The sequence below is a fragment of the Vescimonas sanitatis genome, assembly GCF_049060325.1.
In the GTDB taxonomy this organism is placed as follows: Bacteria; Bacillota; Clostridia; order Oscillospirales; family Oscillospiraceae; genus Vescimonas; species Vescimonas sanitatis.
Window position 1 is genome coordinate 55,637 of sequence record NZ_JBMGPW010000003.1, and the last position, 56,571, is coordinate 112,207.

Below are 56,571 nucleotides of genomic sequence, written 5' to 3' on the forward strand. Positions count from 1 at the left end.
TGGGCAGGATGCCGTCGCAGATCATAAACGTGGCAGACCGGATGTGATCGGTGATGACCCGCAGGCTCACATCCCGTTTGTAGCTCTCGCCGTAGTGGGCGCCGGTCAGCTCGCTGACCTTGTGGGTGATGTTCATCACCGTGTCCACATCGAACAGGCTGGCCACGTTCTGGCACACACAGGCCAGGCGCTCCAGACCCATGCCGGTGTCGATGTTCTTCTGCTTCAGCTCGGTGTAGTTGTTGTGGCCGTCGTTGTCGAACTGGGAGAACACGTTGTTCCATATCTCGATATAGCGGTCGCAGTCGCAGCCCACGGTGCAGCCGGGCTTGCCGCAGCCGTACTCCGGTCCGCGGTCATAATAGATCTCGGAGCAGGGGCCGCAGGGGCCGGAGCCGTGCTCCCAGAAGTTGTCCTCCTTGCCGAAGCGGAAGATCCTGTCCTCGGGAATGCCGATCTCATCCCGCCAGATGGCGAAGGCCTCGTCGTCGCTCTCATACACGGAGGGATACAGCCGGTCGGCCTCCAGCCCCACCCACTCAGGGGAGGTCAGGAACTCCCAGCTCCACGCGATGGCCTCGTGCTTGAAGTAATCGCCAAAGGAGAAGTTGCCCAGCATCTCGAAATAGGTGCCGTGGCGGGCGGTCTTGCCCACATTGTCGATGTCACCGGTACGGATGCACTTCTGACAGGTGCAGACGCGGCGGCAGGGCGGCTCCTCCTCGCCCTTGAACCAGGGCTTCATGGGGGTCATGCCGGCGTTGATCAGCAGGATAGATTTGTCGTTCTGGGGCACCAGCGAAAAGCTGGGCAGACGCAGGTGGCCTTTCGTTTCAAAGAACTTCAGGAACAGCTCCCGCAGCTCGTTCAGGCCGTGATAGGGATGGCTCATAGTCGTTGTCTCCTTTACAATGTATACTAAAATTCTTTTTCGCTCTCGTTCCATTGGCGGGTCATATCCGCCAGTTCTTTCTCCAGGTTCAGGAAGAACCGGGAGATATGCAGCCCGTCCGCCAGGGCGTGGTTCACGAACAGCGACACCGGCAGTGTCGTCCGCCCGTTGACGGTCACATATTTGCCCCAGCTGATGCGGGGATTGCTGTCGTCCGGGCTCTCCGCCGGGTGCTGCAGCTGCGAGTAGTGTACCCACGGCACGCTGGAGACAAAGAAGAAGCTCCTCACGTCGCCGTCCTCGGTGAGCGTGCCCCGCTCCAGCACCTCTTTCTGGCGGCGCTGCCCCTCGGCCACGAACTCCTCATAGGCAAGATTGCCCTCCACCGTGGCGTAGACGTACACGCCGTCCGGCTTCATGGCGGTGTAGGACGGCGGGCACCAGTCGTACTCCACCACCGTGCCGTCCTCCGCCAGCCTGCGCCGCAGCTGGGGCACGGCATTGGCCGCCCGCACCACCGCATACAGCATGCTCAGGAAAAACGGTCGCTCGCCCCGGGCGGCCATCATGTCGGTGATGTCCATCTCTACCGTCAGCCCGGCAAAGGGGAACGTCATCCCCCGGAAGTAGGCAAACTGCCCGCAGCGGGGATCCTCCTCCATATTGATAATGGTATAGTGCATCTCCCACCTCCTGCAACGAAAAACGCCCCTGTTTGCCATAGCAAACAGGGGCGAAAATCACTTCCGCGGTACCACCCTGATTTGGCGGCGAGCCGCCCTCTCAGTGCCCTGTAACGGGAGCATCCCGTGCCATTCATCACGGCAGGCTCAAAAGCGGCTGTCACCGTGCCGATCCCAACGGGCTTGCACTGTCCCCGTCTCGCTCCGGGCGGCCTCCGGTAACTCTTCTCTCTCATCGCCATTATGGAATATAGCGTTATTTTACCACAATGTTCCCCATTGTCAACACGAAATTTCTCTTTTTGTGAGATATTCCCCCTTGTCTTTCCGCACTGCTGTGGTATACTGGAAACCGTCATTTTTACAGAAAGAGGGACCTCCCGTGCAAAAGCTCTCCCGCAACGACCATATCGACCTGTACCGCCACCTATCCTTCTGTGCCGTGGGCGGCTTCTTCGGCTGCTACGCTGTCCTTATCCACAGCGGCGTCATGGGCAACGCCCAGACGGTGAACCTGATCGAGCTGCTGCTGGACGCCCTGCGCGGCGATCTGCACGCCGTGCTCCTGCACCTGGGCGCGCTGGTACTGTACGTGCTGGGCACTATGCTGACGGTGCTGCTGCCCCACTGGTGGGGCTGGGATATGCACTATGTATCGCCCGTTATCACCGCCGCAGCCGCCGTGACCGTGGCCTTCTTGCCGGAAACGCTGAACGTTGTGGTGGCTCTGTATCCCATCTTCTTTGCCATGAGCATCCAGTGGAGCAGCTTCGGCGGCGCCCGCGGCTTTTACAGCTCCACCATCTTCTCCACCAACAACACCAAGCAGACTTCTCTGGCCCTGGCCAACTACCTGTGTGACCATGACCGCGCCCACCTGCGGAAGCTGAAGGTCTTTGCCCTCACCCTGCTGTGCTTCCACATCGGCGCGGCAGCGGCCTACTTCGCCGTGACGTGGTGGTATATCCGCGGCGCGCTGGCCGTGCTGCCCCTTATCGCCTGGGCCTTCTTCCTGTCCGTATGCGAACGCAGGCATGAAGCCCTGGCCGAGGAACCGGAGACCATCCCCGACAGCAGCGCCCACCCCACCAGCAACGCATAAAAATTGTCCCCCGTCTTCGCCGGGGGACAATTTTTATGTACTTATTTCCCACTCAGCGCCACCGCGTGGCGGATGAAGCTCATGGGCGGCACTGGACGGGGCAGCTGCATGGTGAACACCATCTGGGGCGTCTTCGGCTCCGCCAGGCCATTGCCCTCGCTGTCGCGCATTACCGGCACGGTGATCGTAAAGGGCTTCGTATCCGGCCCCACCACCTCCACGATGTCGCCGGCGGCAAATTTGTTCCGCAGGCTCAGGGTGGCCAGCCCATTTTCATCACAGTTTGTCACCACGGCGCAAATCTGCCAGTCCCGCAGATACCGGGCGCTCTCATAATACTGCCCCGGCTGGCCGTAGAAAAAACCTGTGGCGTAGTGCCGGTGGCTGATGTGCTCCACCTCATCCCGCCACACCGGGTCAAGCGGGCGCCCTGCGGCCACGTCGTCCAGACAGTGCCGGTACGCGCCGGTAACGATGGCCGCGTAGTAAGCGGACTTAGCCCGACCCTCGATCTTCAGGCAGTCCACCCCGGCGGCCATCAGGTCGTCCAGGTGGTCGATCATGCACATATCCCGGCTGTTCATAATGTATGTGCCCTTTTCGTCTTCGAACACCGGGAAATACTCCCCGGGCCGTTTCTCTTCCATCAGCGCATACTGGTAGCGGCAGGGCTGGGCACATTCGCCCCGGTTGCTGTCCCGTCCGGTCATATAGTTGCTCAGCAGGCAGCGCCCGGAGTAGCTGACACACATAGCCCCGTGGCAGAAGGCCTCCAGTTCCAGCTCCGGGGATACCCTGGCCCGAATGGCGGCGATCTCCTCCAGGCTCAGCTCCCGGGCCAGCACCACGCGGCTGGCACCCAAATCGTACCAGGCCTGGGCGCAGACGTGATTGGCGATGGACTGCTGGGTGCTGATATGACGCTGGCAGTGGGGCGCGTACTTCCCCGCCAGGGTGAACGCGCCCAGGTCCGCCAGAATCAGGGCGTCCACCCCCGCCGCGTCCAGCTTTTCCAGATGGGCGGGCAGGGCCTCAGCCTCATTCCAGCGGGGCATGGTGTTCACCGTGGCGTGTACCTTCACGCCGTGGTCGTGGGCAAACCGCACTGCCTTCGGCAGTGCCTCGTCGTCAAAGTTCCCGGCAAAGGAACGCATCCCAAAGGACGTACCGGCCAGATACACCGCGTCCGCGCCGTACAGAACCGCCATCTGCAGCTTTTCCCAGTCCCCGGCCGGGGACAGCAATTCAGGCTTCTTTCCCATGGCGTCAGGAGTAGATGGGCTGGTATTCACCGCTGTTAATGAACTTCAGGTGCTCGTTATAGTCGGTAAAGAAGTGGCTTTTGCCGTCCTTGCCCAGGGCGAAGAAGTAATAATCGGTGTCCGCCGGGTAGATGGCCGCCTCAATGGCGGACAGGCCGGGATTGCAGATGGGTCCCGGAGTCAGGCCGGGGTTGATATAGGTGTTGTAGGGACTGTCGATCTCTGTATCGAAGGTCTTGACCCCGTCGTGCTTCATGATATAGTTGATGGTAGAGCACAGCTGCAGCGCTCTTCCGCCCTTCTCACTGCTCGGGTTCTCCAGACGGTTGTGGATGACGGAGCTGATGTTCTTGCGCTCGGTGTCGTCGCCGATGGACTCCTTCTCGATCAGGGATGCCATGGTGATGATCTCCTGCAGGGAGTACGGAGACGCCTTGATGTCCGCCAGCATCTGCTGGCTGATGCTGTTTTTGAAGTACACCAGCATCGTCTCCACCGTATACACCGCGGACCGGTTCTTGTCGAATTCATAGGTGCTGGGGAACAGGAAGCCCTCCATGCGATCGATGCTGCCCAGCTTGTCGCTGTCGAGGAAGTCGTAGTCCTCATACTCGAAGTTGGCGCAGGCATCCTCCAGATCCTCCTTGGTGGCCACGCCCTTCTCCGCCAGCAGATCGATGATCTCCCGGACGGTGTAGCCCTCGGGGATGGTGACCTTGATCAGGCCCTGGGCCTCCTTGGCGTCCGTCTCCCAGTCGTGCATATTGGTAATCAGGGCGCGGAAGTCCATATCACTGTTCAGCTTGTAGGTCCCCGGCTCCACGTAGCGGTTGTAGTGCAGGAACGTGCCGGCAATATTGAACACCAGTCGGGAATTCACCAGCCCCGCGTCGTGCAGCTTCTTGGCCACATCTCCCCGGCTGTCACCCTCCTCTACGGTGATCTCCACCTCGGTATAGGGCTTGTTCAGCGAACACACGTCGTTGACCAGCAGCCAACCGATGCCCGCCAGCAGGCAGGATACCAGCACTACACAGGCCAGATAGATGATGGTCCGGTTGCGCTTGGCCTGACGGCGGCGGTCACTGTGGCGGCGCTGCTCGGAGGACGCCTGCCGGCGAACCTCCTCGGCGTCCCACTTCGCCGTGGCGTATTCGTTTCGTTCTTCACGGTTTCCCATAAGTCTTTGCTCCTTTCCCAGCGTCAGCCGATAAGATCGGCCACGCAGGTCATCACTTCGTTGTGTATGTCGTCTATCAGGCGAGGCGCGCCCGCCCGGGCACAGTCAATGCGCGTCCAGCCGCAGCGTGCCACCACATGGGCGGCGTTTTCCCGGCAGCGGCGCAGGTATTCCTCGTCCTTCTCGTGGATGTCAGCAGTGGTGTGGGTGGCGGCCTCCCGCAGGCGCATCATCTGTTCCGTGGCCTCTGTGGGCATATCCAGATACAGCACCCGTGTGGGCTCCGGCAGCCCCAACAGCCGGTACTCGAAGTCAAACAGCCAGTCGAGAAAACCGTCCCGCTGCTCCGGCGGCAGCTTACCGGTCTGGTGAACGGCGTTGCTGGTGGTGTATCGATCCGCAATGACCAGTCCGCCCTGCTCATAGTACGCGCCCCAGTCCTGTTTGTAGGAGGCATAGCGATCCACAGAGTAGAACACTGACGCGGCATAGGCATTCACGTCGCCGGGCTTGTCTCCGAAGGCACCGCCCAGATACAGGCGGATCAACGCAGAGGACTCCTCCTGATACCGGGGGAACTCCAGCTTGCGGAAAGGGATACCGCGGCGCGTCAGTTCCTCGCACAGCAGCCGGGACTGGGTAGCCTTGCCGGACCCGTCCGTCCCCTCGAACACGATGAGTTTTCCCTGCACAGCGCTCGCCTCCTTTGGACACACTGACCCATAATACAGGGTATTGTACCACAGTTTTCCCCATTTGTAAACCATTCAAACGGGCCCGTCCCCTGCAAAAGGGCCGCCCCCTCCGGGACAGCCCCTGATACGCTATTGCACGGCGGCCTTTTTCTTCTGCTTCTCCTCATAGACGGTGTTCAGCACATACAGGAGGACACCCGTCCAGATAAACAGGAAGCTCACAAGCTTCTCGTGGGTCAGGGCCTCGCCCATGATGGCACCGCAGATAATAGACAGAGACGGGCTGATATACTGGCAGATGCCCGTGGTCATCAGCGGCAGATGCCTAACGCCGATGGAGTAAAACACCATGGGCAGCCCGGTGATCACACCGCCGCCGATCATCAGCAGCTGCTTGACGACCGTCATGCTGCCCATACCATTGTCCCCCATACGGAAAAACAGGATGAACAGCAGCGCCACCGGCACCATCATCAGGATCTCTGACGTGGTAGACACGATGGAATCGATGGTCAAGCTCTTCTTGATGGCTGCATAGATGGAAAACATCAACGCCAGGGCGATGGTCACATAGGGCACGCCGCCGAAGCCGGAGGTGCTGAACACGATGCCGACCACCACGATGGCAATGATCACAAAGTGCCGCCAATTCATCTTCTCGCGGAAGATAACGGCCCCAAGGGCAAATACCACCAGCGGCTGGATGTAATACCCCAGGCTGCACTCCAGCACGCGGCCGTTCTGCACCGCCCACAGGTACACCAGCCAGTCGCCGAACAGCAGCACCGATGCAGGCATCTCCCGCTTGAGCACCTGCTTGTCCTTGAATACGGCCCACAGCTGCGGCAGCTTTCCCTGCACCTTCAGAATACACAGGCAGGCCACCGCTGCCCAGATAATGCGGCAGGCCATGATGAAAAACGTGTCGATCTCGCCGCACACATTGGTGCACATATACCAGTACAGCGGCTGGAAACCCCAGATGAAAAAGCACACCGACATAGCCCCCAGGCCCTTGCGGTAGTTGACCGTTTGCATACGTTTCCCCTCACTTTCCTACAGAAATCGGGTAGTTTCCCCATTTACAGCGTCCAATAACCATGATATGATAACACCTGCAACGCGGAATAGCAAGCCATATTTCCCCGGAAAAGGAGGTTTCCCATGCTGCTGTTTGACATGGACGGAACGCTGATCGACTCCAACGGCATCTGGAAGGACGTGGACACGCGTTTCTTGGAGAAGCGAGGTCTGCCCTATACGCAGGAATACTATGAGGGCGTGGCCCACACCATCTTCCCGCTGGCGGCCAAATTCACAAAGGAATTCTGCCATCTGCCGGAGAGCGAAGCCGCCATCATGGCCGAGTGGATGGAGATGGCCGGCGACATTTACGCCACGGACGTAACGGAAAAGCCCGGTGTCCGCGCCTATCTGGAGCAGATGAAGAACCGCGGCGAGCGTATGGCTGTGGTCACCAGCGCGGTCCCTGTTCATTGCCGTACGGCGCTGACCCACCTGGGCCTGCTGCCCTATTTCGAGCGTATTTTCTTCGCCCAGGAGCTGGGCACCGAGAAAAAGTACCCCGCCCTCTGGGAGAAGGTCGCCGCTGCACTGGGCGTCTCCCCCGCAGACTGCACCCTGTTCGACGACTCCGTGGAGGCCATCCGCGGCGCCAAGGCCGCCGGGATGCACACCGTGGGCGTGGCAGACCCCTACTTTGCCTCCACCGCTGACGAAATGGCCCGCACCTGTGACCGTTACATCTCCAGCTTCGGCGAACTGCTTTATCCTTGACTTTTGTCGAACGATTTACTATAATTAGGGTTACGGCGCCCCATGCGCCGCTTATTATGCGCGGCTGCCCGCAGGCAGGACCGCTTGAAGGAGTTTTGTATCATGCCTGTTTATCCCATGGACATCGCTGGGCTCCACCGGGAGCTGCCTATCTGTAAGGTCACGGACGACCTGTACATCGGCGCCTTCATCTGCTTTGGCGACGCGGAGCTGACCGTAGCCTGCGCCCGTGATATGCTGGCCATGCTGGAGGCAGACAGCTACGACTATCTGTTCACCGCCGAGGCCAAGTCCATCCCCCTGATCCACGAGATGGCCCGTCAAAGCGGTGCGAAAAAGTATTTCATCGCCCGCAAGGGCCCCAAGGCGTATATGCCCGATCCCCTGCACGTGGAGGATAAATCCATCACCACCGCCGGGGTGCAGAAGCTGTATCTGGGCCGTGACGACGCCGACCTGATCCGCGGCAAGCGCATCGTTCTCATGGATGACGTGATCTCCACCGGCGGCTCCCTCCACGCCATGGAGGAGCTGGTGAAGATGGCCGGCGGTACCGTAGTGGACCGCATCGCCGTGCTGGCCGAGGGCGGTGCGGCGGACCGCGAGGACATCAAGTACCTGGGTGTCCTTCCGGTATTCAACGCCGACGGAAGCATCAAGTAAAGAGAAGCGCCTATAGGCGCTTCTCTTTTTTGTTCTCATTAGCAAAACCGCATGACCGCCGCCATCTGCCGCACATTTTTTATAGCGTGTGGGGATAGACTTTTATGATAAGTTATGGTAATATGTAGAATTAATAATACTAATGCTTTGAGTGGGAGAAAGGAGCAGTTCCATTATGGCAGTAAAAGAGAGCTATGCCGGCAAGATCAACCGGAAGCTGACAAAAAAGCTGCGGGTCATCGCCGTGGCCGCCGGCCGTGAAAAGGCCGACCTGGTGCTGAAAAACGCCACCTATGTCAACGTATTCTCCAACGAGCTGTGTCACGGCGACATCGCCGTGGCCGAGGGCCTGATCGTGGGCATGGGTGAATACAGCGGCAATACAGAGGTAGATATGGGCGGTAAGATCGTCCTCCCCGGCTTTGTGGACGCCCACATTCATCTGGAGAGTTCCCTGGTCAGTCCCACGGAGTTTGCCAAGGCGGTGCTGCCCCATGGCACCACCACCGTCATCACCGACCCCCACGAGATCGCCAACGTTATGGGCACCGATGGCATCGAGTATATGCTCCAGGCCACCGAGGACCTGCCCGTGGACGTGCGCTTTATGCTGCCCTCCTGCGTGCCGGCCACGCCGCTGGACGAGTCCGGCGCCAACCTGGACTACCGGGCTATCGACAGCTTCTATGACCATCCCCGTGTACAGGGTCTGGCCGAGATGATGAACTTCGTGGGCACCATCAACGGCGATCCCCAGGTGGTGGAGAAGATCGTGGCCAGCCAGGCCCATCACAAGAAGATCGACGGCCACGCCCCCGACCTGGTGGGCAACGACCTGAACGCCTACATCGCCGCCGGCGTGTACTCCGACCACGAGTGCCACGACCTGAACGACGCCATCGCAAAGCTCCAGCGCGGCCAGTTCATTATGATCCGCGAGGGCACCGCAGCCCGCAATCTGGAAGCGCTGGTCCCCCTACTGTGCGACAAGTATGTGGAACGCTGTATGTTCTGCACCGATGACAAGCACCCCAACGACCTGCTGGAAAAGGGTCACATCGACTACATCGTCAAAAAGGCCATCTCTCTGGGCGCCGACCCCATTACCGCCATCAAGGCCGCCTGCCACAACGCTGCCCGCTACTTCCTGCTGAACAACCGCGGCGCCATTGCACCCGGCTATCTGGCGGACTTCGTCATCATCGACGACTTTGACCACTTTAACATCGAAAAGGTCTACAAGCGCGGCGTACTGATGGTAGACCATGGCGTGGTGGCGGACTTCCCCGTCCCGGAGATCGACCCCTATCTGGTCAACCGTGCCCACGACACCTTCCACGTGGCCCCGCTGACCGCCGCCGACTTTACCGACAGCCGTCCCCACGCGGTCATCGGTATGGTCAACGGCGAGATCACCACCACCGACGGCGGCTACACCGACCGTATCGATGTGGACTATGACATTCTGAAGATCGCCGTCATCGAGCGTCATAAGAACACCCACCACATCGGTCTGGGCTACATCAAGGGCTATGGCCTGCAAAAGGGCGCCGTGGCCACCAGCATCAGCCACGACAGCCACAACATCATCGTAGTGGGTACCAATGAGGAGGACATGGCCTTCGCCGCCAACCGCATCGTACAGCAGCACGGCGGCATCACCGTAGTGGAGAATGGTCAGGTAAAGGGCGAGCTGCTGCTGGCCATCGCCGGCATCATGTCTGACGACACGCTCATAAACGTGAACCGCGACTTGGAGAACGCCAAAAAAGCTGCCTACGACCTGGGCGTGTCCACCGGTATCGACCCGTTTATGACCCTGAGCTTCATGGCCCTGCCGGTGATCCCCAGCCTGCGCATCACCACCCGCGGCGTGTTCGACGTCACCACTCAGCGCTACGTCTGATACCTGCTCCCCGCTTCGCCGGGACCTATATCCGCAAAAAAAGAAAGCCCTCGCGGGCTTTCTTTTTTTGCTCACAGCTTCAGTTCACAATCCAGGCTCATGACCGCGCTGCCACCGATACGGACGGTCACGGCGCCGTCCTTTTCATACAGAAGGCTGCGTATCTCGCTGGGCCGACTCATGTGCTCGCCCTGCAAAAACACATTCTCCCGCTCCGGCTCCACATCGCCTCGCAGGTAGAGATAATACGTCAGTGCACCGTTGCTGGTCCCGGTGGCACACTCCTCCGGGATGTCGTACAGGGGCGCGTAGTTGCTGCACCAGGCCGTCACGCCGTCCCGCCCCGGGCAGAACATATGCACGCCGGTCACATCGTACTTCCGTGACAGTTCCGTGACCACCGGTGCGTTCTGCGCTGCCCGCATGAGCGTCTCATGGTCCCGGACGGGCATCATAATATCCGCCAGACCGGTGGACACCATTCGTGGGATATATCCCTCCGGGCAGTCCGCCTCCGTCAGGCCATAGGCGGCGTACAGCGCGGCGCGCTCCGCTGCCGGGATGTCGCCGATCAGCTGCGGCGGCGCCATATCCATCCAGACAGTACCGCCCCTGACGGTGATGTTCAGCTCCCCGGCCTTTGTGTGGGCAATATGGTCGCCGTCGCCGATCTTCTCCAGCTGCCGCAGCAGGGCGAAGGACGCCACCGTGGCGTGGCCGCACAGGTCCACCTCCCCGGCGGGGGTGAAATAGCGCAGGGATACGGAGCCGTCCGGCTCCATATGTATAAAGGCCGTCTCCGAGTGCTTCATCTCCGCAGCGATCTGCCGCATGGTCTCATCAGACAGCTCCCGGTCCGGCAGTGCCACTCCCGCCTGGTTGCCGCCGAAGATCCGATTGGCAAAGGCGTCCATCACATAGAGCTTCATAGGGTATACCTCCCAGTTTTTCTTGTGGTTTTCATTATATACTCTCTTGCTCTTAACGGCAAGTATATTTGACTTCCGATGTATTTTTCGTTAGAATAGAATTGCAGCAGGTGTCTGTGTGAACGCCCGCCGCTAAAAGCGAAGAAAGGAACTTCATCGAAAATGCTCAATGAGCGAAGTCTGTTATCACAATTTCTGCATTTCGTAGCCGCTACGGTGGCATCCCTCATGGTTTTCAGCCTGTACTCCATCGTGGACGGGCTGATGGTCGCCAAGGGCGTAGGCGAATACGCCATGGCAGCGGTGAATCTGGCGGTACCGTTCACCAATGTGCTGTTCTCCATCGGCGTCATCTTCGCCGTCGGTACCAGCACCATCATCGCCATCTATCTGGGACAAAACCAAGGCGAGAAGGCCAATAGCCTGTTCTCTCAGAACATCGTGCTGCTGACGTGCGTCGGCCTGACCATCACCGTCCTCGTTTTCGTATTTCTGGAGCCGTTCGCCGTGCTGCTGGGCGCAAAGGGCGTAACGTATCAATATACCATCGATTATCTCCGGGGCCTGGCCCCTTTCGCGCTGTGCTTCATCATCTCCTATAACATGGAGGTGCTGATCAAGACCGACGGCTATCCCCGTCTGGCAATTCTGACGGTCATCACCGGCTGTCTGGCCAACTGCGTGCTGGACTATATCGCCATCTTTGTGCTGAATCTGGGCGTATGGGGCGCGGCCTTCGCCACAGGTCTTTCCCAGCTTCTGACGTGCATCATCTATCTGCGCCACTTCCTGGGCGGACACAACACCTTCCACTTTGTGAAGTTCAGGATGGACTGGGGCATCTACAAGCGGCTAATCCCGCTGGGCTTTGCCGACGGCGTAACGGAGCTGTGCAACGGCGTGATGATCTTCCTGTTCAACCGGGTCATCCTCCGGTGCCTCGGCGACGACGGACTGGTGTGCTACACCATCATCGCCTATGTGAACACCCTCATCATCAACACCATGCTGGGCATCTCGCAGGGCAGCCAGCCGCTGGTCAGCTACCACTACGGCAAGGGGGACGCGGCGGGCTACAAGAAGCTGCTGCGGTATGGCTTTACAGCGGTGGGCATCATGACGGCGGTGATCTTCGCCGGTGTGATGATCTTTGCCCCCCAGATCGCCGGGATCTTCCTCGGCGCGGAGAAGCCGGAGCTGCTGGGCAGCGCGGCCGGCGCGCTGCGGCGGTACGGTCTGTGCTATCTGCTGCTGGGCGGCAACATCCTCATGGGCGGCTTCCTGACGGCGGTGGAGCGGCCGAAGGCGGCTATTTCCATCTCCGTGGGCCGCGGCCTGCTCTTCCAGGCCGGTGCGCTGCTGCTGTTGGCGGCAGCCGTGGGCGGCACGGGCATTTGGTTTGCGCCGGTGATCTCCGAGGCGCTGTGCGCGGTAATGGCCGTGTGGTTCCTCCGGCGGTTCCTGCGGAAAACCGCGGCATAACCAACATAAAAAGTATCCCGCGGCACAGCCGCGGGATATTTTTTTGCTCTCTTTAAGGCGCCTTACGCCTGCGCGGCCTTTTCCGCCGTCATCCGCCGGATCACCTCGTCAATACGGTGGGCAACGCGGCAGAAATCCTCCGCCGTATAGCCCTTGGTGGTCATGGCGGCGGTGCCGATGCGGACGCCGCTGGTCTGGAACGGCGAGCGTTTGTCCCCGGGGACGCAGTTCTTATTCAGCGTAATACCGCAGCGGTCCAATTCCTCCTGTACCTCACGTCCGGTAAGTCCGGTATCCGTCAGATCCAGCAAAAACAGATGGTTGTCCGTGCCGCCGGTAACGACCTTGTAGCCCATGGCCATGAACTCCGCCGCCATCGCCCTGCAGTTGACCACCACACGGTGGATATACGTTCGGTACTCCGGGGTCAGCGCCTCCTCCGCAGCCACTGCCTTGCCGGCGATCACGTGCTGCAAAGGGCCGCCCTGCATACCGGGAAATACGGCGCTGTCCACCTTTTTCGCCAGCTCCGGCCGGCAGAAGATCAGTCCGCCCCGCGGGCCGCGCAGCGTCTTGTGCGTCGTGGTCGTGACCACATCTGCCAGTCCAAAGGGGCTGGGGTGCTCCCCCACCGCCACCAGCCCGGCAATGTGGGCGATGTCCGCCATGAAATACGCCCCCGCCGCCTGCGCCGCCCGGGCAAAGCGTGCAAAGTCGATGGTCCGGCTGTAGGCCGACGCTCCTGCGATGATCAGCCGCGGCTTCAGCTCCCGTGCAAGCCTCTCCATACCGTCATAGTCGATCAGGCCGTTTTCGTCCACATCGTAGGCCGCTATGTCATACAGCCTGCCGGAGGCATTTACCGGCAGTCCGTGGGACAGATGCCCACCGTTGGCCAGACTCATGGACAGGATCCGGTCTCCCGGCTGCAGCAGCGCCATATACGCCGCCAGATTGGCGGAGGTACCGCTGTGAGGCTGCACGTTCACGTGGTAGTCTGTGTGAAATACCTCCCTCCACTTGGCGATGCAGTACGTCTCCAGCTCGTCCACCACCAGGCAGCCGCCGTAGTAGCGCCCCTGATTTCCCATCTCCCGGTGGGCGGGATACCCCTCGGAATACTTATTGGTCAGGCAGCTGCCCACGGCGCGGCATACCGCCTCGCTGGTGAAATTCTCGCTGGCGATCAGTTCCACCGTTGTTTCCTGCCGCCGCTGCTCCATGGCAATATAGTCGAAAACCTTGGATGTCACACCCATCTCTCCCCACGTATTGTATTATTGCGTCAACCATTATACCACATATCGGGCCCCATGCAAGGCCTTATGTCTAAATAACCAAAATACACGAAATCACATACCTGCCCTGTAGGTTTTTTGTAAAAAACACAGAAAGGTGAAAAAAGGGTTGACAACAGCGCGTTAAGGGCGTATTATGCCACCATCCCGACAGGGAAAATCACAGAAGGAGGAAAGCCGACATGAAGCGTAACGTCACCATGATGATGTGCGAGATGTGCATGGGTATGATGTCCATGTGCATGTTTCGTCGCGCCGAAAAGGTCATCAGCTTTCCGAAAACTGTTTGACGGCTTGAAAAAAAGCCGATGTGTAAGCAGACAGCGGAGGGTCAGTGATGACCAGCCGCTGTTTTTGTTTTGCTTATGTACCGCCGTTCCGGCCGGGCGGCGGTGCTGAGATAAAATCGTAACCAACCAAGTTTAATCATTTCAAAGGAGACTGCGAACATGAAACACAACACTTTGACTAAGATCATCACCCTGGCCCTGGCCGTTGTCTTGGCCCTGAGCCTTGCTGCCTGCGGCAGCAAGACCGACGACAACAGCGGCGACGCTGCTGCCACCACCATCAAGATCGGCGTACCCAACGACACCACCAACGAAGCCCGCGCCCTGCTGCTGCTGCAGGAGAACGGCATTATCAAGCTGAAGGACGGCGTGGGCATCACCGCCACCAAGAACGACATCGTGGAGAACCCGTACAATGTGGAGATCGTGGAGGCTGAGGCCGCCCAGCTGCCCAACCTGCTGCCCGACGTGGACTACGCCGTGATCAACAGCAACTACGCCATCAACGCCGGCCTGAACCCCGTGAATGACTCCCTGCTGATCGAGGGCAGCGCCTCCGCCTACGCCAACATTCTGGCCGTCAAGGAGGGCAACGAGACCGCCCCCAAGATCCTGGCTCTGAAAGCCGCCCTGGAGAGCAAGCAGGTCGCCGACTTCATCGCTGAGAAGTACGCCGGCTCCGTGGTTTCCGTGGTGGAGAACCCCACTGACGGCTATGACGCTTCCGTGGACTATGACGCGCTGAAGGGCGAGACCATCACCGTGGCTGCTTCCCCCACGCCCCACGCCGAGATCCTGGAGGTCGCTAAGGAGATCCTGGCCGCCAAGGACATCACCCTGGACATTCAGGTGTACAACGACTATGTGGTGCCCAACACCGTGGTGGATGACGGCACCGTGACCGCCAACTACTTCCAGCACCTGCCCTATCTGGAGGACTTCAACGCCCAGAACGGCACCCACATCGCCTCCGTCGCCGCCATCCACGTGGAGCCCATGGGTCTGTACGGCGGTAAGCAGACCACGCTGGACGCGCTGAGCACCTCCGCCCAGTAACATAAAACAACAGGATTTTACCCTCCTCTCCCCCTCGCGTGTTCCCCGCCCTGCACAGGGCGGGGAACACCGCGGAGACAGGACAATGCGAAACGCCCGGTTTCTTTTCCGGAGCTCCCGCCAGGGCGCGGGGGATGCAGAAAGGAAACAGCGCGAATTAAACAGAAACGAGGAACGCCGTCGTGATAGAACTGAAACACGTAAGCAAGACATACGACTCCGGTGCCAACGGAGGCGTGGACGCATTGAAGGATGTGTCCCTGACCATTGAGGATGGAGACATCTACGGCATTATCGGTATGTCCGGCGCGGGCAAGAGCACGCTGGTGCGCTGCATCAACCTGCTGGAGCGCCCCACAAAAGGCGAGATCATCGTGGACGGCCAGCGGCTGGACACCATGACCCCCGCCCAGCTGCGCGCCGCCCGTCGGAATATCACTATGATCTTCCAGCACTTCAACCTGCTCATGCAGCGCACCTGCCTGCGTAACGTCTGCTTCCCCATGGAGATCTCCGGTGTAAAGCGGGCCGACGCGGAAAAGCGCGGGCGCGAGCTGCTGGAGCTGGTTGGCCTGCCTGACAAGGCGGATGCCTATCCCGCCCAGCTGTCCGGCGGCCAGCAGCAGCGCGTGGCCATTGCCCGTGCCCTGGCCACCGACCCCAAGGTGCTGCTGTGCGACGAGGCCACCAGCGCCCTGGACCCCAAGACCACCCGGCAGATACTGGAGCTGATCCGGGACATCAACCAAAAGCTGAACATCACCGTGGTCATCATCACCCATCAGATGAGCGTGGTGAAGGAGGTCTGCTCCCATGTGGCTATCCTGGACGACGGCTGTGTGGCCGAATCCGGCATGGTGGGCACTGTCTTCGCCGCACCCAAGTCTGAAGCCGGCCGCCGTCTGGTATTCCCCGGCGGCGCGGACGCACAGGTATACAACCCCCAGGACGAAAAGCTGGTCCGCCTGGTGTTCAAGGACAGCAAGACCACCAGTATTCCCCTCATTGCCCGGCTGGCGGCAGAGGAGGGCGTCTTCTGCAACGTGATCTCCGCCAGTACCCAAAAGCTGTCCGAAACGGTATACGGCAGCATGATGCTGGGCATCCCCAGCGCACAGTACGATAAGGCCGTGGCCTTTATCCACAATGTTGCCAATGTTCAGGTCGAGGAGGTGGACCACCATGTACAGTAATCTGTTCTCCGCCCAGTCCGTACAGGATCTGATGAGCGTGCTGCCCTCTCTGCCCTTTGCCATCTGGGAGACGTTCTACGTCACCGTGGTCAGCACGGCGCTGTCGCTGGTGCTTGGCCTGCCCCTGGGCGTGCTGCTGGTGGCCGGCGAGAAAAACGGCGTCCTGCCCCTGCCCCGCTGGCTCATGCAGGTCATCAACGTCATCATCAATCTGCTGCGCTCCATCCCCTTCCTGATCCTGATGATCATGGTATTCCCTCTCTCCCGTCTGCTCATCGGCACCGCCGTGGGCACCACGGCCACCATCGTTCCGCTGGTGGCGGCGGCGTTCCCCTTTGTGGCACGTCTGGTGGAGAGCAGTCTCCGCGAGGTGGATGGTAATATCATTGAGGCCGCCCAGAGCATGGGCGCCACCCCCATGCAGATCATCTGCAAGGTGATGATCCCCGAGAGCGTTCCCTCCCTGATCCAGAATGTCACCATCGCGCTGACCACCATTCTGGGCTACTCCGCCATGAGCGGCATTATCGGCGGCGGCGGCCTGGGCAAGATCGCCATCGACTACGGCTACTATCGCTATAAGTACCTGGTAATGCTGGTGGCGGTGGTCATTCTGATCCTGTTGGTGCAGCTGTTCCAAAGCGTGGGCACCTGGCTCAGCAAGCGGTGCGACAAGCGTTTGAAGCACTAATCCCGTCTTCTGTTCCCTTCGGCTTTCGCCGAAGGGAATATTTTTTCCGCCGCCCCATTTTTCACCTTGACATTTCTCCCGAAATCGTGTATGATATTCAAGGTTGTAAAGGCATATAACTTTACAGAAGGAGGCCACACCGTGAAAAACCAGACATACCGCATGACCATGCTGTTCGATTTTTACGGCGATATCCTGACCCCACGGCAGCGTGAGCTGTTCGACCTGTATTATAATGAGGACCTGTCCCTGGCAGAGATCGCGGAGAACTGCGGCATTTCCCGGCAGGGCGTACGGGACGTGATCGTCCGCGCGGAGAACGCTATGACCGAACTGGAGGACAAGACCGGCCTGGTCCGCCGCTTTTTGCAGATGCAGCAGCACGTGGACCGTATCATCACCGCTGCCGGAGACATTAAAACCATCAACTACCGGCAGTACGAAAATCCCCGGTTAGAGGAATTGGCGGAGACGATCTTGGACGCTGCCGCCGCCCTGAAGGAGTAACGACCCATGGCATTTGAGGGACTTAGCGAAAAACTGAACGGCGTATTCAAGCGCCTGCGCGGTAAGGGCCGCCTTACCGAAGCCGATGTCCGCGAGGGTATGCGCGAGGTGCGTCTGGCCCTGTTGGAGGCCGACGTCAGCTATAAGGTCGTCAAGGACTTCGTGGCGGACGTCACCGAAAAGTGCGTCGGCACCGATGTGCTGGACAGCCTGACCCCCGCCCAGCAGATCATCAAGATCGTAAACCAGGAGCTGACGGCGCTGATGGGCGGCACCAACGCCCGCCTGACCACCGCCTCCAAGGGTCCCACCGTTGTGATGATGGTAGGTCTGCAGGGCGCCGGCAAGACCACAAACGGCGCCAAGCTGGCAGGGCTCATGCGCCGCAGCTTCGGCAAGCGCCCTCTGCTGGTGGCCTGCGACGTGTACCGTCCCGCCGCCATCAACCAGCTGCAGGTGGTGGGCAAGCAGCTGGACATCCCCGTCTTCGAGATGGGGCAGATCGACCCGGTGACCATCGCCAAGGAGGCGGTGAAGTACGCCGCTGACCACGGCCACGACATCGTCTTTCTGGACACCGCCGGCCGTCTGCATATCGACGAGGCGCTGATGGACGAACTGAAGGCCGTCAAGGCCGCCGTCCATCCCAACGAGATACTCCTTGTGGTGGACGCCATGACCGGCCAGGACGCGGTCAACGCCGCCAAGGCCTTTGACGACGCGCTGGGCATCGACGGCGTACTGCTGACCAAGCTGGACGGCGACGCCCGCGGCGGTGCTGCCCTGTCCATCCGGGCCGTCACCGGTAAGCCCATCAAGTTCGTGGGTACCGGCGAAAAGCTGGACATGATCGAGCCCTTCCACCCCGACCGCATGGCCGGGCGGATACTGGGCATGGGCGATATGCTCACCTTCATTGAGAAGGCCGAGCAGCAGTATGACGAAAAACAGGCGAAAAAGCTGGAGGAAAAGCTCCGCAAGAACCGCCTGACCCTCACCGACTATCTGGATCAGATGGAGCAGCTGCAAAGCATGGGTGACCTGAACCAGATCGCCGATATGCTCCCCGGCGGCATGGCTAAGGGCTTCGACCCCAGCCAGATCGACGAGAAGCAGATGGCCCACAACAAGGCCATCATCCAGTCCATGACCCCGCTGGAACGCGAAAATCCGCAGATCCTCAACGCCAGCCGCAAAAAGCGCATTGCCGCCGGCTGCGGCCTGGAGGTGGTGGATGTCAACCGCCTGCTGAAATCCTTTGAGATGCTGCAGCAGATGACCAAAGCCATGACCAAGGGCGGCGGTATGCGCGGCCTGGGCGGCATGATGGGCGGCTTCGGCGGCAAGGTGGCCAAAGGCGCCATGCACGGTTTTGGCCGAAAAAAACGGTTGAAATAAAGTTAAAAAAAGTAGAAAAAGTGTGTAAGTGCAGTCGCATTTAACAGATATAAAACATTTAATTTACATGGAGGAACACAACAATGGTTAAAATTCGTCTGAGAAGAATGGGCGCTAAGAAGGCCCCCTATTACCGCGTCGTCGTCGCCGATTCCCGCTATCCCCGCGACGGCCGCTTCATCGAGGAGATCGGCACCTATGATCCCACTGTCTCCCCCGCCAAGATCAGTATCGACGCTGACCGCGCCCGCGAGTGGATCAAGACCGGTGCTCAGCCCACCGATACCGTTCGCGCCCTGCTGAAGAAGGTCGACGTACTGTAAGTCGGGAGTGCGCCATGAAGGATCTGCTGCTGTATATCGCGCAGAACCTTGTGGAGCACCCGGAGCAGGTCAGCGTGACCGAGGTGGAAAACGGTGACGAGCTGACGCTTCAGCTTCGCGTCGCGCCGGAGGACATGGGCAAGGTCATCGGACGTCAGGGCCGTATCGCCAAGGAGATACGCACCGTGATCCGTTCCTACGCCCAGCGCACCGGTGCCAAGGTGTCTGTGGATATCGTTGATTAAAAAAGGAGCACCCGGCAGGGTGCTCTCTTTTTGCCCGCTGGCCGGGGCAAAAAAGAAAGCCCTTTCGGGCTTTCTTTTTTTGCTCTCAGTGACGCTTTTTAGCGGTCCACGCCATGCCGGTCACGGACAGGACAGCCGTCACGGCGTAGATGCCCATGCCCGCGTCAAAGGTCTTGGGCGAGTCGGTCTTGCTGTCAGTAGTGGTAGTAGAGTTGTAGTAGTAGCGCGGCGGGGTCTGCAGCACGGTAATACCCTCTCTGACAGCGTTGGACACGACCTGGGAATCATTAGCGACCACATTGTCTGCCTTTACACCCTTGGTAGTATCCACCGTAGAGGGAATCGTGTTGTTCTCCATTTTAATGACGATTTTGGGGGTATCCGTTCCCGAATCCAGAGAGCCACCGTTTGCCTTTACATCATCATACAGCAGATAGCCGGTACCTGTGATGGTGTTGTTACTGATGCTAATATCCGGTGTGCCGCCAGTCTCCAAAGCAACTTTGTGGATCGTAAATGCATTACTTCCATTAAGAGTCAGATCATTGTTCTTGATTTCGATTTTGCCTACACGGCTTATCTGCACGCAGGAATAACCAGGTGCCACAGAAATCGTATTGTTGCTGACCGTGGCCTGTGCGGTGTTCTGGTCAACATTTACACCACGCTCATAGCCGGAGATTGTATTCCCACTGATGTTGATATTCAGAGATTCGGTAGCGCTTCCCTGTACATGAATAGCAGTAGCGCCACTGGTACCAGTACCATCCAGTGTGCTGTTGGTCACAGCATACTTGCCGCCCACATTGTTGTAGTTATAAATTCTAAGCCCCTTGACCGTACAATTGTTCACACTAAAATCAAGCGCCTCAAAATAAGACTGTGTCGCCCACAATCCGTTGGGCGCACTTCCCGTGATGGTCAGATTCTCAAAGCTGATAGAGGTGGTCACCGTCTCACCCCACCACTCGTAAGGCAGAGTGATATTGGAATTGACCGTCAACGTTGCGCCCCTGTTCTCATCTGCACCCGCAAACTTAAAATTGATAAAATGGAGGTCATTGCCGTAATGCGATGCCTTTCTGCCCATGGTCAGCAAATTCGGGCAGCTTGTCTCATCATAGGTCACATTCCCGGAAATCTTATACGTGATGGTCGCGTTGCCGTCGCTATCCACATCTGTGAATACCGCTTTGAACGCCTCGACAGATTTTGCCGTCCCCTGCCCCAGTACATCAGTATCGCAAACAGACTCAATCACAGGTTTAAGCGCAGCGTATGCAGCTTCAAACGTTGCGAACTCATTGTCATCCTTGTCGTTGTACTTGATTCCATGCACAACAACCTTCCCCGTATCCTCCGCCCAGCTGACGCTGCACAGGCCCAGCGCCATGACCAGCGCCAGAATGGTTGCTAACAATTTCTTCATGTCTCATACCCCGTTTGTTTTAGATTTCCGTAGGTGCACTCGTTTTAATAACCATTAAAACGTAAATGCAGAGGTACCTCTGCGGATAGTCAGATTATAGCACAGTCTCACCGTTTGTCCAGCCTTTTTATGGAAATTTTACATATTTTTTCTGTTACCGGGAATGGAAAACGGGAGAATTTGACAGAAAATGGGAATTGGGGGGCTGCGCGAAAGAGGAGCCCCCAAACGGGTGCTCCTCTTTATGTCTCTCACGCAAAATAGCCCTTGATCTCCATCACGGCCGTTACGATGCAGAACAGGCCGAAGGCCAGGATCAGCGTGCCGCCCAGCTTCTTTTTCTGCTTCACCTGGAACATCATGATACCCACCATGATCATGGACAAGCCCAGCAGCACCATGGACAGGCCGGGGATGTACAGCACGTTCATCTTCCGCAGCAGCCACAGCAGCAGGGCCAGGACCAGCAGCACGATGGATATGTTTTTCTTCGTATTCATGGACATTGGCGTTTCTCTCCTCCCTTGGGACGCGGCGCGCCCACTGGTTTGATTGTAGCGGAAAAGCGGACAGAATACAAGGGCAATTTACCGCCCCAGCAGCACTTTCGCCTTGAGGATCGCCGCCACGGTCTTGGCATCGGTCAGCTCGCCGGACATACACAGCTCCACCGCCTCGTCGAAGGGCACGCGCACCGTCTCCAAAAACTCGTCCGCGTCCGGGTGCGTCTCGCCGAAGGTCAGCTCACAGGCCAGGAACAGGTACAGCGTCTCGCCATAGCAGCCGGGAGAAGCGATCAGCGCCCCCAGGTCCGTCCATGCCTCCGCCGTGGCCCCGATCTCCTCCTTCAGCTCCCGCTGGGCCGTGACGAAGGGGTCCTCGCCCGGCTCCCGTTTGCCGGCGGGTATCTCCGTCAGCACCCGGGAAAAGGCGTAGCGGTACTGCTTCACCAGCAGCACGTCGTCGCCGTCCAGGGCCAGAATGCCCACGCCGCCGGGGTGCTCCACCACCTCGCGGACCCCCTCCTTCCCGTTGGGCAGGCGTACCCTGTCCTCCCGCACGCGCAGGATGCGGCCGCGGTAGACCTCACGGCTCTCCAGCGTTTTCTCAGTCATATCCATAGAAGCGTCTCCCTTCGTTTTTTGCCCCAGTATAGCACAGAAAGTTCAAAATTACCACCCCTCTATCCCCCTTGCGCGATGCGAGAAAATATGGTATACTATCGTTCACGTTACCGGAAGGAGGTGTCTCCATGGACAAGTCCGGCACCAAGACCATCGCCCAGAACCGCAAGGCGTACCACGACTACTTCGTGGAGGACCGCTACGAGGCCGGCATCGAGCTGTTCGGCACGGAGGTCAAGTCCGTCCGCGCCGGCACCCTGAACCTGAAGGACGCCTTCTGCGTGGCCAAGGACGGCGAGGTGTACGCCTACAGCTTTCACATCTCCCCCTACGACCACGGCAACATCTTCAACCGCGACCCGGACCGGCCCAAGCGGCTGCTGCTGCACAAGCGGGAAATACGGAAGCTCCACGACCTACAGAAGCAGGAGGGCTATGCGCTGATACCGCTGTCGGTATATTTCAAGAATTCCCGGGTGAAGGTGGAGCTGGGCCTGTGCAAGGGCAAGAAGACCTACGACAAGCGGGAGGCCGTGGCCAAGCGGGACGCCAAGCGGGAGATGGACCGCGCCATGCGGGAGAAAAACCGCGGGTATTGAATGGTATGACATTGCGCGGGAAGTGCGCATATTCTTATGACAAAGTGAGGGAAACGGAATGGCAAATCCTATCGTGACTTTTGAAATGCAGGACGGCGGCAAGATCGTTGCCGAGTTGTATCCCGACATCGCGCCCCAGAGCGTGTACAATTTCATCGCCCTGGCCAACGCCGGGTACTACGACGGGCTGATCTTCCACCGGGTCATCCCCGGCTTTATGATCCAGGGCGGCTGCCCCGACGGAACCGGCATGGGCGGCCCGGGGTACTGCATCAAGGGCGAGTTCGCCGCCAACGGTGTGCAGAACGACCTGCGCCACACCCGCGGTGTGCTGAGCATGGCCCGGGCGCAGCCCATGGACAGCGCCGGCAGCCAGTTCTTTATCATGCACAAGGACGCGCCCCATCTGGACGGGCAGTACGCCGCCTTCGGCTGCGTGATGGACGGCATGGACGTGGTGGACCGCATCGCCAACCAGCCCCGGAACATGATGACCAACAAGCCCAAGAAGGACCAGGTCATGGCGAAGGTCACCGTGGACACCCAGGGCGTGACGTATCCGGAGCCGGAGAAGCTGGCCGATCCCTTCGGAAGATAAGTTTTCTGCGCGGGGGAGGCTCCCCCTCCCCCACACATATGTAAATATTCCCATGGGTTGTGTGCACAGCGCGCAAAAACCTTATGGGCTGTACTGTTTCCCAGTATCGCACAATGCGCAAGTCCCTCACGGACTACGCTGTTCCCCAGTGTCGCACAATGCGCAAGTCCCTCGCGGACTACGCTGTTCCCCAGTATCGCACAATGCGCAAGTCCCTCACGGACTACGCTGTTCCCCAGTATCGCACAACGCGAAAACCCCTCATGGGGCTGCACCGATTTTCCCCGGGTATTGGAACAATACCCAAAAAATCTCCAATATGGGGCTGCACCGGTTTCGACGGGGGTGTGGAGGCTGGATAAGCGGGCGGCGGCGCCTGACCGCCATAAAACGGGCAACTTAAAAATTAACTGACAACAATCGTATTGCTGTCGCTGCCTAACTAAAGGCAGCCGTCTGAACCGGAGAGGCCGCAGGCCGGGGAAGGCGTCGTTTATGCGGCGGACGTGCGGCGGGTAAGAGTTGCCCCGCCCATGCATTATGACTCTACTGAACCGCGCAGTCTGTCAGGTGTCTGCGCGGAGAGGGAATGCTGAAACCTGACTGCGCCCGGAGAAAGTCTTGTCAAAGCGCTTTCGGACAGGGGTTCGACTCCCCTCAGCTCCACCACAAGTCAAAAAATCCGAACATTATCATCAATGGTGATACGTTCGGATTTTTGATTTTTATGAGTTGTTTTATAATTTAGAAATTACTGTGGTTTGTAGCATATTCTCGGCCTCCTCCAAGCCTTGCATCACTTCCGCCATGATGCGAGTGGCCAAGATAAATCCTGAACTGAACGCTTCACCCTCAGTAATGCAGGACAGTTCACTTGTGCAGTCCTTGAATTTTTCAAAGGTTTCTTTTTGTTTCATTGTCAGACTTGAGTTCAGGTCTCCCTCGTTTTTGCATATCAACTTAACTTAACGAGTTTGCCACCCTCGTTTCTCAAAGAAACAGTTGATATTATCAATCAAACGATTTATAATGTCAACTGTGATAATAGTTGTATGGAGGCTTATTATGACTACTTCTGAACAGATACGAGTTCTTTGTGTGCGTTCTGGCGTAAGTTTGTCAGAATTGGCAAGAAGAATAAATCAAACACCACAAAATTTCAGTGTTAAACTTAAGAGAAATACGGTTACACAAGATGAGCTAAATCAAATTGCTAATGTGCTCAATGTGAAATATGAACAGTATTTTGTTTTAGCTAATGGAGATCAGGTTCGATAAATAAAGAGAAGGTGAAAAAATGGATACAAACATTATTTATAATATAGATTGCGTCGCCGGAATGAATCAAATGATAGATGAGGCGTCTATAGACCTTATCATCGCGGATCCACCATATTTTAAGGTTATCGGCGAAAAATGGGATTATCTTTGGAGAACAGAAGAAGACTATCTTGAATGGTCAGAAAAATGGATTGCAGAAGCTGCCCGTGTTTTAAGAATGGGCGGCAGTTTCTATTTGTTTGGTTATTTTAGAATGTTAAGTAGATTGTTGCCTATTTTAGAAAAGTATGGTTTTGAACTTAGACAACAAATAGTATTAAATAAAGGCATGCAAGCTGTATCTGGGCGAGCAACTAAAAATTATCGAATGTTCCCTAATGTGACCGAAAGTATTTTATTTTTATGTAAAGATCCCAAACCTTTTGCAAAATCCTTTTTAAAGCAAAGGCAAAAAGAATTAGGTTATTCCGCAAAACAAATCAATGAGATGTTGGGTGTCAAATCAAACGGTGGCGGTATGTGGAGTATTTATACAGGCAAAAATGTTTGCGAGCAATTACCCACTGAAGAATTGTGGGACAAATTGCAAACAATTCTTGAATTTAACATTCCATACGATAAGATTAGTCAAACATATCATGCACAAATGGGGTTAACAGATGTATGGGATGATGTGAATTTTTATGAAGAAAAAGACCGCATCCATCCTACCCAAAAACCACAAAAACTGCTTGCAAGACTAATTCTTGCAAGCAGTGATGAGGACGATATTGTTTTAGATCCATTTATGGGTGGAGGTTCAACAGCCTTGGCTTGTATTAAGAACAAGCGTAATTATATTGGATTTGAAATAGAACAAGAGTATTACGAAAAGTCGTTAGAACGATTAGCATGTAGACAGATGACGCTATTATAATTATCTTAAATCGATAAACTGTGAGCGTAACGATAGTGGTATATCTGCTTTTTTCAAAACGATTTTAGGCAAATATATTTCATCCGCGAATTTGTTGCATAGATCGGCATTGGTTATATTATTAGTTTTTCTTATGTCTTCTAATAATTGCAATAGCTTTTCTTTATTTAATCCATTAACACGAGCAGATGGGCTGTATTTTTTAATAACATTTTTAATGTTAGCTACACTTATGGTAGTTGATCCAGAATATGAACTTAAAGGAAGTAGTACATCTGAATAAGTATTGTTTTTGGATGGGAATACATCGGTGATTATATTGCCATCATTTGTGATTTTTGATCTGTAAATCAAAGTTGGTTCTGTTAATGCGAATTTTAGCATATGAGGCCACATGTTAAACGGTGCTTTAGATGTTGACTGTGAACGAATATTGAGATAATAGTCAATCATACAGTACGCAAACCCTTTACTCTTTGGGTCAACTTCCCATATTGATGCAATAATGTCGTTGTTGTTGCTATCATATATGGATTCGAATTCAAAAAGAACAAAGTAATATCTGTAAGGATCCAATAACTTTGCAAACTCGTCATTGTTTCGGATTGCTATTAACCACTTCGAATCATCTTTCCTATTAATGCTTGTAGAGCCGCATACAGCACATTCCGTTTCTAAGCTTGAAACAACTGCACCACAAGCATTACAAGACCCTAATTGATCGACTCTATAACAAGTTTTAATTTCACCATGTCTTTCATCATCTATAACTAAATCATAACCACGAGCACCAGATTTTCCGCCAGGATATCCTGTTACGACACTCACCAAATGCTGACCAACATATCCCATACGTGCCTGAGGCGTTTGTTGAGTTATTTTTGACCATGCATTAACTTTTGCTCTTAAATCAATATATAAATCTTTGATCAAGGCTTCAGAAGCTTCTATCGTTCCTAAAGTATAATTTAGCATAAAACCACTCCTTCAAATATATTTCCATTTTGTTCTAACACATTTCGACGTTTTTTACAATAGTTTATTGGAGGTGATGCAATGTACTTTAAATACCTGTCGGCTGCGTTTGGCAGCGCCATGATCACATCGGTCTATTCGGCCAGTACCACGGGCCGCAGGGAACGGCGGCATTGGCGGTCGTCGCTCCGGTCTGGAACATCATCTACAGTCTTGGCCTTTTGATGGGCATCGGCGGCAGCGTGATTTTCAGTACAAAGCGCGGCAGCGAGAAATGCGACGGGAGTGAGAACCAGTATTTCACATCGGCCGTGATCGGCGCAGTGATCTTATCCATTCTGGCATGGATCGGGGCCATATGCTTCGAGCGCCCCATCCTGACCTTCTTCGGAGCGGATGGCTCCTACCATTGTCCGCACCTATGCGTTATCCTTCCTGCTGCTGCCGTTCAACATCTTCTCGACCTATTATTTCCAGGCGATCATGAAGCCGAAGGCAGCGTTCGTTGTTTCTGTGGCACGGGGACTTGTCATCAGCGGCATTTTGATCATGGTTCTTCCTGCGCTGGTCAACGCCGATGCGATCTGGTTTGCAATGCCAGTCACGGAGCTGCTGGTCATGCTTTACGGCGCTTCGATGATCCGCAAATACACAAGGGCTTTGCCGGGAGGTACCACTTATGCAGATACCCGCCATTGAAAGCAATGCACCCTCGCTGATCTGAAGCTGCTCACTTAATAGGCCGCCCTGCACGCAGCGCCTCCCTTGCGGTATGGGTACGTGTTCGAATCTATTTGTGCCATGATAAGATAACAGCAAAAACAAAACCACCCTAACGGGTGGTTTTGCTTTTGCTGGGGCTACTTCATTCGGCCGTCGCCGGCCATGAGGGCGGTCATCTCCTCGATGCGCTCCAGTGGGAACGGCGGCTCACACAGGGGCCTCATGGCGATGGACATGAGCTTCATGGGATCGTCGTCCGCCGCCACACGGTTGGAGCTGAGCGTTCCGCAGCGCTTGCAGCGGTGTATGATCGCCCACTCGCCGCCCCTGCGTACCCAGACCGCCACCGGCTCCATAATACCGCTGCAGTCAGAGGCCCGGTCGCCAGGCTCGATGTCTACATGCAGGCTGGAAAGGCAGTTGGGGCAGTGGTTACGGTGGTCGCTGCCGGCATTCTGCGGTGTGCAGAGTCGGCCGCAGACTTTGCAGGTGAAGGTGTCATTGCAGGGATGGGTCTTGTAGTAGCCTTTTTCAAAGGTCTTCCGCTTGTTTTCGCGGTTCATGGTGTTTCCTCCTGAAGATGTGTTTTCATGCTCCGGGAGGAATGGCGTGCATATCGCCATCGATTGACAAGGGCAGGCGTGTTTGCTCTTGTCAATCGATGGCTGCCAGACCTCCCGGTCAGGCCACACGCTCCAGTGTCAGGGTATTGAGTTTCAAACGTGTCTCCTTAATAAAATGTGTATTGCGCCCTGCGGGCACTGACGACAGGGTACTCTCCGCGCCGCCGTTTGTCAAGATCCTACGCGTGCCTGAACACCTTTTTCTCCAACGCAAAGATGCGCGGACTGAAGGTGTCCGGCTCCATCGTATCATACGTCTCGCGGTAGATCTCCATACGGCTGTCCACCGCGTCGATCAGGCTCAGCAGCTCCGCCTCGGCGCACAGAGGGCGCACCGCCGCGCCGAACTCCGGTTCACCGTGGTGAGAGAGGATCAGGTGCTGCAGCAGCACGGATTTCTCCTCCGGCACGCCCAGGCGGGAGGCAGTCTCCGCCGCGTCCTGCGCTCCCATGACCAGGTGCCCCAGCAGCTGCCCCTTAATGGAGTAATCCGTGGCCAGACCCAGCTGCGAAAACACGAACTCCTGCGCCTTCGCCATATCGTGGAGCAGCGTGCCCGTCAGCAGCAGGCTGCGGTCGATCGTCTCCGGGTACATTCCCGCCAGGAAGTCCGCGATCTTCACCATGTTGGCGGTGTGCATCAGCAGGCCACCCAGAAAAGCATGGTGTACGCTCTTGGCGGCGGGGATGGACGCAAGCGTCTCCCCGTGAGCCTCCAGCATGGCCTCGGCCACGGCACGGTAGTCCGGGTCCGTAATGGAGGCCGCCGCACGGCGCAGATCCTCCATCGCCGCACCGCAGTCGATGGGGGCTGTGGGCACCAGGTCGGACACATCCACCGGATCCTCCTGGGCCGCCTGACGGATACGCGCGGCGGTGAACTGCGCGGTGCCCCGATACTCACCCACGGTACCCCGCACCTTGACCACGGTGCCCTCGTTGGCGGCGGTCAGCGGCCCGGGATAGTCCCAGACCTTCAGCTCCATCGTGCCGGTACGGTCGCTGAGCGCTCCGGTCAGGAATGGCTTGCCGTTGGCCGCCACCTTGGGGGTGGCGGTTTTCAAGATGTAAAAGCCCTCGACCTCGTCGCCGGGGGTCATGGCTTGGATGGTTTTGTTGTACTCCATGGCGATTCTCCTCCCCTGTTTTTGCGTTGTGGATATGATACCACATTTGCCAAAGGGGGGCAAGGGGACGGGCGGTTTTCGGCGGAAATCCGAAAACGCTTCCGGCAAACAAAAAATTTGTTTGCCCCAAGGTATTTGGCTTTTGGTTCCCGGCGGGAAACGCCGGAAAAAGCACCCATCGTTAAAGGTTTTTACAAGTTTCATTTTTTGACACGTCTTAACACGGTTCGACAATTTATTTATGACAAATTTATGTATTGCGCGGAAAGATTAACGTGCATTTTATTAAACCGATGTTATAATCTGTACATGGTTTCAAGAGGCGATCCGGACACCTCGAAAAACAATTTCACTGCACAAAGGAGAGTGTGTTTCTGTGCTGACATTCATTATCGGTCTGGTCATCCTGATCGGCGGCGCAGCCCTCTACGGTCGTTTCTGCGAAAAGGTCTTTGGACCCGACGACCGCAAGACGCCCGCCTACACCAAGGAGGACGGCGTTGACTTCGTTCCCATGCGCGGCTGGAAAAATAGCCTCATCAACCTGCTGAACATCGCAGGCACCGGTCCTATCCTCGGGCCGATCCAGGGCATCCTGTTTGGGCCCATCGCGTTTTTGACCATCCCCATCGGCAACGTCATCGGCGGCGCCATGCACGACTATTTCTCCGGCATGATCTGCCTGCGCGACGGCGGCACCCAGATGCCTGAGATGATCCGCCGGTACTCCACCAAGGGTATCTATAAGTTCTACAACGTGTTCGTGTGCGTGCTGCTGCTGCTGGTGGGCGCTGTGTTCATCTACACCCCCGGCGACATCGCCGCCACGCAGCTCTTTGGCTTTGACGGCAAGGCTACCTCCGTCTCCACGTGGGTCATCTACGGTGTCATCTTCCTGTATTATCTGATCGCCACCGTGTTCCCCATCGACGCCATCATCGGCAAGATCTACCCCATCTTCGGCGGTATCCTGCTGTTCTCCGCCATCGGCATCTTCATCGGCATCTTCGTCACCGGTATGCCCCTGATGAACATCTGGGACAGCTGGGCTGCTCCCGTGCTGAGCCTCACCGGTGCTGACGGCACCGTGGGTACGTTCACCTACGCGGACTACTTCTCCACCAAGCACTTCCTGCCCATCTTCTTCGTGACCGTGGCCTGCGGTATTCTGTCCGGCTTCCACTCCACCCAGACCGCTATCATCTCCCGTACCATGAAGAGCGAGCGTCAGGGCCGCAACACCTTCTACAACATGATGGTGCTGGAGGGCTTCATCGCCATGGTCTGGGCTGCCGGTGCTATGGGCGTGTACAACCTGGCGCTGCAGGAGCCCAATGCTGGACTGGCTACCGGCACCGTGGGCGTGGTGTGCAAGTACCTGCTGGGTCATGTGGGCGGCATCATCGCCCTGCTGGGCGTCATCGTGCTGCCCATCACCTCCGGTGATACGGCACTGCGCGCCCTGCGCCTGAGCCTGTCTGAGACGCTGCACATCGACCAGTCCACCAACGGCAAGCGCATCAAGCTGGCTGTGCCCATCTTCGCGCTGGTCATCGCCATCCTCGTGTTCGCCAAGACCAATGCCGACGGCTTCAACATTCTGTGGCGTTACTTCGCATGGGCCAACCAGACGCTGTCCCTGTTTGCCTTCCTGTGCATCACCGCGTGGATGTTCGAGAACGGCAAGGGCAAGTGGGCTTGGATCCCCATGATCCCCGGCTGCTTCTACACCTTCATCTGCGTGACCTACATCGCCAACGCCCACATCGGCTTCAACATCCCCTGGACGCCCGCCTACATCATCGGTGTGGTGTGCGCCATCGCCTATGTGGTGGGCTGCTGCGTGTACGGCAAGAAGCGCGCTGCCAGACTGCTGGCTAAGTAAGTTCTCTCCTCTCCTCAAATCGGTATAGCAAATAACGTACAAAACATGAGGGACGGCCTACGCCGTCCCTTGTGTTTTTTTCTCCCGGCTGGTATAATCCCCTTATCAAAACGAAGGGAGTGCGCTCCATGAAACGCTGTCTTGTCCTCTCCGACTCATTCAAAGGCACGCTGTCCTCCCCGGGCATCTGCCGCATCGCCCGCAGTCTCCATATCCCCGGCTGGCACATCGACGCCCTGCCGGTGGCCGATGGCGGCGAGGGCACCACAGACTGCTTTCTGGATGCCTGCGGCGGACAGCGTATCGCCCTTCCCGTGTCCGGTCCCTTTGGCGGCACTATCGATGGCTTCTACGGCCTGCTGCCAGAGGGGACAGCGGTGGTGGAGTGCGCCGCAGCAGCGGGCCTGCACCAGGCCGAGGGCTGTCCCGACCCGGAGACGGCCACCACCTACGGTGTGGGACAGCTTCTGGCCCACGCGCTGGATCACGGCGCAAAGCGCCTGATCCTGGGTCTGGGCGGCAGCTGCACCAACGACGGCGGCTGCGGTGCGGCTGCAGCGCTTGGCGTGCGGTTTCTCGACGGTGCGGGGCGCGCCTTCGTTCCCACCGGCGGCACGCTGGCGGACATCGAGGCTATCGACCTGTCCGGGCGGCATCCCGGCCTGCGGCCCGGTGTGCTGACGGTCATGTGCGACATCGACAACCCCCTGTACGGCGAAACCGGCGCGGCGTACATCTTCGCTCCGCAGAAGGGGGCGAACGATGCCTGCGTGCAGCGACTGGACGCGGGACTTCGGCATCTCGCCGCGGTGCTGCATGCACAGCTGGGTGCGGAGGTGGATACCCTCCCCGGCGGCGGTGCCGCCGGCGGCTTCGGCGCGGGCTGCGCTGCGCTGTTGTGCGGCGCCCTGCGCTCCGGTATCACGACGGTGCTGGACACCGTGGACTTCGACCGCCGTGCAGTGGGCTGCGACCTGGTGGTCACCGGCGAGGGTTCCTTTGATGCCCAAAGCCTGGGCGGCAAGGCCATCAGCGGCGTGGCAGGCCGGTGTCAGAAGCTGCGTGTCCCCGCCGCCGTGCTGGCCGGGCGTGTGGCACTGACACCGGAACAATGGGCACCGCTGGATCTGCGGGCCGTCCGCAGTATCAACCCCGCCGGGGCGACCCTTGAGGACGCCCGGGCCAACGCCGCCGCCTATTACCGGACGGCACTGGAAACGCTGCTGAAGGAGTGGAAGTGATATGGCACAGGTCATTGAGATACACGACTTTTCCGACCCGGCGCTGGACGTCTACGCCCGGGCCACGGAAAACCAGCTGGTCAACCGGGCCGACCCGGCCAACGCCCTGTTCATCGCCGAGAGCCCGCTGGTCATCGGCCGTGCACTGGACGCCGGGTGCGTACCGGTGTCGTTCCTGATGGAGCCGCAGCACATCACCGGCAAAGGCGCCGAGATACTGGGTCGCTGTGACCCGGACCTCCCCGTCTATACCGCCTCCCTGGAGGTGCTGACGCAGCTCACCGGCTTCCACCTGACCCGCGGGATGCTGTGCGCCATGCGTCGTCCGCCCCTGCCCTCTGTGGCGGAGGTCTGCGCCAGGGCGCGGCGCATCGCCGTACTGGAAAACGTGATGAACCCCACCAACGTGGGTGCCATTTTCCGCTGCGCGGCCGCCCTGGGCATGGACGCCGTCCTGCTGACCACAGAGGGCAGCGACCCCCTGTACCGCCGGGCTTCCCGGGTAAGCATGGGTAATGTATTCCTGGTGCCATGGACCTATCTGCCGGAGGGCGACTGGACGGCGGCACTGCACGATCTGGGCTTCACCACCGCGGCCATGGCCCTGCGGGAGGACTCCCTGCGGTTGGATGACCCACGCCTGTTGTCAGCGGAGAGGCTGGCGGTGGTGCTGGGCACCGAGGGCGACGGGCTGGCCGACGGCACCATCGCCCACTGCGACCACACGGTGATGATCCCCATGACCCACGGGGTGGACAGCCTGAATGTAGCTGCCGCGGCTGCCGTAGCCTTCTACCAGTTGGGCCTGCAATGCCAATAAGCGAATAAATATCCCCCCGGCTCCGCCGGGGGGATACACTGTATTTACAGGAACTTGTCCAGCTCCCGTTCCACATTGTCCATTTTCTTCACTTGGGGATGTTCCACACGATAGCCGGACTTAATGACCATATCCAGCGTCCGCAGGGCGGTCAGATCGGCCAGCGGGTCCGCCGCGCAGACGATCATATCCGCGCACTTGCCCGGCTGGATGGAGCCGGTCTCGCCGGCAATACCCGCCAGCGCCGCATTGCCCAGCGTGGCGCTGTGCAGCGCAAACGCCGGCGTCACGCCGCAGTACTTCACAAAGTAGCATAGCTCCCGCCACATATCGTAGTGGGTGATATAGGGGCAGCCGGTGTCGGTGCCCAGACCCACGGGGACACCATCCGCCAGACAGGCCTTCGCCATGGCGATAACACCCTCAAACACCACCTTGCCGTTCTCCTGCTGCTCATAGGTGGCGTGAGAGATACTGCGGTCGAACAGCGCATAGGGCACGGCAGGCGAGATGGTGGACACCTGGAAAGCGCCGCGTTCCTTACACAGCTGCATGATGTGCCCATCCGGCTTCGCGCCGTGCTCGATGGAGTCCACGCCGTTTTCCAGCGCCACCCGGACGCCCTCCGGGCTCTCCACATGAGCGGCCACCTGCATTCCCAGCGCATGGGCCTTATCGCAGGCCGCCTTGACCAGTGCCGGCTGCATCCGCAGCACGCCCGGCTCGCCCACCACTTCGGCGTCCATAACGCCGCCGGTGATCATCAGCTTGATCAGGTCGGGCTTTTCCGCCGCGATCTTCTCCACGAAGGCCGCGGCCTCCTCCGGCGTGCGGGCCTCATAGGCCAGCGACCCGGCCATGTGCCCGCCGGGTACCGACACCGCCATATTGGACGCCACCACCCGGGGAGACAGGATCTCGCCCCGCCTGGCCGCATCGCGAATGATCGTGTCGAAGTCCGCCACGCCGCCTACGGTACGGATAGTGGTCACGCCGGACAGCAGCTCCGTCCTGGCGTAACCCTCGCACATCTTCACGCCGATGCGGCGCATCAGGCCGTTGGAGGTGATGAGCTTCACCAGCTTCTTAGGGTCGGAGGGCTTTTTCCGGGGCTTGCCGGAGGCGGGCAGATGCACATGCAGATTGATCAGCCCCGGCAGCAGGTATTTGCCGCCCAGGTCCACGCGCGCATAGCCCTCCGGCACATCGGCCGCGTCGCAGACGGCGGCGATGCGGTCCCCGTCCACACAGACAGCCAGCCTCGTCCGAGGCGTCATGTCCCGCGTACCGTCCAGCATCACGCCGTTCACCAGCGCATATTTCTCATGGTTTGTGTACATATGCATCCCTCCTGTTGGGAAATTTTTTCGCATGATACCACAACGCGGTGGAAATTGCAACAGACAATTTCCACCGCCAGCCAAAGCAGATCCATGCACGTTTGACGCTCTCAGAATACGACCACCAGCAGCATTTTGAATTGCTCCTGTCCATACACCGCGTGCGGATGCCGCGCCGGCATGAGGATGGACTCGCCGGTGTGCAGCACATGGGGTACGCCGTCCACGGTCACGCGGCCCACGCCGTCCAGGCACGTCACCAGCGCGTCGCCGCCGGACTCGTGGGTGCTGATCTCCTCGTCCTTGTCGAAGGCAAACAGCGTCACACTGACGGCGTCGTTCTGGGCCAGCGTCTTGCTGACCACCTGCCCCGGCTGATAGGCCACCTGATCCCGCAGGGTCAGCACGGTGGCCATATCGAGGTTCTTCATCATAGCGATACACTCCTTTTTATTGGATAAACGGGGGCGGCAAAGCCGCCCCCGTTATCGAAAACTTACTTGCCCAGGGCGGCCTTCAGAGCCTCCACACGGTCGGTCTTTTCCCAGGAAACACCCAGGTCCTCACGGCCCATGTGGCCATAGGCCGCCAGCTGGCGGTAAATGGGCTTCCGCAGGTCCAGATCGCGGATGATGGCGGTGGGGCGCAGGTCAAAGACCTTCTCCACCGCGGCCTCCAGTTCGCTGTCGGCCACCACGCCGGTGCCGAACGTCTCCACCAGCACGCTGACGGGTCTTGCCACACCGATGGCGTAAGCCAGCTGCACCTGGCACTTGTCCGCCAAGCCGGCGGCCACCACATTCTTGGCCACCCAGCGGGCGGCGTAGGCCGCGCTGCGGTCCACCTTGGTGGGGTCCTTGCCCGAGAAGGCGCCGCCGCCATGGGGCGCGCTGCCGCCGTAGGTGTCCACGATGATCTTGCGCCCGGTCAGGCCGGTATCGGCGGCGGGGCCGCCGCTGACAAAGCGGCCGGTGGGGTTCACATAGATCTTCGTCTCGCCGTCCAGCAGCTCGGCAGGAACAGTGGGCTTGATGACCAGCTCGATCATATCCTTGCGGATCTGCTCCAGCGTCACGTCAGGGCTGTGCTGGGTGGACAGCACCACGGTGTCCACGCGGACGGGCTTGCCGTTCTCGTCGTACTCCACGGTGATCTGGGTCTTGCCATCGGGACGCAGATAGTCCACCAGACCCTGCTTGCGCACGTCGGTCAAGCGCTTGGCCATCTTGTGGGCGATGGAGATCGCCAGGGGCATCAGCTCCGGCGTCTCGTTGCAGGCGTAGCCGAACATCATGCCCTGGTCGCCGGCGCCGTTGTCCAGCTCGCTCTTGCCGGAGGCCTTGGCCTCATAGCTCTTGTCCACGCCCAAAGCGATATCGCCGGACTGCTCGTCGATATTGGTGATGACGGCGCAGGTGTTGCCGTCGAAGCCGCACTCGGAGGAGTTGTAGCCGATGTCCAGCACCACCTGGCGGGCGATCTTGGGGATATCCACATAGCAGCTGGTGGTGATCTCACCCATGATGTGGATCAGGCCGGTGGAGGCGCAGGTCTCGCAGGCCACGCGGCCATTGGGGTCCTTCTCGAAGATCGCGTCCAGCACCGCGTCGCTGATCTGGTCGCAGACCTTGTCGGGATGCCCTTCGGTAACGGACTCAGAGGTAAACAGATGTCTTGCCATGATTTTTTCTCCTTTCATCTCGCGGATGGTCATTGAAAAAAGCGCTCTGCCGAACCGACAGAGCGCTGTGCTTCTTTGCTCATCCTCATCTTTCGATTCGTTCGCCGGATTTGGCACCTTGAAAAAACAGGTTGCCGTGGCTTCATCGGGCCGGTCCCTCCGCCACTCTTGATAAGGTATTTACTTGTACAGCATATTGTAACAGTTTTTTTAGCATTGTCAATAGCATTTCCATGATTTTTGCAAATAATTCAACTGTACGGAAACTTTGCCATTGTTCAAAAAAATGACATGACTTTTCCGCCGTTATGGGTTATACTGAACACAATTTGTACACAGGAGGACACTCCCCTTGAAAAAACTCTATGACGGGGTGCAGCGCTTCTGCGCCGCCCATCCCCGGTTCGGCATTCCCAACCTCATGCGCGTTATCGTCATCGGCAACGTGGCGGTCTATGTGCTCATGCTGCTGACCCAGGCCAACGACGCCAACGCCCTGAGCTTTCTGACCTTCAATCTCAATGCCCTGCTCCACGGTGAGGTGTGGCGGCTGGTGACCTTTGTGTTCGTGCCCGCCTACTCCAGTCCCTTTGCCCTGCTGATCAGTCTCTACTTCTATTACTGGATCGGCTCCACGCTGGAGCGCCAGTGGGGCACGGCCAAGTTCAACCTGTACTACATCAGCGGCACGCTGCTGACGGTGCTGGGCGTGGTGCTGGCCAGTCTCATCACCGGCAACCCCTACCTGACCGCAGCGGGCACCGGCTATGTGAACCTGTCCATGTTCTTCGCCTTCGCCTTCCTGTTCCCGGACACCACGGTGCTGCTGTTCTTCATCCTCCCCGTGAAGATGAAGTGGCTGGCGTATCTGGACGGCGCACTGTTCGCTTTCGACATCATCAAGGCCATCGGCGCCCACAACTGGGCCGGTGTAGTGCTGCCCATCGTGGCCCTGCTGAACTTCGCCGTGTTCATCTGGCCGGAGGTCCACTACCTGAAGGAGCGCGCCAAATACCAGAACTCCCGCAAGACCGTCCAGTTCCGTCAGGCCCAACAGCAGCAGGCCAAGCAGGCCCAGCAGCAGGGCTATCGCCACAAGTGCGCCGTCTGCGGCCGCACGGATACCGACTACCCTGATCTGCAATTCCGTTACTGCAGCAAGTGCGTCGGGTACCACTGCTTCTGTCAGGACCACATCTTCAACCACGTGCATTTCACGGAGGAATAACAAAATACAGACGGGCCGCCCGCCGGGCGGCTCTTTTTTTTGCACATATCTTAATAAAATCTTACCGTCCTGTAAGTTGACAGTGAAAACGTTTTCGCGTACAATAAGCCTGTAGCAAAAGAGGAAAACTGCCCAAAAATCCGAAACGCAACCGCCGGTTGACACATTTCCAGCCCCGGTTTATAGACCGCAACCGGCAAAACCCGTATGATAGCGCCATCAAAACCAAACGGCGGCACCCGCCGTCATACGGAAGGAGCGCATACCTATGATTTTAGCTGACAAGATCGTGTCCCTGCGGAAAAAGGCAGGCTGGAGCCAGGAGGACCTGGCCGAGAAGCTGGGCGTCACCCGCCAGTCCGTATCCAAATGGGAGGGCGCACAGTCCGTGCCCGATATGGATAAGGTCGTGATGATGAGCCGCCTGTTCGGTGTCTCCACCGACTTCCTGCTGAAGGACGAACTGGAGGAGGAAACCCCCTGTGCCGCGGCCCAGGACGACGACACGCCCCTGCGCCGCGTGAGCCTGACCCAGGCCTCCGCCTATCTGGCCCTGCGTAAGGCCGCCGCGCCGAAGATCGCCATAGCCACCGCCCTGTGCATCATCTCCCCGGTCACGCTGATCCTGCTGGCCGGCATGAGCGAGGTGCAGCGTTTCCACATCTCCGAAAATGCCGCCAGCGGCATCGGTCTGTGCGTGCTGCTGGGTCTGGTGGCGCTGGCCGTGAGCATCTTTCTGCGGGCAGGTGCAGAAGCCAGGGAGTTCCGCTTCCTGGAGGAAGAACCCTTTGAAACGGAGTACGGCGTGGAGGGCATGGTGCGCCAGCGGCAGCGGGAATACAAGGACACCCACACCCGGCTCGTCACCGTGGGCGTGGTGCTGTGTGTACTGGCCTCCGTACCGCTGTTCGCCGCCATGTGCATAAACGGCAGCGACCTGCTCTATATCGCCGCTGTCTGCGCGCTGCTGGTGCTGGTGGCCATCGGCTGTCTGGCACTGGTCACCGCCGGCGTATATCAGGGCGCCATGGAGCAGCTGCTGGAGGAGGGCGACTACACCCGTCCCCAGAAAAAGCACCACAAGCTGATGGGCACCGTCACCATGATCTACTGGCTCACCGCCACGGCGGTGTTCCTGCTGTACACCTACGGTCCCCACGGCAACGGCCAACCCCGGTACAGCTGGATCATCTGGGCTGTGGCCGGCGTGCTGTACGCCGCCGTTATGGGCATCGTCCGCATCATCAGCCGCGGCTGCGGCTGATGATGCCCCACAATAGAAGCTTAGGAGAGAAATAGGAGGAACTGACCCCATGCTGGACATTCAACATCTGACCAAGACCTACGGCGAGAAGAAGGCCGTGGATGATCTGACGCTGCACATCGCCCCCGGCGAGATCTACGGCTTCATCGGCCATAACGGCGCCGGCAAGACCACCACGCTGAAATCCGTGGTGGGTATCCTGCAATTTGACCAGGGCGAGATCACCATCGACGGCCGATCCATCAAGGCCGATCCCCTGGGCTGCAAGCGGGAGATGGCCTACATCCCCGATAACCCGGATCTGTACGACTACATGACCGGCATCAAATATCTGAACTTCATCGCCGATGTATTCGGCGTGGACGCCCAGACCCGGCAGGCTCGTATCCGCACCTACGCGGATGCCTTTGAGCTGACGGGCGACCTGGCCCAACCCATTGCCGCCTATTCCCACGGCATGAAGCAGAAGCTGTCCATCATTGCCGCGTGGCTCCACGACCCGAAGGTCATCATCATGGATGAGCCCTTCGTAGGCCTGGACCCCAAGGCTGCCCACCTGCTCAAGGGTATGATGCGTAAGATCTGCGACAACGGCGGCGCCATCTTCTTCTCCACCCATGTGCTGGAGGTAGCGGAAAAGCTCTGCGACAAGGTGGCTATCATCAAGGGCGGCCGGCTCATCCGTTCCGGCACCATGGAGGAGGTCAAGGGCGACGACTCCCTGGAGGAGGTCTTCCTGGAGCTGGAGGCGGAGTGATGGTCAAATTATTGCTGAAAAAACAGCTGTCCGAGATCTTCCGCAGCTACTTCTACGACGCGAAAAAGAACAAACCCCGGTCCAAGGCAAGCACCGTCAGTTTGATCGTGCTGTATGTGCTGCTGATGGTGGGTGTTATCGGCGGTATGTTCACGCTGTTCTCCATAGGTCTGTGCGCTCCCCTGCACGAGGCCGGTCTGGATTGGCTGTACTTCACCCTCTTTGCCCTGGTCGGTGTGCTGATGGGCGTATTTGGCAGCGTGTTCAACACGTTCTCCGGCCTGTACCAGGCCAAGGACAACGACCTGCTGCTGTCGCTGCCTATCCCCGTGCGTGCCATTCTGGCCTCCCGGCTGCTGGGTGTATACCTGATGGGTCTGATGTTCTCCGGCGTGATCCTGCTGCCCTGCGTCATCGTCTACTGGGCCGTCGGTGTGCTGACCGCCGCCACTGTGCTTGGCGGCATCGCGCTGATTCTGGCCGTCTCCCTGCTGGTGCTGGTGCTCTCCTGTCTGCTGGGCTGGGTGGTAGCCAAGATCCACAGCAAGCTCAAGCGCAAGAACCTCCTTACCACCCTGATCGCGCTGGCGTTCTTTGCCCTGTACTACATGGTGTGCTTCCGCGCCAACGAACTGATCGAGCAGCTCATGCTGCACCTGAATGAGGTGGGTGCAGCCATCCGCGGCAGCGCCTATCCCCTATATCTCATGGGCCGTATGGGCGCCGGCGACTATCTGGCTGTCGTGCTGGTGCTGGCCGTAATGGCGGCGCTGTGCGCGCTCACATACCTGCTGCTCAGCCGCACATTCCTGTCCATTGCCACCGCCAACAACGGCGGCGCCAAGGCCGTTTATAAGGAGACGACCGTCAAGGCCGCCGGTGTGCCCGCCGCCTTGCTGCGTAAGGAGCTGGGCCGCTTCACCGCCAGTCCCAACTATATGCTCAACTGCGGTCTGGGCACGGTCATGCTGCCTATTCTGGGCGTGCTGCTGCTGGTAAAGAGCAGCGACCTGCTGCCTGCTATATACGAAATCGCCGGCGACGAGGCCTCCGGTCTTCTGGCGGCGATGCTGTGCGCCGCCCTGTGCCTGGTAGGCTCCATGAACGACATGGCCTCCTCCTCCATCTCCCTGGAGGGGAAGAACCTGTGGCTGGCACAGTCCCTGCCGGTGACACCGTGGCAGGTACTGCGTGCAAAGCTGCTGGTACAGGTGCTGGTGACGGGTATCCCCATGGCAGTCACCTCTGTACTGATACTATTGGCCGTCCGCCCCGCCCTGCCGCTGGCCCTCCTGCTGATAGCGCTGCCTCAGGCCTTTGTGTGGCTGTCGGCAGCCTTCGGCCTGACCATGGACCTGAAGCGCCCCAACCTGGTCTGGACCAATGAGATCACCGTCATCAAGCAGCGTCTGACGGTGCTGCTTGCCATGCTGGGCGGCTGGGTGTACGCCGCCCTTGTCGGCGTGCTGTACTACCTGTTCGGTATCGACATGGGTGCAGCGTGGTATCTGCTGGCCTGGACAGTGCTGACCGTCGTGCTGACGCTGGTGCTGCTGCGCTGGCTCCACCGCACCGGCAGCCGCCTGTTCGCCGCCCTGTAATTGTGTCAGAAACGTAAATTCTGCCCCGTTCCGGCCTCCGGAACGGGGTTTTCCCGCAGTTTTTGTGGATTTGCTTATAGACACTTCGGGCAAAATGTGGTAGGGTAATTCATCAAAGAAAAAAAGCTATGCAGAACAAGGAGGCCTTACCATGAACGAGGTCAAATCCCCCAAGAAACCTCTGATCTACTACTACATGATCGTGGTACTGCTGGTGCTGCTGTTTAACCTGCTGGCCATGCCCTGGCTGGCGGAGCACCAGATCAAGGAGGTGGACTACAACACCTTCGTCTCCATGACCGAGAAGAATGAGATCGGCCAGGTGGAGATCCAGCAGCAGAGCAACCGCATCCTCTTTACCTCCACCGACGGCAAAACCATCTACAAGACCGCCATCGTCCCCGACGACGACCTGGTCCAGCGCCTGCTGGACACCGGAATCTCCACCACCGGCGAGGAGATCGAGCAGACTTCCCTGCTGACGGATATCCTGGGCTGGGTCCTGCCGCTGGTGATCTTTATCGCCATCGGTCAGATCATCTCCCGCAGTCTGATGAAGAAAATGGGCGGCAGCGACTCCCTGATGTTCAATATGGGCAAGTCCGACGCCAAGGTCTACGTCAAGTCCGCCGAGGGCATCAAGTTTGCCGATGTGGCCGGTGAGGACGAGGCCAAGGAGAACTTGCAGGAGGTGGTGAACTACCTCCATGACCCCACCAAGTATCAGGAGATCGGCGCTTCCATGCCCAAGGGCGTGCTGCTGGTGGGCCCTCCGGGCACCGGCAAGACCATGCTGGCCAAGGCTGTGGCCGGCGAGGCCAACGTGCCGTTCTTCTCCATGTCCGGCTCGGAGTTCGTGGAGATGTTCGTGGGCATGGGCGCGTCCAAGGTGCGCGACCTGTTTAAGCAGGCCAAGGAGAAAGCCCCCTGCATCGTGTTCATCGACGAGATCGACGCCATCGGCCAGAAGCGCAGCGGCGGCCAGTACGGCGGCAACGACGAGCGGGAGCAGACGCTGAACCAGCTGCTCACCGAGATGGACGGCTTCGAGGGCAACACCGGCGTCATCATTCTGGCCGCCACCAACCGTCCCGAATCCCTTGATCCGGCCCTGACCCGACCCGGTCGTTTCGACCGCCGTGTACCCGTGGAGCTGCCCGACCTGCTGGGGCGCGAGGCCATTCTGAAGGTACACGCCAAAAAGATCAAGATCGCCGAGGACGTGGACTTCAACAAGATCGCCCGTATGGCCTCCGGTGCCTCCGGCGCCGAGCTGGCCAACATCGTCAACGAGGCCGCCCTCCGCGCCGTCCGTGACGGACGCCGCTTTGCCACCCAGGCCGACCTGGAGGAGAGCATCGAGGTAGTCATTGCCGGCTACCAGAAGAAGAACGCCATTATGACCGATCACGAGAAGCATATCGTGGCCTACCACGAGATCGGGCACGCGCTGGTGGCGGCCAAGCAGACCAATTCCGCCCCGGTGCAGAAGATCACCATCGTGCCCCGCACCTCCGGTGCTCTGGGCTATACCATGCAGGTGGAGGAGGGCAACCACTACCTGATGTCTCAGGAGGAAATGGAGAACAAGATCGCCACCCTCACCGGCGGCCGCGCCGCCGAGGAGACGGTGTTCGGCACCATCACCACCGGTGCCAGCAACGACATCGAGCAGGCCACCAAGCTGGCCCGCGCCATGATCACCCGCTACGGCATGAGCAGGGACTTCGACATGGTGGCCATGGAGACGGTGCAGAACCAATATCTGGGCGGCGACACGTCTCTGGCCTGCTCCGCCGAGACCCAGGCGAAGATCGACCAGCAGGTGGTGGCACTGGTGAAGCATCAGCACGAGAAGGCGCTGAAGCTCCTCACCGACAACCGCGCCAAGCTGGACGAGCTGGCCGCCTTCCTGTACGAGAAGGAGACCATCACCGGCGAGGAGTTCATGGAGATCCTGAACAAAAAATAAGCGAAACGCCCCCGGCGTCGCCGGGGGCGTCCATCGGAGGAATACCGCATGAAGTTCATCACGATACTGGCCGTCACCTTCTTCGCCGGTATGGGCGCAGGACTGGGCACCGGTTTTGCGGGCATGAGCGCCGCGGCGGTCGTCAGTCCCATGCTCATCACATTTCTGGGCATGGACCCCTACATGGCGGTAGGCATCGCCCTGGCCTCCGACGTGCTGGCCAGCGCCGTCTCCGCCTACACCTACCGCAAAAACAAGAACCTGGACATCCGGAACGGCATCATTATGATGGTCACCGTGCTTCTGTTCACCGTGGCAGGCAGCTACATCGCCAGCCTGGTGCCCTCCCGCACCATGGGAAGCTTCTCCGTGATCATGACGTTCCTGCTGGGCGTCAAGTTCATCGTCCGTCCCGTTATGACCACCAAGGAGGCCATGCTGGGTGTTTCCGCCAAAAAGCGTGCCGTCCAGTCTGTGGTCTGCGGCATCGTCATTGGCTTCATCTGTGGCTTCGTGGGCGCGGGCGGCGGCATGATGATGCTGCTGATCCTGACCACGGTGCTGGGCTACGAGCTGAAGACAGCCGTGGGCACCAGCGTGTTCATCATGACCTTTACCGCCCTGACCGGCGCCATTTCCCATTTCACCATCGGCGGCGCGCCGGACTGGACCGTGCTGGCGCTGTGCGTGGTGTTCACCCTGATCTGGGCCCGCATCGCCGCAGTATTTGCCAACAAGGCCGAACCCAAAACGCTGAACCGCGCCACCGGCGTGGTGCTGGTGATCCTCGGCGCCGCCATCATGACCTTCAACCTGCTGAAGTGACCGCTGAAATACGACAAGAACGCCTCCGGCAGTGCCGGAGGCGTTCTTTCCTTCACTTATTCTGCTCATACAGCACGGCCAGACCCCGCAGGATCAGGTCCGCGGCCATATGCATCTCGTGCCGGCACGCCGGCGCGATCACCGGCGCGATGCCGCCGGTAGCCACCACCGTGGCCTTTCGGCCAAGCTCGGCCTCCATCCGGTCGATCAGTCCGTCCAGCAGCAGTGCCGAGCCCAGCACGCACCCGCTTTGCATACACGTCAGCGTGTCGTCACCGATGGCTCTATCCGGCACCGCCAGCGGGATGTCCGGCAGCAGCGCCGTGCCGCCCGCCAGGGACGACAGCGCCAGGTTTGCCCCCGGCAGGATGGCTCCGCCCCGGAACGCTCCCTGCTCATCCAGCACCGTCACCGTGGTGGCAGTGCCCATGTCGACCAGCAGCAGCGGCGGCTGATACAGATCCAGCGCGCCCACGGCGGCGGTCAGCAGGTCCGCGCCCAGCGTCTCCGGCCGCTTGATCCGCACCGGTACGCGGCAGCGGACATTTCCGCCCACCACCAACGGCTCCTTTCCGGTCAGCAGCCGCGCCGCGCCCTGCAGGGCCCGGGTCACCGGCGGCACCACCGAGGAGATGATGACCTGCTCCACCTCCCGCCTGTTCACCTCCGCCAACTCCAACAGCTGGCTCAGTGCCACGGCGTAATCGCCCACGGCGCTGTCGCGCCGGGTGGCGATGCGGAAGCTGCGGCGCACCTCGCGCCCCTCCATCAGTCCCACGACCACGTGGGTGTTGCCCACGTCCAGTGCAAGCAGCATACGAACAGCCTCCCGTCTTATGCGTTGGTCTTGCGTGCGGCCAGCTTGCCGCGGCTGTACACGACCGCCTTGGCGATGGCCGCGCCGGTGATCAGGCACACCACGCCCTCTACCAGGCCGTTCACGCCCACAAAGGCGATGACGAACAGGAATGCGTTGGCACTGCCGAGGGCGGCCACAAAGCCCTGAATGTACTCTGTGTTGTAGAAGCACAGGCACAGGGTGGTCATAAACAGCACCGTGTTGCACAGCGCACCGATCAGGCCCGCCGCGCCGAAGGACCACAGGTTCGTCTTGTCCAGCTTGTTCAGGCCCTTGAAGGCCACGCCGCACAGCCAGCCCGCCAGAATACGGGTGGGCACGCACACCAGGAACGTGTAGATGGGGTTGATACCCAGCAGCACCGCGCCGAACTGGCTCCTGCCGAAGCATTCCCAGAAGCTGATGCAGCCGAACACGCCGCCCAGAATGGCGCCGCTGGCCGGCCCCATGACGATGGCGCCCACGATCACCGGCACCATCAGCAGGGTGATCTCCAGCCCCGGCATCTTGATCATGCCCAGTCCCGTGACCTCCAGCAGCAGCATGATCGCCACCAGCACGGAAATGCGCACCAGATCCTGCACGGTGTATTTTCCGTGCTTCGTTTCGTTATTCATAATTTTTACCTCCTGCTGCCGCCTCCGTCCAGCAGAGTGCGGCGCTCGCACGTATGATACCACATTTTCGCGTTTTTGCAATAGCTGATTTCAAAAAAAGTACCCCCGGCTTCGCCGGGGGTACTGGTCGTATGCCGCACGATCGGTCCGGCGAAGCCGGGGTACTGGCTGTGCGCCGCCGTATAGGCCGGTCAGCGCTTCCTTCTCCGCATCCAGGCCATGCCGCCCACGGACGCCAGCGCCATACCCACGTAGGCCCCGATGCCCGCGTCGAACGTGGTGGGGCTGTCCACCCCGCCGATAGTGAAGTTCATCGTCACCTTGCCCGCGTCGGACAGAATGGTCACCGTGTGCCTGCCGTCCTTCAGCGTCCGCAGATACACCGCCTTCAGATAGACCTCGATGCCGCCGTTGTCCTCGGCGACGTAGTTGGCCGCGGCGATGGTCCTGCCGTCCACCTGCACGCCCTTAAAGCCGCTGAACGCCGCCGTGCTGCGGAACGTCAGCCCGTAGATGCCGGAGGTGTAATCCGTGGCGCTCTTGGCGGCATTAGCCGTCTTCACCGCGGAAATTCCGGGCGTGGACGCGCCGCCGTAGTAGTAGTACCCGCCGCCGGAGCTGCTCTGCGCCGCCGTGCTGATCACAAACGGCGAGAAGCTACTGGTCTTGAAGCAGATGCCCCACTCTGTGTAGGTGCCCTCAAGGGTCTCCGGTGCCATACCGTCGCCGTTCACATAGTGGTCGATCCGCGCCTTGCGCCCGCTGTTAATCAGCCGCTGCGCCTCTGCGTCAGTGATCTCCAGATAGCTGTACGGCAGATAGACCGTATATTCACCGTTCCACTCGCTATGTCCACTCACACGCAGGCGGAAGTACCACTTCTGACCGTTGCCGCCCTCCTGGGGATAGCGTTCACACCAGAATTCACCGCCGCCCTCTGCCACGGCAAAGGGTTCATTGTACGTCTTGTCATGCTCCGGCTCATTTTCGCTGACTTCCGTTTTGGTAGTCATGACAAACGGGCCATTCTTGCCATAGGCTATGGTGTACCCCAGAACGGTATTATTCGCGTCCACCCATTCGATGACCATGCCGCGATAGTTCTGAGTAAAGGCAAAGTAGATCGTCACACCGTCACGTACCAGCCTGTTGGTGGCCACAAAGGGGATAGTCCTCGCCACTGTGTTTTCCGGATAGCTGTTCGTCCGGTTCGGATCGCTGCGCTCCTGGTCGAAGCCCAGCTTCACCATCTTGAACCAATCCGCGTCAAATTCCGCCGGATCGCCTGTGCTTTCAAAGGGGTGCGTGTGGAAACCCGCGACCTTGCCCTTAAATGCATCGTCCGGCACCAGCACAAACCCCTTGTCCAGGTCAGCCAATGAGGGCAAGCCCTTGCTGCCGTCAAACGTAGCCTGGAATCTGCCGGTGCTCTTGTCGTATGTTACGTCTAAGCCGGAACCCGCCGTAATCTTGCCCATCGCTTCGTTGGCAAACTCCTCGCTGGGTGCCACCACGGGAACGCTGGATTGGCTACCGGCGTTCACTATTTGGCTGAATCGATCCTGTGCTGTAGTGGCCATCTCGCCAATGTACAGGGTAAACTGTTCATCATATTGCGCATCACCGGATACCCATGTTAACGTGAACGTTCTTGTTGTCGCCGTTCCCGGCCCGTTTTGGCCATTGGACTGCGGGAAGAACTGCTCGCAAGTCCAGGTGTCGCCGCCATTACTGATCTGCTTGCCGTTCACTGCCGCCAGCTTATAGTCCGACATAGGCGCCGCCACCGTCAGTGTACCGATGTTCTCCCACTTTTTCCCTGCCTCAAAGATGCCTGCCAGCGTGCCCTCCTTGGGCCGTACCACCAGCCGTTCTGCCTCGCGTGCCACGTTCCAGATCTCAGCATTTACACCTGTTACTTTCACACGCTCCTTGTCCTTCACATTTACAGCGGGCACCATGCCGGCCTCTGCCTCATAGGTAAACTGGTCCACAACGCGGATACGCACCAGCACCAGATTTTTGACCGGGCTTCCCTCGTTCATGTTCTTGTTGCTGTTCCACACGGACAGCACCATCATCTCGCCGTAATTTTCGATGGCGTTGACGGTCATAAAGCCGTCCCGCGTATTCACCGCCGCCAGACCGAAGCTGAACTTCTCCATCTCGTCGGTGTACTTGTTCAGCGCTATTGTACCCTTGGCCCAGGCGTCCCAAACGCCGCTGTTGCCGTTGCCGGCCGCCGCGCCGTGGTAGATCTCCTTTGTGGGGTTGCGGAACGTAACCGTATACTTGATACCTTCCGGATTGGCAAGACCGGCTTCGATCCAATGCTGCTTATTACCGGCGTACATCTCCACAGTCAGCACGCCTATACTGTCTATGACTTGGTAATTATAGTTGTAATCTTTGCCGCGTTCCAACTGTCTGGGGAACGTGATCGTAAAGTTCCGCCCCAGATCCGGTGCGGTAAAGCCGCCGGTGCTCCGCAGCATCTCCGCCGCACCGTTTTCTTTGCTCAGTGGATCGGTCTTGACGCTGTCATCCCCCTTGGACTCGGCGATCTGCACCATTGACTCAAAATTTGCCATTCTGCGGGAAAACTTCCACAGCTGAGCTCCCCACGGCGTTTCCTCACGCAAAAACAGCATATCCAATATGTCACGCGCCGCCGGCTGCAAATTGTAGTAAGCATTGATCGCCGCACGCGCCTTCGCGGTATCCGTAAACATGCCATCATTGCCAATATCCGTGCCATTGATAGAAATATCGCCAACAGGAGCCTTGTCGTTGCCGCCCGGCGTATAGGTATACTTCACTACGCCCGTTGTGCTGTCGTTGACCCCGCCCAAGAAGTCGCGCGCTTGCATCCCCGCAACGCTCGCTGCATCCGGGAGCGATTTTACATCAGTGATATTCCCCGTTGTGGGCCCCTGACCGGGATTATTGCCGCCACCCTGGCTGCCATTCAGCTGTTTGTCAAACCGCTGGATCAATCGCCAAAAGCGGAACTGTTCTGTTCCGTTGGGGCCTGTTGCCACACGGATCTCCAACTCGTTCAATGACACTTGCACTGCCGGAGCGAGGTTATTATATTCCGTAATGGCTTCCTTTGCCTTTGCTTCATCCGTGATTTTATCTGTTTCCTTATCGTATATGCTATCGCTGTAGGTAACTGTGTTGTACTCACTTCCATTTCCGAGTTTCCATGTACGATAGGTAAAATACTTATTAAAATACTCGATGGCCGCATTGGCATCAGCCGTAGTAATATACTCCGCGTTATTATACAGATAATCTGTTCCATCGCTGGACTTCAGCAGATGCGTCCCCTCCACCTTACCGGTATCCGGGCCATTGCTGCCTTCATTGATCTGCACCGCCGGCCGCTTTAGTGCCGCCGTGTACATACCCATCAAGTCTCCAAACGTTCTTGTACCGTTTCCATATTTTACCTGATACGCATCAAGTATAGCGGCGATGCTTCTATTTGTATCGCCAATTTGCGCGTTATAGCCGTCCACAGCGTTCTGAACCGTGGCTTTCTGCTCTTGCGTTCGGATAAATTTATCCTGGCGCAATCCAACATTATTTATAACGACAAAAACACCATTTTTATTATCTGCAACTACAAAATAGGTGTTTAAATAATTCTTTATCGCCGTTTTTTCGGCTTCGGTTCCCGTAAGCGCGTCCACTCCCGCCAGCACCGTCTCCATCGTATACGTCTCGTTGCCGGTCTGGACGTCCTCACTCTCCCCATTCGTTTCCGCGATGGCGCTCGTACACAGCCCCAGCGCCATCACCAGCGCCAGCAGCAAACTGACCACTTTTTTCATCATACGTTCCTCTCCTTTCCCGCCAAGAGAGTTCGTTTCAGCCCGCTGAAACGTTGAAAGGGAGTATACTCCCTTGGCGGCACATAATTACTCTTTCTTTATACCACTTTGCCGTCTTTGAAACAATATGCAGGGAGGGAATGGTATATTTTTCGGCATTAAATGCAAAACAGCCGGGCTTTTTGTGCAAAAGTCCGGCTGTTTTCGGTTATTCCGCCATGGGCTGTACGCCGCCCGTGGGCAGTATGGGCCGGCTGATGGGAACGCTCCCCAGCATCAGCTGGTACTCGCCGTCCAGCATCAGCTGCACCTGCGTCACATCCTCCAGTGAGCACAGCGAGTCCACCAGCCCCTGTATCATGCGGTTCTGCGCCTCCGCGTCCTCCGGCAGCAGCGCCGCCACGCTCCCCGGCAGGTTCAGGTAGCATATCCCCTCCTCCGTGCTGGCGTTCAGGGCCGTAAAGCCCTCCGGCAGCAGCGGGTACAGGTCCGCGTAGCTGTCCAGCGGCCGTTCCGTCAGTGCCTTCACCACCGCCTGGGCCACCGTCTCCCCCTCGTACACCGTCAGCCGGCGCTCCTCGCCCACCAGCGTACCGCCGCCGTCCGGGAAGTACAGCTGCACCTTCACCGTCCGCACCACATCGTCCGGGCTGGTCAGCAGCACCTCCTCTGAGGTGTACACCTCGCTGGTCCGGTCCGCAGGCAGCTCGCCCGCCACCGTCAGCCGCACGGCGTAAATGCCGTCCAGCTGCATCAGCGACAGCGTGATGCAGTAGTCCGCGATGGTCCGGTCAATACCGATCAGCTGGTCGTATTCGCTGCTCATGTCCACCGACACCGTTCCGCCGGTGACGGTACAGCTCAGCAGCTGCGTCCCTACGGGTATGGGCGCGATGAATCCCTCCGCCGTGCAGCCGCCCAGCAGCAGCTCCATGATGTACTGCGCCTGCTGCTGGCGTCCCCGGTCCCCGGCGGTGATATCCGCCCAGGGGATGGCGATGCCCTGCACGGCGTCGCCGCCGCCGGCGGACTTGTTCTGCTCGCTCAGGTCCGCCGGGCAGTACAGCCGCAGGCTCCCGCCGTCCGCCGCCTGCTGCTCGCCGCAGGCGCACAGGCTCGCCGCCAGCGCCGCCGCCAGCAGCAGGGAAATGATACGCTTTTTCATGCCTCCTCCCCCCTTTCCGCCAGCGGCAGGTACACGGTGAACACCGTGCCCACGCCGTTTGCGCCGTGGCCGGCGGAGATGGTACCTCCCCGGTTCTCGATGGTGTCCTTCACGATGGACAGCCCCAGTCCCGTGCCGCCCACCTCCCGCGAGCGCATCTTGTCCACCCGGTAGAACCGGTCAAAAATATGCGGCAGGTCCTCGTTCGGTATACCGATGCCGTTGTCGCTGACCGTCAGCACCACCTTGTCCCCATCCACATGGGCCTCCGCCCGGACGAAGCCGCCCTCGGCGGCAGAGTACTTGATGGCGTTCTCCATCAGGTTGTACAGGATCTGATGTACATCGTCGTCGGTGGCCAGCGCCACGGCATCCTCGTCCGCCGCGCCGGATACGGTCACGCCCTTCTCCTGGGCCACCATGGTCAGCATACGCTCCACGCGCTCCAGCACCGGCCTCACCGCCACGGGATAGGGCTGCTGCACCACGCCGCTGTCCAGCCGCGTCAGCCGCAGCAGGTTCTCGGTAATGCGGCTCAGCCGTTCCGCCTCCCGCCCGATGTCGGTGACGAACTCCTTTGTGGTCTCCTCGTCCATGTGATCCGTCTGCAGGATGGAGTCCGTAAGCAGCCGTATGCCCGCCAACGGCGTTTTCAGCTCGTGGCTGGCGTCGGAGACGAACCGCCGCCGGGCGTTCTCCGTGGTCTGCAATCGGTCGGTCAGGCTGTTGAATTCCGCCGCGATCTGGGCGATCTCGTCGGTGCCGCTGGCGTCAGCCCGGTGGCTGTACGCGCCCTCACGCACCTTGCGGATGGCCTGCAAAAGCCCGCTGATCTGCCGGGTCAGCATCTGGCTGAGCACGATGCTCAGCCCCGCCACCAGCAGGGCGATCAGCAGCGAGATAATGAGCAGGTTGTGCCGGAACGCCTCCAGCAGCTCCGACTGCTCCGTGTCGTAGTCATAGGCGTACACCGCGCCCACGATCTGGTTGTGATACACCACAGGCGTGGCCACGCGGCTCAAAAACGCCGTGCCGTCGTAGCTGCAATAGCTGGCGTCCTGTCCCCGCAGGGCCACCGCCACCACGGAGTACAGCGCGTATTCGCCCACGGCGTTGCTGCCCTGCCGGGTGTCGTACAGCACCAGTCCCGCGCTGTTGGTCACCATGATACGGGCCGCGCCGGACTCGTCCAGGCCCTCCAGCGCCGCCTGCACGTTCTCCACCGTCAGCTTCTCCAAGCCCATCATCGCCGACTCGATGACCTTCGCGGTGCTCTTCAGGTTGTTCTGATTGGAGGTCACCATCATGTTCTGGCTCACCAGCAGCGGATAGGAGTTCAGCAGGATCAGCACCGCCGCGATGACCAGGATATAGCTCAGGCTGAACTTCAGCTGCAAGGTCGCCTTGCCCCGCAGCTTGCGTATACCAAGGCCCAGGCGCTGCCGCGTAGTCTGCGCCTGCGGGGTCTGGTCCGTATTTGCTGCCGCCGTGTCACACGGTGGGCTGTTCTTCTCCCTTAAAATAGTAACCAACTCCCCACTTCGTCATAATGTATACCGGGTTGGCGGGGTCCGGCTCCAGCTTTTCCCGCAGCCGTCGGATGTGCACGTCCACCGTCCGATAATCTCCGGCGTAGGAATACCCCCACACCAGGTCCATCAGGCTCTCCCGGCTGTACACCCGCCGGGGGTTTTTCATCAGCAGCTCGATCAGGTCATACTCCTTTGCGGTCAGGTCGATGGTCTTTCCGTCCCGCAGGGCCACCCGCTGCTCCGTATCCAGGCTCAGGTCGCCCACGGTCAGCAGCGGCGTGCGCTGGCGGCTCTGGGCCGCCTGGTTCCCGTTCATGGACCGCCGCAGCAGTGCCCGGATGCGTGCCTTCAGCTCCAGAATGTTAAAGGGCTTCGTCACATAGTCGTCCGCGCCGCAGGCAAAGCCCATCAGCTTGTCGCTGTCCTCGCTGCGGGCGGTCAGCATGATGACGGGCACATCGGAAAACTCCCGTATCTTCATGCAGGCGTCGCTGCCGGACAGGCCGGGCATCATCACGTCCATGACGATCAGGTCGAAGTTCTCCTTCTTCTCCAGCTCCACGGCGGCCGCGCCGTCATAGGCGGTCATCACCTCATACCCCTCGTTCTCCAGATTGAACTTCATGCCCTTCACCAGCAGCTTCTCGTCGTCTACCACCAATATCTTCATTCCTGCGTATCCTCCGTTATGATGTGATCTTGTATGCTCTCCACGATGGCCTGTCCGATTCCCTCCACCCGCGTCAGGTCCTCCGCGCCGGTATAGGGTCCGTTGGCCTCCCGTTCGTCCACGATCCGCTGGGCCAGCACCGGGCCGATCCCCGGCAGGCCGTCCAGCTCCTCCGCGCTGGCGGTGTTGATGTTCACCTTCAGCAGCGCGGGCGCAGCCTCCTCCGACGGCACGGCGCTGATGTCATAGCCGCCCCGCACCTGCCGCGGCGTCAGCAGCCACGTCAGTGCCATCGCCAGGACGAACAGCACCGTCAGTCCCAGCAGGAACACGTCCGTCTTTGTCAATTTTATCCGCTTTCCCACAGTTGACTACCCCGCCTCTTTTGCTTATAATAGGTCATGGACATACCGGCCCCATGCTCCGGACGGGGCCGTCCCCCTATATTATAGCATACATGGAGAAAAAGTCACATGAAAATCCGTCGTTTTATTGCTGTTTTTTTATCCGCCCTGATTTTATGCGGTGTTCTGACCGTTCCCGCCGCCGCGCTGGAGGATCCGGCCATCCGTGCCAAGGCCGCGCTGCTGGTGGAGGCCGAGACCGGCACGATACTCTATGACAAAAATATCCACGATGAGCTGTCCATTGCCAGCACCACCAAGATCATGTCCGCCCTGCTGATCTTCGAGGCCATCGACCGGGGCGAGCTGCGGCTGGACCAGCAGGTCACCGCCACCGCCACCGCCCTGCGCGGCCTGCCGGAGGACGGCAGCACCGCCGACATCGTGGAGGGTGAAACGCTGACGGTGGAGCAGCTGCTGTACTGTATGCTGGTCATCTCCGCCAACGAGACGTGCAACATCCTGGGCGAAACGCTGTGCGGCAGCGTAGATGCCTTTGTGGCGCGCATGAACCAGCGCGCCCAGGAGCTGGGGTGCAAAAACACCCACTTCGCCAACACCACCGGCCTGACCCAGTCCGGCCACTACTCCTCCGCCTACGATCTGTATCTCATCACCCGCGAGGCCATAAAGCACGAGGACTTTATGACCATGGTGAACACCAAGTCCTATGAGATACCTCCCACCAACAAGACCGAGGAGGAGCGCGTGCTCCACAGCACCAACGCCCTGATCTCCAACTGGCGGCTGGCCGGGTACCTGTACTCCGGCGCCCAGGGCATTAAGACCGGCAGCACCGATGCCGCCGGCCAGTGCCTTGTCTCCTCCGCTGTCCGCGGCAGCCGCACGCTCATCAGCGTGGTGCTGGGCGCGGAGAAGGTCGAAAAGGAGAACGGCTCCGGCTACATCGTGGAGAGCTTTACCGAGACGGCCCGTCTGTTCGACTGGGGCTTTGACAACTTTGCCCCCCAGCAGGTGCTGGACGAGAATGAGCTGATCCAGGAGGTCCCCGTGGCCCTGAGCAAGCAGGTCTCCACCGTGGCCGTCCACCCGGCGGAGAGCGCCGACGCCATGCTGCCCAAGGATCTGGACGTCAGCGCCCTGACCCGCACCGTCACGCTGGATAACGAGACGGCGCTGGCCCCCATCGCCGCCGGCGACCGCCTGGGCGAGATCACCGTCAGCTACGGCGACACCACCTACGTCACCGTACCCCTGCTGGCCGTGGCCGACGTGTCCGCCAGCCGCTTCCTGTCCCTGCGCCACGCCATCGGCGAATTCTTCTCCCAGCGCTCCGCCCGCATCGCCGTTCTGGCGCTGGTGGTGCTGGTCGCCGCCCTGGTTCTGTGGTTCCGGTTCTACGGCCGCAACCGCCGCTACGGCAAGCCCGGCAGCAAGCAGTACCGCCACCACTCCTACCGCGGCCGCCGTCACTGATATGGCGCCTATCCGTATACTCTACGAGGACCCGTATCTGGTCCTCTGCGTCAAGCCCGTGGGCGTCCTGTCGGAGGACAGCCCCTCCGGTGCCTGTATGCCCTGCCTGCTGCGCGAGCACTACCGCGCCCTGGGGCAGAACGACTATATCGCCACCGTCCACCGGCTGGACCGGCTGGTGGGCGGCGTTATGCTGTTCTCCCGCCGCCGGGACGTCACCGGAAAGCTCACCGCCGCCGTGGCAGAGCACCGCGTCACCAAGGAATACCTGGCCGTTCTCCGGGGCACGCCGGCACAGGACGAAGCCACCCTCACTGACCTGCTGTTCCGCGACGCCGCCCACAACAAAAGCTACGTGGTCAAACGTATGCGGAAGGGCGTCCGCCAGGCGTCCCTCAGCTACACCGTCCAGGGCGAAGCGGACGGCCTGACGCTGGTGCGCGTGCATCTGCACACCGGCCGCACCCACCAGATCCGGGTGCAGTTCTCCTCCCGCGGTCTCCCCCTGATGGGGGATATCCGCTATGGCAGCAAGGCCGACTGCTCCCCCGCCCTGTGGTCCACGCGGCTGGCGCTGACACACCCCGTCACCGGCAAGCCCATCGACGTTTCCTGTCCCCCGCCGGACGCCTGGCCCTGGAATTTGTTTGCATGAAAAAAGACCGCCTCCGGCGGTCTTTTTCATGCAAACGCACGGGAAAATAAAAGCGGTCCGTTGCTCATACATGAAGCTCTATGCCAGTAAATGCCCGATCCCCACAAACAGACACCCCACTCCAAAGAAAAACGTCAGGATGGCTGTGGCGTACAGCCAGAACCGCCCCGCCCCCAGCCTGGGATAGTCCAAAAACGGATAGGGGTACAGTTGGCCGGTGCGTCCGATAGGCTTGCCGGTCCCGGCCCGCAGCATGGCAAAGGCAAAATACGCCAGCGGCAGCACCAGCCACCAGACGGCGTGCCCCACCGTCAGCCCTGCCTTGTCCTGCCACAGCAGCCACTGCAGCACCGTCAGCCCCGGCGTAATAAAGTGTACGCAGACATTCCCGAAGGAAAAGCGCCCCTTCAGCCAGCTCTCATCGTCCCGCCGGTGGGCGGTCGGCAGCAGCACAAAGGCGTAGATCAGGTGCGTCACATAGATGCACAGCGTCATACTCAGCGCCACGCCCGGGGAACTGAGCCACCGGAACGCGCCGCAGTGGGGGTCATGCCCGCTGGCGCCCAGCGCCAGCTCATAGAGCAGTATCAGCAGATTGCTCAGGTGTGTGTAGTACACGAAAAAACCGGCGCGGATACAGTGCTTCTCCGGCAGCCACGCCTTTTTGTACAGTCCGATGGCGGTGACCAGCACGATCACCAGCGCCGACAGCCGCAGCACGGTCATCCCTCCCGCAGCGCCTTCAGCAGTGCGATCTCCCGTGCGTAGCCCGCCAGTTCATTGGGCGTCTCCAGCACAAAGGGCAGCCCCTGCAATGCGGGATGCCGCACCACCCGGCCCAGCGCCTCCGCGCCCAGACAGCCCTCACCGATGCGGGCGTGGCGATCCTTGTGGGCGCCCCGTGGGTTCAGACTGTCGTTGATGTGCACTGCCTTCAGTCTCTCCAGACCGATGACCCGGTCGAACTCCGTCAACACCCCGTCCAAGTCGTCCGCGATGTCGTACCCCGCGTCGGACACATGGCAGGTGTCCAGACACACCCCCAGCTTATCCGACAGTGCCACCCGGTCGATGATCTCCCGCAGCTCCTCGAACCGGCTGCCCACCTCACTGCCCTTGCCGGACATGGTCTCCAGCAGGACGGTGGTGCGGAGGCCCGGCGTAAGGATGGCGTTCAGCGTCTCCGCGATCTGGGCAATACCCGTCTCCATACCCTGCCCGGTGTGGCTGCCGGGATGGAAGTTGTACACGTTGCCGGGCAGGTGCTCCATCCGCTTCAGGTCGTCCGCAAGCGTCATGCGGGCAAACTCCCGGGTGTGCTCATCCTTGGAGCAGGGATTGATGGTATACGGCGCGTGGGCCACCAGTGTGCCGAATTCGTTTTCCGCCGCCAGCGCCAGAAACGCCGCCACATCCGCCGGGTCGATGGCCTTGGCCTTGCTGCCCCGTGGATTGCGGGTGAAAAACTGAAACGTGTTGGCCCCGATGGACAGGGCCGTCCTGCCCATGGCCAAAAAGCCGTCTGAGGCGGACAGATGACACCCGATATAGAACATGGCCTTCACTCCCTTCACAGCCGCAGGGTGGACACATCAGCCCTGCCGTTTTCGATGGTCAGCACGCCGCAGGTAGGATGCAGTGGATCCCCTGCCGCGCCGGGGTTCAGCGTCAGCAGTGAGCCGTCGTTGTCCACCAGCGGCACATGGGTATGTCCGAACAGCAGCACCTGTGCACCGTACTCCTTCGCCGCGTACATGGCGGCCATAGGCGAACGCTTCACGTTCCGCGTGTG

The 56,571-nt window shown here is 59.3% G+C and carries 56 protein-coding genes, 1 other RNA gene, 1 pseudogene and 1 riboswitch (2 of these 59 only partly in view); of the genes and pseudogenes, 30 read left to right on the forward strand and 28 right to left on the reverse strand.

Going from position 1 to position 56,571, the window contains the following annotated elements; translation table 11 throughout:
• Together alaS and ACOMDU_RS04990 are read right to left on the reverse strand one after the other, a co-directional pair.
• Positions 1-892 carry the 5' end (the start) of an alanine--tRNA ligase gene (gene alaS, locus ACOMDU_RS04985; protein WP_421129355.1) on the reverse strand. It extends 1,757 nt beyond the left edge of the window, so 892 of the gene's 2,649 nt are visible here — the first part of the coding sequence; the start codon lies at positions 890-892; its stop codon lies off the left edge, out of view.
• A 26-nt stretch (positions 893-918) separates the two neighbouring features.
• A complete protein-coding gene (locus tag ACOMDU_RS04990; protein ID WP_421129356.1) occupies positions 919-1,575 on the reverse strand; it encodes a CatA-like O-acetyltransferase in 657 nt (218 codons plus the stop codon).
• A gap of 382 nt (positions 1,576-1,957) precedes the next feature.
• Between ACOMDU_RS04990 and ACOMDU_RS04995 the strand changes: the two genes are divergently transcribed.
• Complete coding sequence (locus ACOMDU_RS04995) at positions 1,958-2,677, forward strand: YoaK family protein (protein ID WP_421129357.1); 720 nt, start codon at positions 1,958-1,960, stop codon at positions 2,675-2,677.
• A 41-nt stretch (positions 2,678-2,718) separates the two neighbouring features.
• On the opposite strand, the gene ACOMDU_RS05000 is transcribed toward ACOMDU_RS04995, so the two are convergent.
• The 4 genes from ACOMDU_RS05000 to rarD form a co-directional block, all read right to left on the reverse strand.
• Positions 2,719-3,939, reverse strand: a complete 1,221-nt coding sequence (locus tag ACOMDU_RS05000) for a peptidase U32 family protein (protein ID WP_022135617.1) — start codon at positions 3,937-3,939, stop codon at positions 2,719-2,721.
• Between the two features lie 4 nt (positions 3,940-3,943).
• Positions 3,944-5,119 (reverse strand): endolytic transglycosylase MltG, encoded by a 1,176-nt coding sequence (gene mltG, locus ACOMDU_RS05005; RefSeq protein ID WP_421129358.1) that lies wholly within the window; start codon positions 5,117-5,119, stop codon positions 3,944-3,946.
• A gap of 23 nt (positions 5,120-5,142) precedes the next feature.
• The gene (locus ACOMDU_RS05010; RefSeq protein ID WP_022135614.1) at positions 5,143-5,811 is read right to left on the reverse strand and encodes a dTMP kinase; all 669 of its coding nucleotides are present in this window, start codon (positions 5,809-5,811) and stop codon (positions 5,143-5,145) included.
• A 132-nt stretch (positions 5,812-5,943) separates the two neighbouring features.
• Positions 5,944-6,852, reverse strand: coding sequence for an EamA family transporter RarD (gene rarD, locus ACOMDU_RS05015; RefSeq protein WP_421129359.1), 909 nt, complete (start codon positions 6,850-6,852; stop codon positions 5,944-5,946).
• 126 nt (positions 6,853-6,978) lie between these two features.
• Here rarD and ACOMDU_RS05020 point away from each other — a divergent pair, with 126 nt between their 5' ends.
• From ACOMDU_RS05020 to ade, 3 genes are all read left to right on the forward strand, one after another.
• Positions 6,979-7,611 (forward strand): HAD family hydrolase, encoded by a 633-nt coding sequence (locus ACOMDU_RS05020; RefSeq protein ID WP_421129360.1) that lies wholly within the window; start codon positions 6,979-6,981, stop codon positions 7,609-7,611.
• Positions 7,612-7,713: 102 nt separating this feature from the next.
• Positions 7,714-8,274: a phosphoribosyltransferase family protein gene (locus ACOMDU_RS05025; protein ID WP_022135611.1), complete on the forward strand. Its 561-nt coding sequence runs from the start codon at positions 7,714-7,716 to the stop codon at positions 8,272-8,274.
• A 175-nt stretch (positions 8,275-8,449) separates the two neighbouring features.
• A complete protein-coding gene (gene ade / locus ACOMDU_RS05030; protein WP_421129362.1) occupies positions 8,450-10,180 on the forward strand; it encodes an adenine deaminase in 1,731 nt (576 codons plus the stop codon).
• 71 nt (positions 10,181-10,251) lie between these two features.
• Here the strand turns inward: ade and ACOMDU_RS05035 are convergent, their stop codons facing one another.
• Positions 10,252-11,109, reverse strand: coding sequence for a PhzF family phenazine biosynthesis protein (locus ACOMDU_RS05035; protein ID WP_421129363.1), 858 nt, complete (start codon positions 11,107-11,109; stop codon positions 10,252-10,254).
• A gap of 228 nt (positions 11,110-11,337) precedes the next feature.
• Here ACOMDU_RS05035 and ACOMDU_RS05040 point away from each other — a divergent pair, with 228 nt between their 5' ends.
• Positions 11,338-12,591 carry an MATE family efflux transporter gene (locus tag ACOMDU_RS05040; RefSeq protein ID WP_421129364.1) on the forward strand — a complete coding sequence of 418 codons (1,254 nt, stop codon included), beginning with the start codon at positions 11,338-11,340 and terminating at the stop codon, positions 12,589-12,591.
• Between the two features lie 62 nt (positions 12,592-12,653).
• Here the strand turns inward: ACOMDU_RS05040 and ACOMDU_RS05045 are convergent, their stop codons facing one another.
• A complete protein-coding gene (locus ACOMDU_RS05045; RefSeq protein ID WP_421129365.1) occupies positions 12,654-13,844 on the reverse strand; it encodes a serine hydroxymethyltransferase in 1,191 nt (396 codons plus the stop codon).
• Between the two features lie 494 nt (positions 13,845-14,338).
• Between ACOMDU_RS05045 and ACOMDU_RS05050 the strand changes: the two genes are divergently transcribed.
• The 7 genes from ACOMDU_RS05050 (at position 14,339) to ACOMDU_RS05080 (ending at position 19,592) form a co-directional block, all read left to right on the forward strand.
• Positions 14,339-15,235: a MetQ/NlpA family ABC transporter substrate-binding protein gene (locus ACOMDU_RS05050; RefSeq protein WP_421129366.1), complete on the forward strand. Its 897-nt coding sequence runs from the start codon at positions 14,339-14,341 to the stop codon at positions 15,233-15,235.
• A gap of 182 nt (positions 15,236-15,417) precedes the next feature.
• The gene (locus ACOMDU_RS05055) at positions 15,418-16,428 is read left to right on the forward strand and encodes a methionine ABC transporter ATP-binding protein (RefSeq protein WP_421129367.1); all 1,011 of its coding nucleotides are present in this window, start codon (positions 15,418-15,420) and stop codon (positions 16,426-16,428) included.
• A gap of 31 nt (positions 16,429-16,459) precedes the next feature.
• Entirely contained in the window at positions 16,460-17,119 is a 660-nt protein-coding gene (locus tag ACOMDU_RS05060) for a methionine ABC transporter permease (protein WP_421129472.1), read from the forward strand.
• Between the two features lie 141 nt (positions 17,120-17,260).
• Positions 17,261-17,626 (forward strand): YlxM family DNA-binding protein, encoded by a 366-nt coding sequence (gene ylxM, locus ACOMDU_RS05065; RefSeq protein ID WP_022135601.1) that lies wholly within the window; start codon positions 17,261-17,263, stop codon positions 17,624-17,626.
• Between the two features lie 6 nt (positions 17,627-17,632).
• The gene (gene ffh / locus ACOMDU_RS05070; RefSeq protein ID WP_421129368.1) at positions 17,633-19,024 is read left to right on the forward strand and encodes a signal recognition particle protein; all 1,392 of its coding nucleotides are present in this window, start codon (positions 17,633-17,635) and stop codon (positions 19,022-19,024) included.
• 83 nt (positions 19,025-19,107) lie between these two features.
• Positions 19,108-19,347: a 30S ribosomal protein S16 gene (rpsP, locus tag ACOMDU_RS05075; RefSeq protein ID WP_321044357.1), complete on the forward strand. Its 240-nt coding sequence runs from the start codon at positions 19,108-19,110 to the stop codon at positions 19,345-19,347.
• A gap of 14 nt (positions 19,348-19,361) precedes the next feature.
• Positions 19,362-19,592 (forward strand): KH domain-containing protein, encoded by a 231-nt coding sequence (locus tag ACOMDU_RS05080; protein WP_022135598.1) that lies wholly within the window; start codon positions 19,362-19,364, stop codon positions 19,590-19,592.
• 85 nt (positions 19,593-19,677) lie between these two features.
• On the opposite strand, the gene ACOMDU_RS05085 is transcribed toward ACOMDU_RS05080, so the two are convergent.
• The 3 genes from ACOMDU_RS05085 to ACOMDU_RS05095 all read right to left on the reverse strand — a co-directional run bounded on the left by ACOMDU_RS05085 (position 19,678) and on the right by ACOMDU_RS05095 (position 22,142).
• On the reverse strand, positions 19,678-21,021 hold the full coding sequence (locus ACOMDU_RS05085; protein ID WP_421129369.1) for a right-handed parallel beta-helix repeat-containing protein: 1,344 nt from the start codon (positions 21,019-21,021) through the stop codon (positions 19,678-19,680).
• A 251-nt stretch (positions 21,022-21,272) separates the two neighbouring features.
• Positions 21,273-21,527 carry a hypothetical protein gene (locus ACOMDU_RS05090; RefSeq protein WP_022135665.1) on the reverse strand — a complete coding sequence of 85 codons (255 nt, stop codon included), beginning with the start codon at positions 21,525-21,527 and terminating at the stop codon, positions 21,273-21,275.
• 81 nt (positions 21,528-21,608) lie between these two features.
• Positions 21,609-22,142 (reverse strand): NUDIX domain-containing protein, encoded by a 534-nt coding sequence (locus ACOMDU_RS05095; protein ID WP_421129370.1) that lies wholly within the window; start codon positions 22,140-22,142, stop codon positions 21,609-21,611.
• 131 nt (positions 22,143-22,273) lie between these two features.
• Here ACOMDU_RS05095 and smpB point away from each other — a divergent pair, with 131 nt between their 5' ends.
• The 3 genes from smpB (at position 22,274) to ssrA (ending at position 24,011) form a co-directional block, all read left to right on the forward strand.
• On the forward strand, positions 22,274-22,744 hold the full coding sequence (smpB, locus tag ACOMDU_RS05100; protein ID WP_421129371.1) for an SsrA-binding protein SmpB: 471 nt from the start codon (positions 22,274-22,276) through the stop codon (positions 22,742-22,744).
• Between the two features lie 58 nt (positions 22,745-22,802).
• Positions 22,803-23,342 (forward strand): peptidylprolyl isomerase, encoded by a 540-nt coding sequence (locus ACOMDU_RS05105; protein ID WP_421129373.1) that lies wholly within the window; start codon positions 22,803-22,805, stop codon positions 23,340-23,342.
• Between the two features lie 321 nt (positions 23,343-23,663).
• Positions 23,664-24,011: a transfer-messenger RNA gene (gene ssrA / locus ACOMDU_RS05110) on the forward strand.
• A gap of 68 nt (positions 24,012-24,079) precedes the next feature.
• Here the strand turns inward: ssrA and ACOMDU_RS05115 are convergent.
• Positions 24,080-24,301 (reverse strand): DUF6809 family protein, encoded by a 222-nt coding sequence (locus ACOMDU_RS05115; RefSeq protein ID WP_421129374.1) that lies wholly within the window; start codon positions 24,299-24,301, stop codon positions 24,080-24,082.
• Between the two features lie 106 nt (positions 24,302-24,407).
• Here ACOMDU_RS05115 and ACOMDU_RS05120 point away from each other — a divergent pair, with 106 nt between their 5' ends.
• Together ACOMDU_RS05120 and ACOMDU_RS05125 are read left to right on the forward strand one after the other, a co-directional pair.
• The gene (locus tag ACOMDU_RS05120) at positions 24,408-24,620 is read left to right on the forward strand and encodes a helix-turn-helix domain-containing protein (RefSeq protein ID WP_421129375.1); all 213 of its coding nucleotides are present in this window, start codon (positions 24,408-24,410) and stop codon (positions 24,618-24,620) included.
• Between the two features lie 19 nt (positions 24,621-24,639).
• Positions 24,640-25,539: a DNA-methyltransferase gene (locus ACOMDU_RS05125; protein WP_421129377.1), complete on the forward strand. Its 900-nt coding sequence runs from the start codon at positions 24,640-24,642 to the stop codon at positions 25,537-25,539.
• On the opposite strand, the gene ACOMDU_RS05130 is transcribed toward ACOMDU_RS05125, so the two are convergent.
• Positions 25,540-26,514 carry a MamI family restriction endonuclease gene (locus ACOMDU_RS05130; protein WP_421129378.1) on the reverse strand — a complete coding sequence of 325 codons (975 nt, stop codon included), beginning with the start codon at positions 26,512-26,514 and terminating at the stop codon, positions 25,540-25,542.
• A 173-nt stretch (positions 26,515-26,687) separates the two neighbouring features.
• Between ACOMDU_RS05130 and ACOMDU_RS05135 the strand changes: the two are divergent.
• Both ACOMDU_RS05135 and ACOMDU_RS05140 read left to right on the forward strand, forming a co-directional pair.
• Positions 26,688-26,858, forward strand: a pseudogene (locus ACOMDU_RS05135) (MATE family efflux transporter); the annotation flags it as partial.
• Positions 26,859-26,910: 52 nt separating this feature from the next.
• A complete protein-coding gene (locus ACOMDU_RS05140; RefSeq protein ID WP_421129482.1) occupies positions 26,911-27,213 on the forward strand; it encodes a hypothetical protein in 303 nt (100 codons plus the stop codon).
• Positions 27,214-27,374: 161 nt separating this feature from the next.
• On the opposite strand, the gene ACOMDU_RS05145 is transcribed toward ACOMDU_RS05140, so the two are convergent.
• A complete protein-coding gene (locus ACOMDU_RS05145) occupies positions 27,375-27,800 on the reverse strand; it encodes an RNHCP domain-containing protein (protein ID WP_421129379.1) in 426 nt (141 codons plus the stop codon).
• A gap of 239 nt (positions 27,801-28,039) precedes the next feature.
• Positions 28,040-28,987: a 3'-5' exoribonuclease YhaM family protein gene (locus ACOMDU_RS05150; RefSeq protein WP_421129380.1), complete on the reverse strand. Its 948-nt coding sequence runs from the start codon at positions 28,985-28,987 to the stop codon at positions 28,040-28,042.
• A 376-nt stretch (positions 28,988-29,363) separates the two neighbouring features.
• On the opposite strand from ACOMDU_RS05150, the gene ACOMDU_RS05155 reads away from it, so the two are divergent.
• From ACOMDU_RS05155 to ACOMDU_RS05165, 3 genes are all read left to right on the forward strand, one after another.
• A complete protein-coding gene (locus ACOMDU_RS05155; protein WP_421129381.1) occupies positions 29,364-30,872 on the forward strand; it encodes a carbon starvation CstA family protein in 1,509 nt (502 codons plus the stop codon).
• 128 nt (positions 30,873-31,000) lie between these two features.
• On the forward strand, positions 31,001-32,113 hold the full coding sequence (locus ACOMDU_RS05160) for a glycerate kinase family protein (protein ID WP_421129382.1): 1,113 nt from the start codon (positions 31,001-31,003) through the stop codon (positions 32,111-32,113).
• A gap of 1 nt (position 32,114) precedes the next feature.
• Positions 32,115-32,933 carry a TrmH family RNA methyltransferase gene (locus ACOMDU_RS05165; protein ID WP_421129383.1) on the forward strand — a complete coding sequence of 273 codons (819 nt, stop codon included), beginning with the start codon at positions 32,115-32,117 and terminating at the stop codon, positions 32,931-32,933.
• A gap of 44 nt (positions 32,934-32,977) precedes the next feature.
• Here ACOMDU_RS05165 and ACOMDU_RS05170 read toward each other — a convergent pair whose 3' ends face one another.
• The 3 genes from ACOMDU_RS05170 to metK form a co-directional block, all read right to left on the reverse strand.
• Positions 32,978-34,273 (reverse strand): metal-dependent hydrolase family protein, encoded by a 1,296-nt coding sequence (locus ACOMDU_RS05170; protein ID WP_421129384.1) that lies wholly within the window; start codon positions 34,271-34,273, stop codon positions 32,978-32,980.
• 110 nt (positions 34,274-34,383) lie between these two features.
• Positions 34,384-34,707 carry a cupin domain-containing protein gene (locus ACOMDU_RS05175; RefSeq protein WP_421129385.1) on the reverse strand — a complete coding sequence of 108 codons (324 nt, stop codon included), beginning with the start codon at positions 34,705-34,707 and terminating at the stop codon, positions 34,384-34,386.
• Between the two features lie 62 nt (positions 34,708-34,769).
• A complete protein-coding gene (metK, locus tag ACOMDU_RS05180; protein ID WP_421129386.1) occupies positions 34,770-35,954 on the reverse strand; it encodes a methionine adenosyltransferase in 1,185 nt (394 codons plus the stop codon).
• An 82-nt stretch (positions 35,955-36,036) separates the two neighbouring features.
• A riboswitch (SAM riboswitch) is annotated at positions 36,037-36,132 on the reverse strand.
• Between the two features lie 174 nt (positions 36,133-36,306).
• On the opposite strand from metK, the gene ACOMDU_RS05185 reads away from it, so the two are divergent.
• From ACOMDU_RS05185 to ACOMDU_RS05210, 6 genes are all read left to right on the forward strand, one after another.
• Positions 36,307-37,182: a rhomboid family intramembrane serine protease gene (locus tag ACOMDU_RS05185; RefSeq protein WP_421129387.1), complete on the forward strand. Its 876-nt coding sequence runs from the start codon at positions 36,307-36,309 to the stop codon at positions 37,180-37,182.
• 268 nt (positions 37,183-37,450) lie between these two features.
• Positions 37,451-38,446, forward strand: a complete 996-nt coding sequence (locus ACOMDU_RS05190) for a helix-turn-helix domain-containing protein (RefSeq protein ID WP_421129388.1) — start codon at positions 37,451-37,453, stop codon at positions 38,444-38,446.
• 49 nt (positions 38,447-38,495) lie between these two features.
• A complete protein-coding gene (locus ACOMDU_RS05195) occupies positions 38,496-39,203 on the forward strand; it encodes an ABC transporter ATP-binding protein (protein ID WP_421129389.1) in 708 nt (235 codons plus the stop codon).
• Positions 39,203-40,804 (forward strand): hypothetical protein, encoded by a 1,602-nt coding sequence (locus ACOMDU_RS05200; protein WP_421129390.1) that lies wholly within the window; start codon positions 39,203-39,205, stop codon positions 40,802-40,804. The genes ACOMDU_RS05195 and ACOMDU_RS05200 overlap by 1 nt, the downstream gene beginning before the upstream one ends.
• 151 nt (positions 40,805-40,955) lie before the next feature.
• Positions 40,956-42,776: an ATP-dependent zinc metalloprotease FtsH gene (ftsH, locus tag ACOMDU_RS05205; RefSeq protein ID WP_421129391.1), complete on the forward strand. Its 1,821-nt coding sequence runs from the start codon at positions 40,956-40,958 to the stop codon at positions 42,774-42,776.
• Positions 42,777-42,824: 48 nt separating this feature from the next.
• The gene (locus ACOMDU_RS05210) at positions 42,825-43,601 is read left to right on the forward strand and encodes a sulfite exporter TauE/SafE family protein (RefSeq protein ID WP_421129392.1); all 777 of its coding nucleotides are present in this window, start codon (positions 42,825-42,827) and stop codon (positions 43,599-43,601) included.
• Positions 43,602-43,653: 52 nt separating this feature from the next.
• On the opposite strand, the gene ACOMDU_RS05215 is transcribed toward ACOMDU_RS05210, so the two are convergent.
• From ACOMDU_RS05215 to ACOMDU_RS05245, 7 genes are all read right to left on the reverse strand, one after another.
• Positions 43,654-44,418 (reverse strand): type III pantothenate kinase, encoded by a 765-nt coding sequence (locus ACOMDU_RS05215; RefSeq protein ID WP_421129393.1) that lies wholly within the window; start codon positions 44,416-44,418, stop codon positions 43,654-43,656.
• 17 nt (positions 44,419-44,435) lie between these two features.
• Positions 44,436-45,077: an ECF transporter S component gene (locus tag ACOMDU_RS05220; RefSeq protein ID WP_421129394.1), complete on the reverse strand. Its 642-nt coding sequence runs from the start codon at positions 45,075-45,077 to the stop codon at positions 44,436-44,438.
• A gap of 191 nt (positions 45,078-45,268) precedes the next feature.
• Positions 45,269-48,919, reverse strand: coding sequence for a hypothetical protein (locus tag ACOMDU_RS05225; protein ID WP_421129395.1), 3,651 nt, complete (start codon positions 48,917-48,919; stop codon positions 45,269-45,271).
• Between the two features lie 205 nt (positions 48,920-49,124).
• Positions 49,125-50,081 carry a GerMN domain-containing protein gene (locus ACOMDU_RS05230; RefSeq protein WP_421129396.1) on the reverse strand — a complete coding sequence of 319 codons (957 nt, stop codon included), beginning with the start codon at positions 50,079-50,081 and terminating at the stop codon, positions 49,125-49,127.
• Positions 50,078-51,613 (reverse strand): sensor histidine kinase, encoded by a 1,536-nt coding sequence (locus tag ACOMDU_RS05235; RefSeq protein WP_421129397.1) that lies wholly within the window; start codon positions 51,611-51,613, stop codon positions 50,078-50,080. The genes ACOMDU_RS05230 and ACOMDU_RS05235 overlap by 4 nt, the downstream gene beginning before the upstream one ends.
• Positions 51,573-52,283, reverse strand: a complete 711-nt coding sequence (locus ACOMDU_RS05240; protein WP_022135124.1) for a response regulator transcription factor — start codon at positions 52,281-52,283, stop codon at positions 51,573-51,575. Before ACOMDU_RS05240 ends, ACOMDU_RS05235 begins: the two co-directional genes overlap by 41 nt.
• The gene (locus ACOMDU_RS05245; protein ID WP_421129399.1) at positions 52,280-52,648 is read right to left on the reverse strand and encodes a ComEA family DNA-binding protein; all 369 of its coding nucleotides are present in this window, start codon (positions 52,646-52,648) and stop codon (positions 52,280-52,282) included. The genes ACOMDU_RS05240 and ACOMDU_RS05245 overlap by 4 nt, the downstream gene beginning before the upstream one ends.
• A 108-nt stretch (positions 52,649-52,756) precedes the next feature.
• Here ACOMDU_RS05245 and ACOMDU_RS05250 point away from each other — a divergent pair, with 108 nt between their 5' ends.
• Entirely contained in the window at positions 52,757-54,124 is a 1,368-nt protein-coding gene (locus ACOMDU_RS05250) for a D-alanyl-D-alanine carboxypeptidase family protein (RefSeq protein WP_421129400.1), read from the forward strand.
• Position 54,125: 1 nt separating this feature from the next.
• A complete protein-coding gene (locus ACOMDU_RS05255; RefSeq protein ID WP_421129401.1) occupies positions 54,126-54,779 on the forward strand; it encodes an RluA family pseudouridine synthase in 654 nt (217 codons plus the stop codon).
• A 78-nt stretch (positions 54,780-54,857) separates the two neighbouring features.
• Here ACOMDU_RS05255 and ACOMDU_RS05260 read toward each other — a convergent pair whose 3' ends face one another.
• The 3 genes in view from ACOMDU_RS05260 to ACOMDU_RS05270 are tightly spaced (at most 14 nt apart) and all read right to left on the reverse strand, a layout consistent with a single transcriptional unit that may run on beyond the window.
• Entirely contained in the window at positions 54,858-55,499 is a 642-nt protein-coding gene (locus ACOMDU_RS05260) for a Pr6Pr family membrane protein (RefSeq protein WP_421129402.1), read from the reverse strand.
• A 2-nt stretch (positions 55,500-55,501) separates the two neighbouring features.
• Positions 55,502-56,335, reverse strand: coding sequence for a deoxyribonuclease IV (locus ACOMDU_RS05265; protein WP_421129403.1), 834 nt, complete (start codon positions 56,333-56,335; stop codon positions 55,502-55,504).
• A 14-nt stretch (positions 56,336-56,349) separates the two neighbouring features.
• Positions 56,350-56,571, reverse strand: the end of a protein-coding gene (locus ACOMDU_RS05270) for a YfcE family phosphodiesterase (RefSeq protein WP_421129404.1). The gene runs 243 nt beyond the window's last position; the window shows 222 of its 465 coding nt (coding positions 244-465); its start codon lies beyond the right edge, outside the window; the stop codon is at positions 56,350-56,352.

Coding starts and splice junctions, on each gene's coding strand:
- ACOMDU_RS05195 (WP_421129389.1), top strand. CDS start 38,496: ATGCTGGACATTCAACATCTGACCAAGACCTACGGCGAGAAGAAGGCC.
- smpB (WP_421129371.1), top strand. CDS start 22,274: ATGGACAAGTCCGGCACCAAGACCATCGCCCAGAACCGCAAGGCGTAC.
- ACOMDU_RS05215 (WP_421129393.1), bottom strand. CDS start 44,418: ATGCTGCTTGCACTGGACGTGGGCAACACCCACGTGGTCGTGGGACTG.
- ACOMDU_RS05220 (WP_421129394.1), bottom strand. CDS start 45,077: ATGAATAACGAAACGAAGCACGGAAAATACACCGTGCAGGATCTGGTG.
- ACOMDU_RS05230 (WP_421129396.1), bottom strand. CDS start 50,081: ATGAAAAAGCGTATCATTTCCCTGCTGCTGGCGGCGGCGCTGGCGGCG.
- ACOMDU_RS05090 (WP_022135665.1), bottom strand. CDS start 21,527: ATGTCCATGAATACGAAGAAAAACATATCCATCGTGCTGCTGGTCCTG.
- ade (WP_421129362.1), top strand. CDS start 8,450: ATGGCAGTAAAAGAGAGCTATGCCGGCAAGATCAACCGGAAGCTGACA.
- ACOMDU_RS05000 (WP_022135617.1), bottom strand. CDS start 3,939: ATGGGAAAGAAGCCTGAATTGCTGTCCCCGGCCGGGGACTGGGAAAAG.
- ACOMDU_RS05255 (WP_421129401.1), top strand. CDS start 54,126: ATGGCGCCTATCCGTATACTCTACGAGGACCCGTATCTGGTCCTCTGC.
- ACOMDU_RS05095 (WP_421129370.1), bottom strand. CDS start 22,142: ATGGATATGACTGAGAAAACGCTGGAGAGCCGTGAGGTCTACCGCGGC.
- ACOMDU_RS05125 (WP_421129377.1), top strand. CDS start 24,640: ATGGATACAAACATTATTTATAATATAGATTGCGTCGCCGGAATGAAT.
- ACOMDU_RS05120 (WP_421129375.1), top strand. CDS start 24,408: ATGACTACTTCTGAACAGATACGAGTTCTTTGTGTGCGTTCTGGCGTA.
- rarD (WP_421129359.1), bottom strand. CDS start 6,852: ATGCAAACGGTCAACTACCGCAAGGGCCTGGGGGCTATGTCGGTGTGC.
- ACOMDU_RS05175 (WP_421129385.1), bottom strand. CDS start 34,707: ATGATGAAGAACCTCGATATGGCCACCGTGCTGACCCTGCGGGATCAG.
- ACOMDU_RS05160 (WP_421129382.1), top strand. CDS start 31,001: ATGAAACGCTGTCTTGTCCTCTCCGACTCATTCAAAGGCACGCTGTCC.
- ACOMDU_RS05020 (WP_421129360.1), top strand. CDS start 6,979: ATGCTGCTGTTTGACATGGACGGAACGCTGATCGACTCCAACGGCATC.
- ACOMDU_RS05240 (WP_022135124.1), bottom strand. CDS start 52,283: ATGAAGATATTGGTGGTAGACGACGAGAAGCTGCTGGTGAAGGGCATG.
- ACOMDU_RS05040 (WP_421129364.1), top strand. CDS start 11,338: ATGGTTTTCAGCCTGTACTCCATCGTGGACGGGCTGATGGTCGCCAAG.
- ACOMDU_RS05210 (WP_421129392.1), top strand. CDS start 42,825: ATGAAGTTCATCACGATACTGGCCGTCACCTTCTTCGCCGGTATGGGC.
- metK (WP_421129386.1), bottom strand. CDS start 35,954: ATGGCAAGACATCTGTTTACCTCTGAGTCCGTTACCGAAGGGCATCCC.
- ACOMDU_RS05145 (WP_421129379.1), bottom strand. CDS start 27,800: ATGAACCGCGAAAACAAGCGGAAGACCTTTGAAAAAGGCTACTACAAG.
- ftsH (WP_421129391.1), top strand. CDS start 40,956: ATGAACGAGGTCAAATCCCCCAAGAAACCTCTGATCTACTACTACATG.
- ACOMDU_RS05225 (WP_421129395.1), bottom strand. CDS start 48,919: ATGATGAAAAAAGTGGTCAGTTTGCTGCTGGCGCTGGTGATGGCGCTG.
- ACOMDU_RS04990 (WP_421129356.1), bottom strand. CDS start 1,575: ATGCACTATACCATTATCAATATGGAGGAGGATCCCCGCTGCGGGCAG.
- ACOMDU_RS05200 (WP_421129390.1), top strand. CDS start 39,203: ATGGTCAAATTATTGCTGAAAAAACAGCTGTCCGAGATCTTCCGCAGC.
- ACOMDU_RS05170 (WP_421129384.1), bottom strand. CDS start 34,273: ATGTACACAAACCATGAGAAATATGCGCTGGTGAACGGCGTGATGCTG.
- ACOMDU_RS05060 (WP_421129472.1), top strand. CDS start 16,460: ATGAGCGTGCTGCCCTCTCTGCCCTTTGCCATCTGGGAGACGTTCTAC.
- ACOMDU_RS05250 (WP_421129400.1), top strand. CDS start 52,757: ATGAAAATCCGTCGTTTTATTGCTGTTTTTTTATCCGCCCTGATTTTA.
- ACOMDU_RS05265 (WP_421129403.1), bottom strand. CDS start 56,335: ATGTTCTATATCGGGTGTCATCTGTCCGCCTCAGACGGCTTTTTGGCC.
- ACOMDU_RS05150 (WP_421129380.1), bottom strand. CDS start 28,987: ATGGAGTACAACAAAACCATCCAAGCCATGACCCCCGGCGACGAGGTC.
- rpsP (WP_321044357.1), top strand. CDS start 19,108: ATGGTTAAAATTCGTCTGAGAAGAATGGGCGCTAAGAAGGCCCCCTAT.
- ACOMDU_RS05105 (WP_421129373.1), top strand. CDS start 22,803: ATGGCAAATCCTATCGTGACTTTTGAAATGCAGGACGGCGGCAAGATC.
- ACOMDU_RS05130 (WP_421129378.1), bottom strand. CDS start 26,514: ATGCTAAATTATACTTTAGGAACGATAGAAGCTTCTGAAGCCTTGATC.
- ACOMDU_RS05190 (WP_421129388.1), top strand. CDS start 37,451: ATGATTTTAGCTGACAAGATCGTGTCCCTGCGGAAAAAGGCAGGCTGG.
- ffh (WP_421129368.1), top strand. CDS start 17,633: ATGGCATTTGAGGGACTTAGCGAAAAACTGAACGGCGTATTCAAGCGC.
- ACOMDU_RS05035 (WP_421129363.1), bottom strand. CDS start 11,109: ATGAAGCTCTATGTGATGGACGCCTTTGCCAATCGGATCTTCGGCGGC.
- ACOMDU_RS05140 (WP_421129482.1), top strand. CDS start 26,911: ATGGCTCCTACCATTGTCCGCACCTATGCGTTATCCTTCCTGCTGCTG.
- ACOMDU_RS05085 (WP_421129369.1), bottom strand. CDS start 21,021: ATGAAGAAATTGTTAGCAACCATTCTGGCGCTGGTCATGGCGCTGGGC.
- mltG (WP_421129358.1), bottom strand. CDS start 5,119: ATGGGAAACCGTGAAGAACGAAACGAATACGCCACGGCGAAGTGGGAC.
- ACOMDU_RS05080 (WP_022135598.1), top strand. CDS start 19,362: ATGAAGGATCTGCTGCTGTATATCGCGCAGAACCTTGTGGAGCACCCG.
- ACOMDU_RS05050 (WP_421129366.1), top strand. CDS start 14,339: ATGAAACACAACACTTTGACTAAGATCATCACCCTGGCCCTGGCCGTT.
- ACOMDU_RS05025 (WP_022135611.1), top strand. CDS start 7,714: ATGCCTGTTTATCCCATGGACATCGCTGGGCTCCACCGGGAGCTGCCT.
- ACOMDU_RS05165 (WP_421129383.1), top strand. CDS start 32,115: ATGGCACAGGTCATTGAGATACACGACTTTTCCGACCCGGCGCTGGAC.